Raw genomic sequence first — 57671 nt, forward strand, 5'->3', positions numbered from 1 at the left:
AAAGGCCTGGACACTCTGCGTGAAGCGTGCTTCTAAGCAGAAAATCGCAGCGCTTGATGAATTGGTTACGGTGCTAAAAGCGCCTTATGAAATAAGGGAAGCCAGTAAGAAACTTGGAATTCGCTTTTTGAAATTGACGGAAAAACTACATCCTGTAAAACGCTGTTCTAATTACCTGCAGTCGATCAGCAGCAATGAGCTGCATGGTCATTATGCGTTAGCATTCGCCATGTATGCGCATGCGTTAAAAATAAGCTATCAGGATGCGCTCAGTGCATTTTACTATAATGCACTTAACGGCATGATGACCAACTGTGCGAAACTTGTTCCGATCAGTCAGATGGATGCACAACAGATTCTTTTTAAACTTCAGCCTTTAATTAACCGTTTGGTTGCTGAGCAACCGAATATGGATGAGGGGCTTATCGGTAATTGCTGCGTGGCGCAAGATATACGCTGTATGCAGCACGAAAAATTATATACACGAATTTATATTTCATAATCATATGGAAACAAGAAACTACGTCAAGGTAGGCGTAGGCGGACCTGTAGGGTCTGGTAAAACTGCCTTGATTGAACGACTGGTAAGATCGATGTCTACTGATTACAGCATATGTGTTGTGACAAATGACATCTATACGCGTGAAGATGCGCAATTTCTTCAAAAAAATTCGGCTCTTCCGGCAGAACGTATTATCGGAGTGGAAACAGGCGGTTGTCCGCATACCGCGATCCGTGAAGATGCATCGATGAATATTGAAGCAGTGGAGGAACTGGCCACCCGTTTTCCGGATACAGAACTGATCTTTGTGGAGAGTGGAGGTGATAATCTGACTTCTACTTTTAGCCCAGATCTTGCTGATGTCAGTATTTTCGTCATCGATGTAGGTGAAGGAGAAAAGATGCCCCGTAAAGGCGGTCCGGGTATTACACGTTCCGACTTATTGATCATTAATAAAATCGATCTGGCTCCTTATGTACATGCCGATCTGGAAGTGATGCGTCAGGATACCTTACGCATGCGTGGCGAAAGACCTTTTATTTTTACAAACCTCATGACCTTGGAAGGATTGGAAGATGTAAAAGGCTGGTTGAAAAAATATGCATTGTTAGAGCAATAAGAATAAGATGGAAAGTGTAATTCAGCTAAACGTAGCTAAAGAGGGAACCTATAGTGTATTGAAAGAAAGCTGTCACAATGCTCCTTATAAGCTCACACATTATGGTGCCCCAAAGCTACAGGAGCATCTGGAAATGATTATCATGAGTGCTTCTCCCGGTATTATGGATGATGATACTTTGGATATTGAGATCAATATGAAAGCTGACACGCAATTGAAGCTTTTTACACAGTCTTTCAATAAACTTCATCCGATGAAACGCGGAGCCCGACAGACAACTGTTGCACGTATCGCACACGACGCGGTCTTTCATTATATTCCACATCCAGTTACTCCTTTTAAGGATTCGATATTTAAAAATGAAAACAGTGTCTATCTTGAAGGTAATGCAGTTTTGATCTGGGCGGATGTTGTCGGTGCTGGGCGTATACACATGAATGAGGCTTTTTTGTTCAACAGCCTACACAGTACGACGAAGATATACCGCAACAACAAGCTGATCCTGATGGACAACCAGTTCCTGTCACCTGCAAAACAACCGATAACAGGCCTGTTATTCTTTGAAGGATATACGCATCAGGCAACTTTTATTTTTTCGGCCCTATTTGCGAAAGAACTGAAGGAAGAGCTGGATGAAATTATGACTTTGGATTACAGTGATATTACGTACGGTTTCACAAAAGCTGCGGATGATATTGTCATGTTGCGGGCTTTAGGAAATGATGGCGAGCTGCTTTACGATTTTATGGGTATGCTCGGACAATTATGCTGGGATTTTACACAACATATCAAGGAAGAGTCTAGACTTGCAGGTATTGCTGAAGATCAACTTGAGGAAAGTACTAGGGAAGCTGCTCCAGTACAGGTTGTTAAAGAGGTGAAAAAACGGCCTGCTCTTAAAAAAACGAATGCGGTTAAGGCTCGTCCTAAGACGAAAAAAAAGGAGGTTGTGGATGCATGAGCTATCGATCGTAAAGGATATCTTTAGCACCTTGGAGGAAGCTTATCCGGGTCGGATGCAAGATATTATCAAAGTGGAGATAGAGGCTGGATTGTTATGTAATATTCAGCCTATCCTGATTCAGAATGCTTTTGAAGCCTACGTGTTTGATGAAGCGTTGTTTCAGGATCTGGAGCTCGAGGTGAAATTATTACCCATCATTGCTTACTGCAAAGTATGTGCAATGAATTTTGAAGTACATTATCACCGGTTTGTATGTACTTGTGGACAGCCCTCTGACCAGATTATACAGGGGGAGGAACTGCGCATCAGTAAGGTGCTGTTTAATAATAAAACTGGTCATTAAAAATCAATGATATAAAAAACAGATGGCTGTCTTGATTAAGGGAAAAATCTTAAAAATTGCGATCTGTTTATCCGATATGATATGCTTGTTATAGAAAGAAATTTAATCACTCCATCTGAAATTGATCCTTCGGTCATAGACCTACTGGCGATTGACTGGTATGAAGTCAACAAGACTGTTTTGAGTCGTGAGACAAGGGATGGCCGATTTGTGCGCCTCCATCGGACAGGCGGTACTGCTCTTGATGATGGAGAGTTTGTGTATTCTTCTCCAGAGGTCGCCATACAGATATATATCAAACCATGTGCTTGTATCGTTCTTAAATCTACAGATCTTAATGCTATCGGTCATTTTTGTTTTGATGTTGGCAATCGGCATTTACCTCTATTTTGGTTTGATGATGGGCTAGCACTTGCGTATGATGGACAGCTCTATCCAGCATTAAAAGGGCAATATGGCAACAATGTTGTTATAGAAACGCGCACACTTTCACCAGCCTCTGCTTTACAGGCGTTTGGCGCATCATGGTTATTAAGTTAGAAGGTCAAATGGCCTGACTGCTATCTACATGATGTTAAGCTGTCCCTCCGCTTACCAGCCCCAGCCGTTACTTTCGTATCAGGTCACTTTATGTGAGGTTGGAAAATAGAAAGTTAATAGTTAAGATTCTTTCCGATTAAAGTTTTCATTTGTTGCTCAGGCAAATGATTGATATTTGCTGAATATAAGTTAAGTAATTCTTTACTTCTGAAGAATTAGTTTGCGGAAATACTGATATGACAGCAGTATTTATACTTAATATTGAAAAAAATGAACTATTTTATCCTTATAAAAAGTTATCTTTAATCAATAGTATAGATGTTCAATAACAAGTTTAAGTTTTGAATATTTTTATAAACCGATCACCTAAATTTTAAGTACAACTGTATTATGATTAAAGTGGGAATTATTGATAACAACGCACATACTCGAGAGGCTATTAAGCGTATTCTTGTGACACACACGTTGGGTGGCACCGCTATTCCTATAACAATTCTTTTTGATTTGGAATACTGCAATTTAACCCGGGAGGAAAAATCTCCAGTTCCTGATGTGTTGCTGCTCGATATTGAACACCAAGATACCTTGATCATGGAAAAAGTAAAAAAGCTTTTTCCAATGTCTGAGGTGATCATATTGACTAATCTAACGGATGTAAAAATTGTTCGTAAATGTTTTCGAAACGGAGCCGTCAGTTATCTGCTGAAGGGTACGTGTATGCAGGATCTTGTGCATGCCATACTTATTACGCTTAATCAAGGTTCTTTTATCAGTCCTACTATCAATAGGGCACTGATCAACCAGGCTTTTAGTTCAAAAAAATACGAAGATCTGCTCACGGCGCGTGAGCTTCAAGTAGCCAATGGTATCGTTGAAGGATTGAGTTATAAGCTGATTGCGGAAGAATATAAAATATCATTAGATACGGTACGTATTTATATCAAACGTGTATATCGAAAATTAAATATCAACAGTAAAGGCGAACTGATTGCGCAATTGTCGATGTAGAGATTATTTCGTAACATGAAGATGTGACTTTATATATTTCTCACTGACCGAATTAAGACTGATTTTTGTTATAATTTGAATTTCCTGATATGCGCATAAAATGTCTGTGGAGTTTCTTGTTTCTGATGTGTTGCTCATGTGTTTTCTTATCCGAAGCGAAAAGTCAACAGGTTGCTGATGTGGCCATAAGCTTTGATCAGGATACAGTAAGCGTAACAGGAGGTCAGACATTTTCTAATAAAATCAGTATCCGTAATTTAACGGATAAAACCATCGAACTGATCCCTTCAGCTGTTGAGACGATGTCTTTATCGGGATTAATAAAGCTGCCGCAGCGAATTATATTACAAGCTCGGGAGCAAAAAAGCTACCCATTAAAGTATATGGGTGATCGGAATATCTTAAAAAGCAATCATCAATCTTTTTCAATCGGTTTTTCTAGTGATGATCAATCCATCCGTTTACCCAAACCGGTATCTTTTTTCATCAAATTGAATGATGAAAAAACACTTGTGTTACAAACGGAACAGCCAGCATATTATTTGGATCTTTCCACCAATCAGGTACAGTTGCTCGTGCAGGCATCAAATTTTGGACTTGTACCGATTACATTTAAGCTTCTTTTTTCAGGCTATCCTCAAGGCTTTACCATTACCGGAGACGTTATGCAGGTTACCTTACAGCCCGGGGGGCAGACACTACTTCCTTTAACGGCTACTATGCGGTATAAAAGTAGTTTTCAGGATTTTGACTTTGTCATGCAAGGGATTGATGAAGAGGGGCGAATCTTAGCGGCTAGTCGTGTCCGAATTATGCGGGTTGGAAGTGTTAAGCGGTTTGGAGCTATTAACAATCTTGAAAGTGATTTTAATAACAATACGGTCGCCTTGCAGTACCTCAGTTTGGGACAAGGAAATTCTATTTATCAGTTTCAGGCTTATGGAGATCTGGAGCTCGAAGAAAACAAAAATCTGAACTACAGACTGAATATCGATTATTATCAGGAACAAAAGGCGTTAAATGCTTATGACACCTATATCGATTATCAAGATAAAGACTGGGGCGTTAAAGTCGGGAATATTTATGAAAATCTGGATCAGACGATTAGTGGAAGAGGAGTTAAAGCGAGTTATAAATTTAGTAAAAATCGCTCGATCAGTCTCTACGGAGTCGAAAATAATTATATGCTATTCAGTCAGCTGCAGAATTTGATTCCTGGAGCGAAAATTATCGGAGCTAATTATGCTGTTCGATCGGAGGATAATCAGGAAAGTTACCTCACCTATTTACATCGTGAACACAGTTATCGTGAGATCAAGAGCGATCAGGTAAGCGGAAAGACTGCAGTCCGGTTCAATGCACAGCAACAATTGGGGCTGGAAGGAGGGTACAGTATGGAGCGTACAGATTATAATGGAAGCAAGCATGCTTTTGCCATGGGCATTAATTATAACTATAGCACAGAACAGTATCAGATAATGAGTATGAATTATTACAGCTCTCCCTATTATACTGGTTTGCGGAGGGGTTTAATACAGAGTGATACCCGGATCAGTAAGGTGTTAGAAAATAATCAAAGTATCGCTGCCCGGATCAGTTATCTGGATAATAATCCCAAATTTCAGGAAAGGTATAAAGATTATTACATTAATAATCCTAGTCGGATCCAGATTTATGAGCTTGGTTATCATACTGGTCTGGGCAAATTTCAACTGGATTTTAGGCCTTATTTTATTTTTCAGGAAGTGGATTATCAAGGCTTTGGAATTCCAGGTATCGGTCCTGCAAATTGGAAATCAAATGCCATTAGAGGAATCGGTGATGTCAATTTTTTTAGTACGGGACATCGGTTTTCCCTGCGCACAGATTATGGCTATACGTATAAGAATACTTCCAATAAGCCGCTTTCTCCCTTTCATTCGTTACGTGTGACGGGTACCTATGGATATCGCTTTATCGGTTTTAATACCTATATCCAAATAAATCCTTACTACTTAAACGATTTGCTTGCTACGGCATCGGATGCAAATTTTAGAATTTATTCTTTTGGACCCAATATGCAGATCAATAGTTTTAAGGGAACGCTGCAGGCACAGGTCGCGGGTATGTACAGCTATTATGGATTTTCCCGAAGTAATAATTTATCGGTTAATGGAAATGCCAAATGGCATTTAAAAGGGAACTGGAGTCTCACTGCTGACATCTTTTATAATTTTATGCGCAACCGCCTTCCTCTCAATTATCTATCTGAGGCAAATGCTGTAGAAACCATATCGTTTAATAACCGACAGTTTCGAGTAGGTATTGAAAAGAAATTTTCTAAATTTAATAGTGCGAAAGGACATATGTTGCAGTTGTCTTTTTTTGACGACAAGAATAAAAATGGCGTTAAAGATCCTGATGAAGCAACTCCCGAAGCAGTTGTGGTTAAAATTGCCGAAGATGTAGCGAGTACCGATGGAAAAGGACGGGTGAAATTTTTAAATATGGCTAAGGGTTCATATGCTGTCCTTGTTGAAAATAATCAAGGCTGGGTAGCTCAGGGACCCATCAGTATTGTTCTAACAAAAAATCAACGGCTAGCTATTCCTTTGGTGAAAACACGAATTTTAAAAGGTAGAATTAAGCCTATAGCAGGTAAATACCTGCAAACAAATCCGGAGCTATCCGGTATTCGGATTAATGCAGTCGATAAGGAAAGTAATACGTTCACGACATTGAGTGATGCTGATGGCAACTTTACCTTTTTCCTGCCATTGGGGAATTACAATGTCACAATACCGACGGCAGGTATGCCCTTTTCGATTGAAAATCCGAATCAGGAAATTGATCTAAGTGAAAAAGGAACTGTTTATCTCCAAGATTTTAATTATAAAGATGAGCGTAGAAAAGTGGGTATTAAACGTTTTTAAGGAGCCACAAAACTAAAGATAATATTCGTTGTATATGTTCCTGCCGGTTTGTTGAGCAATTTTGAAGTTTCTGATGCAGGAATGCTGTATCTGATATTTAAGGATCTGTCGATTACAGGGTCAGCTCCATTAATAAGTTGCTGTGGGGTGGCAGACAAGGTTACGGTCTGCATACCGGTTTGACCTGGCATCGGTCCTATCCGCATGACATTTAGTGGAACGCTATTAACTCCAGAGGCAAAGTTTGCCGAAGTGGCTCTTACATACACGTTATAAGGCGTGGTTTTACTCAATTTTAAGTGCGCTGGCATATCTTGGTTAACACCGTTCTGGTAATGACTAGCTGTTGAAAAGGTTAAGTTAACTGTTGATTGGTTTGCTATTATTTCACTTAAATCGCTGACCACAATCTCCAGACTGCCAACACCCTGCGCTTGTAAAGTTCCTGTAGGATAGGTAGCAGTTGGCTTGTTCCAGGTGTAAGTGATCGGTACTGAATAGGTTCCTGCCTGTAAAAATCCCGCTTTAAGTTTTGTTGCATCTATTGAGAATGCGTAATTCAGTGTCTGCGAATTATTCGTGGGTACAGCAAGTCCAGCAACGGGGGTTAATCCCTGAGCTGTGGTTGATAGTGTTATAGGCGTTGCTGTAGGGATTGCCGTTAGAGTAGTTGCCACTGAAGAAACAGGAGTGACTGGCAGGCTATTGTACGGTAATGTGGTGCTAAAACTGAAATTTGAATTACCTGTCTGTAAACTTGGTCTATAATTTACGGTGTTTGTAAGATTAATGGCTTTACTTGCACTAATACCTGCGGGTGTACGATAAAAACTCAAATTGTTAACTAAAATGCTGGTCGTTCCTGCGGTGGTTAATGGCGTTATAAAAGAAGGAACAATAATATTCATCGTATGGGTTGCTGGAGTGATCACATTCCCCCCTAAAAGACCGGGAGCTAAAAAAAATAGCTCAGCAGTATATGTTCCTGCCACCCAAGTGAAGCCAGCTGTAGCCAAGCGTAAGTTGTTGAGGACAGTGCCGGAAGCAACACTGGCAACTGCTGCAAATATATTTTGATTGGTCGTGGAAAGGGCAATTTCTGTAAAAGTACCCAGAACCGTGAGATTATTAATAGAGACCAGCTTGATATGTGCCAAATTGAGTGGAGCAGGACCATTACCTCCAAGCGTATTATTGAAATTAGCGGTATTGGACTTGACACCGATTGTAGGTAATAGGCCGAGTGCAGAGGCATAGTTTCCGGATGTGAAATTTTGTTGATAATCTGTTCTTGCGGTGATATTTGCTGCTGGTAGATTCACATTGATTTGAGCCTGTACATGTATGGTGTACAGGCTTGCTGCTAATAAAAGGGCGCTCTTAATATGTAATTTCTTTTTCTGCAATTTTCAAGTCATATTGAGTTCCGGCATCTAGGATAGCTACAGCGAGGTAGCGTCCTTTGAGTGTTGCTGGTAAATCCAGTTGAATCCATTGTTCTGCCTCGGGTAACATTGCTATTGCAATTGATTTGACCGGGACCTCTTCTCCAGTCTCGATATTGGTCAGTTCGAAACGAACGTAAGCATCTTTATTGATCTGACCCGTGTTTTTCACTTTAACAAGCATTTTCCGGACGCTATTGCCGCCTTCCGGCGTGATGAGACCTTTATCTTCAAAAGCTAAAAATTCCAGATCTCCAGTTGGCAGGCCAGTAGGGACATGATAAATCTGGATGCCCATTTCAAGGAGGACGTTCATGTTCACGCCCTTTTGAAGTTCACCTTTCTGTTCTTTCACCTGTGTGAAAAATAGCATGCTATTGGTTAATACAAGCGAGGTGGCTTCAGGCGGAATGGTCATGTTGAGATTGATATTTTTAGTCTCGCCCGGTGCTAACCTGACAGAGTTTTCCGATAGCAATAACCATGTGGCATTGGATTGCTTGCGCTGGCCTACAGGGTAATATTTTTTGACACCTAAGGAATCACGATCCCAGTCTTTCATATTTGCTACAAAATAGAATTCGGATGTTGAGGTGTTGCTAAAGGAAATGGTTTGACTGACTGTCTGCCCAGGTTCTCCCTTAAAAAAAATACGGGAAGGCGAAACAGAAATACCCTGAGCATAGGTCAGGGTATTTAGGTATAGAAAAACTAGCGTTAAATAAAATTTCACAGATTAAGATAAAGTGTGCTACTGATTTGTTTACAATTGTGTTGCGGTATACGTTACCGTTGTGGTGTAAACCTCTAAAGGTAAAGAAATTAATGAACTTGGATCTGCTATAGTATAGCTGATATTATAAACTGCATTTATTTCTGCATTGGCCGCCGATATAAATTCTTGATCAACCTGTGTTAGTGCCGTTACGGGGGTCAGAGTTCCTCCATGTAGGGTTGCGGCATCAACGGTTATGCCCACTATGCCCAGCGCAGGAAGATTTGTGGTATTAGTTGAGTTTGACGAGGTAAATAGACCGTCGGCACTTACTGCTAGATCATATGGTTTATTACTGATCACCGTGAGATGTCCCGGTTTTGTCACTGTTTTGGAAGCCGTATATTCTGCTGCTGTTCCATAAACAAAATTGACCGTTGGTGCTGCATCTAAAGCAATGGACAGGACGGCTGCTTGCAAATCAATGTTGACCGTTACGGGGGCTGTACTTACTTGAGCTTTGGCTTGTTGTCCCAGACATAGCGCGACCAGGGCAAATAAAGATAATATTAGGTTCTTTTTCATAATTCTCATAATTATTATATGCTTAACACTGATTAAAATTAGTGATTATGAGAGGTATATCCAATGTAATGAAGTCACATAATGATGTTATAAAGAACGTGATACTGTTAGGTCGTTGGAGCGTGAGTAGGTTGGAAAGTTCGGGTTGTGCTCCGTCACTTCGTGACTTGGCCACGTTAAACTATGCTATAGATATCTTCTAATATTTTTTTTATTGTTGTTTTAATTCTTCCCATTCCTTGGTCTGTTGTGAGGTCTATTTCGCAAAATGTGCTATTAGTTGTTTTAGTATGCAGGACAAGATAATAAATGCCGGCAACCAAGATACTGGAAATCGCTCTTAAATCTACTTGTTGATCTTTTAGTTCCTGATCGGCTTTGGGAAAAAGCAAGGGGTAAATTTCCTCTCTGTTTGCTGTTACGTGAGCCATGAGCTCTGTATTTTCACTAATCTGCCAGAGCACAACTTTTTGCATTTCTTCGTCGTTCGTGAAATGTTCAAGTTGAGTCAATAATAGATTTTCAAGAATGAGGCGTGTACTTGTTTCAGGAGCAGTAGTTAAAAGGTTTATCGCACTTTCGTTAATGGTATCCCAATAATTTTTTCCTTTAATATAGGTTTCAATGAGATTGTTTACGGAACCAAAATAAACAGAGACGAGTTTTCTATCTACACCAGCTTCGGCCGTAATGTTGCTCACGGTTAATCCAGTATATCCTTTTTGTTTCAGAACAATTCCAACAGCTTGAATCAGCTTATTCATCGTTCTACTTTTGTTGTTTTTTTCTCCTTGGTAAGTTTTTCTAGCCATTGAAATATCTTAGGTCATCAACATATAGCTATGCAATATAAGTATTTTATCTGTAGAAAAGTTAACCAATGGCTAATTTTTTTTGACTTAAAGCGTTTAAATTCTCGTAAAAGCGTCTATATGCTCAAATAAGGCAGTTTATATGTGGTAACATGAATCTTGATGTTTTTAAAAATTATTGTAATTCAATCAGAATTATCCTTTATTTGAGATAATTTCGATTGTCGACCCCGATCCATAAGCACAATAAATTCTTTTTACCGATCTGTTTTTTTAGTGATTGCTTATTTTATACCGATCATCATGCTTTAAAAAAAATGCATTCGATTTTATTTTTGGATTATACTAACCTTATATCGGGTATACGTTGCTATTAGTTGAAAATTTCTTTTTTAAATTTTATACATCTTAAAGCTGGGGAGAATACACTATTTAGTAATGTTAATTACTTTTTCCACATGCTGTTCACAAAATGGTTAATTGACCCCTAATTTTCATTTTTTTGAATACCGTTATTTTTATTTTATAAAGGATGTTTATAAAATGTGGATAACATGTTAATATAAGTGGAAAAATTGTACGACACAGGTGATAAATAATTTTGAGAGCCTTTAATTGTAAATGATAAATGCCAAGATATCCACATATTGTGAGTAATAGTTGTTTTTGTGTGAATGAAATTGGATGTTGAATAGGTGTGGATTACTTTTTCCACATAATATGCACAATGTTCGATTTTAGTGTTATTTGCGCATATTTTTGACGAATTCAAATTTTTCAGTAATTAGATATCGCTAATGTGTGGATAACATGTGGATAACTCAATAAATTGAAATTTGGTGTTCGGTGTAAATAGTTTGAATCTCATCTTTTATATGTGTTTTATGTTCATAAGTGCATATCTTGTTGATAGAAATTGAATTTTTGTTAATTAACATTATTGAACTAACAATGTTAATTACTTTCTCCACATATTGTCAGTAAAACTGTGGAAAGCGGTTTTCTGAGGTTGTTTTAGTGCAAATTTCCATTTTGTCTTTCTGTGTTGTTAACAAAATGTGGAAAACGTGTTGAAATGTGTGAATAAGTGTGTCGAAGGAGACTGTATACTTGTTTAAATGTTAGAAACTTATGTGGTGAGTAGGTTTTAACAATTTACTACGTCGCTGGATTATTGTGTCACTTGCTAAGAGGTTAGCAAGTTAAGATGTTAGTAGGTGAGAAAGTAAGTGAGTTGGAAAGAAACCGTAGATAAGAAAATATACGGTTTCTTTTAAAGAGCTTTATCCGTGGGCTTCTTCGATTTTTAGATGGCCACTGATTGCAATTCTGTTCCAGGCATTAATCACTACAACTGCCATGATGATTTGAGCGATCTGATTATCGGAAAAGAACTTTAAAGCTTTGTCGTAGGTTTCGTCAGTTAATCCGTTTTTATGGATTAGTGTTACTTCTTCTGTAATTTTAAGCACTACCTTTTCCTCTTTGGTAAAAATATCATGTGTTTCATGCCATGCACTTAGCAGAAAAATACGTTGGTTTGTTTCTCCGTTTTTCAACGCATCCTTGGTGTGCATATCGATGCAATAAGCACATCCATTAATTTGAGAAGCACGAATTTTAATAAGCTCTTTTAGCGATTTTGAAATCGGAGCTTGAGCGATATACGTTTCAAGGCCCATCATTGCCTTTAATGCATTGGGTTCTACGGAACCGATATTAATACGATTTTGCATAGTTTTATTTTTTAATAATTATTGTTAACAGTACAAAAATGGGTATTGTAAAATTTTAAAAAGTTAAACTGGTTTAAGAAACACTTTTCTTCCGGATTTCACTTAAATATTCTGGCGTAAAACCAAGAAAAGAGGCAATAAGATATTGAGGTACTCTTTGTACAAATTCAGGGTGTTTATGCGCCAAACTTAAATAAAACTCCTCTTTAGATAATGAAAAAAGATAGTGTACGCGCAACTGTGCGGCGGCATATGCTCTTTGATAGATAAATCGAAAATAGCGTTCCATAACCGGAAATGCAGCTAAAAGTTTTTCTTGACTTTCCTGATCTATATATAGCACTTGCGTTTTTTCTACTGCTTGAATGTAACAGGACGTCGTTTGTTTATGCTCATATGCAATATTATCGGTGAGCCACCAGGTTTCGATAGCAAATTCTGTTGTTTGTTCGGTACCTTTTTCATTGATAAAGAATTTACGGAGTAAACCATGAACAACAAAATAATGATGCTTGCAAACTTGGCCTTCCTGCAGTAAATTTTCTTTTTTGGCGACCTGTTTTGTGTTAAAATACGTCAATATTTCATGAAACGTCTCATCATCAATCGTGACGAATTTTTCTAAATGTTTTCTGAATAACTCCGACATGGTATGCTTATATATTTTATATTAAAGTTAGGAATTTAAATATGTACTCTTGCTTCTCGATTTGACCGAGCATTATTTTTTATTAAATATCTTTTTTTGATGATTTCATATAAATGTCCTCATCTACCCATGCTACACAAGAGGTTTTTGACGTAAAGAAATTGTGTTACAGCAATACCATTAATGATGAAGCAAATTGGCCAAATTTGTCTTATATTGTTATATTTCATTTATAATTTTATATTTTTGAGATAAGGCATAAACCAAATTGTGAAAGGAAAATCAAAACATTTTCTACTATTTCTATTATTCATACTGATCTATCAGATTGGATCGGCGCAGTATGGTTTGGAATTTTCCAGTCATAATATGGAGGCTGATAAGCGTACAGGTCTGCTTATTGGATCAAAAGAATATATTTCCTTTCAGCATAAAGTTTCTGTATCATTTGACCTATCTTTTTTGCCATTTCAGCAAGATTATTTTGGATATATCTTTCGGTTAATGACTGAAGATGGTCTGAATATAGATTTAATTTATGATAGGCGTCTTGATCAGGGTAATCATTTTAAGCTAGTGGTTGGAGAGGATTTTACACCCATCTCTTTTAATATTGCTCCCCTTGATTTATACTACAAATGGACATCTATGCGACTGGATCTAGATGTGGATAAAAAAGAATTAAATTTTGAAGTAGGGGGTAAGTCCTATCCTTATAAATTGAAAAGAAATATCAAGACACAGTTCAAACTGGCATTTGGCGCCAATAGTCTGAAAAGTTTCAAAACGATGGATGTACCCCCCATGCGTATAAAGGATATTCGGATAGCTGACAATTCAAAACCTAAGTTTTATTGGCCTTTGGATGAGTATTTCGGTATAAAAAATCTGGATATTTATGCGAAAAACCCTGCAGAAATCTTAAATCCAATCTGGATAAAACAGTTACGTAGCGAATGGAAGATGCAATCTTCTTTTAAATTAGAAGGACAGGCGAGTGTGGCTTTCGATGCTGATGAGGAAACACTATTTTTTGTTGGAACTAATCGTTTAATTGTCAATAAGGTCGGAAGTGACTATTTGCGTTCTCAGGAATATACCAATGGGGAACTTCAACTTGTTAATGGGAGCCAATCTCTTTTTGATCCTATTCGGAAAAAAGTACTTAACATCTCGGTGGATCAAAAAATTGTAGCAAGCTATGATTCAATAAGTCGAAGCTGGGACAGACAGTTTGACTATCCAGCGGTTGGAACAAATTACTGGTGGTTCAATAAATGTTATAATATAAGCGACAGCAGTATTTATATGATCGGAGGTTATGGTCACTTTAAGTATAAATCGAGTGTACTCCGATACCATGTCCCAAGTCAGCAGTGGGATAGTGTAGCTTTAAGTGGCGATGAGATTTTTCCGCATTATCTTGCTGGTATGGGGCAAGATAAAGATGGAGTTTATCTTGCTGGAGGATATGGGAGCTCAACGGGTAATCAGATGCTCAATCCACGGGTCTCCAATGAATTTTTAAAACTAGATTTACAGCACAAAAAGATCATAAAGCGCTATGAGTTCCCTAATAGCCTGGCAGACATGGTATGGGCAAACAGTTTGGTGGTTGATGAACATAATGGGCTGTTTTATGGATTAGTATTCTCCAATTCTAGATTTAAGTCTAAGTTGCAATTGGTCGCGAGTAATTTGAACAAAACACAAAGCCAATTTTTAGGAAACAGTATCGCTTTCCCTTTTCACGATATCCGATCATTTGCAGATCTCTATTTTGCGCCAAATTCAAAAACTTTTGTGGCTGTCACTTTACTGTATGATGATAAGACGGATCTGACCAATGCTACAGTATATACTCTTATGGCACCACCCTTGCCATTTGAACCACAAATCTCCTTAACATCTAAATCTGTCGTATTAAACTACATACTCGCTTTTGGGACAACAATAGCACTCTTGCTATTGTCTTGGTTCTTATATCGTAAAAAAATATCTAAAGGGGTTAAAAGTAATACGAATGTTAGCCCAGAAAAAGAAGAGAAAGTCGTTGTGACTGGTGAAATCATATCTATTCCCGCTACACTAAAGGAGCCGCATAAAACAATGGATACTGCTGGTATTTATCTATTTGGTGGAGATCTGCAGGTTTTGGATCAGAATGGGAAAGAAATTACAAAAAAGTTTTCACCACTGCTAAAAGAATTGCTTCTGATTTTTATTCTGTATACTGTCCGTTGGGAAAGAGGGATCAGTTCGGAAAAATTAACTGAATTATTTTGGTCAGATAAGACACAAGCGAGTGCCCGAAATAATAGATCAGTCAATATTGCCAAATTGAATAGTTTGCTGGAATTGCTAGGGGATTTTAAAGTTTCCAAAAAAAGTGGCTATTGGTGTTTTGAACCTTTGGATAGCATTTATATCGATTACTTAAGATTCAATCATCTCGTATCAAATAAAAAAGTTTTCAGTGAAACTGAGATCAGGGAGCTGCTTGACATTATCGATAAAGGAGGCTTTTTGTTTGAAGTAGATTACGAGTGGCTTGACCATTTTAAAAGTGAAATTTCTATTCAGGTATTAACCACTTTAGGAAATATTATAGAACATATCCAGATTTCGGACAACGCCTCGTTAATTATCGAGATCTGTAACAAGATTTTTTATTTTGATGAAGTCAATGAAGAGGCCATGATTTTTAAATGCCGTTCTTTACTTCAGTTAGGATATTATAGCGTTGCCCTGCAATGTTATGAAAACTTTTGCCAAGTATATGCCCGTATGTACGGGGAGCCTTACCCAAAGAGCTTTAAAGAAAGTATAAAATAAAAATATTTTATAGCGCTGATATACAGTTGTTAATGTTTGTTTTGGCCCGTTGTTAATGTTCTGTTAATCTTCTATTATACCCTCCAATTCTATATTCGTTCTCATATTTAATAACCAAAATTATGAGACCGAAAATACCACTTAGATTTTTCCTAAGGGAATAATTGCTATGGGTTACTTTTCCAAGTGACCACCCCTTTGAATACACCATTATGAGTCATTCTATAACCAATTAAAAACCAATTAATGAAAACAAACTTCATTTTTAGAGGAAATGTGGCGCCTTGGTGCAGGCTCCGTAAATACCCTTGGCAATGGGCACTTTCCTCGCTTATTTTACTATCGCCCATGGCATCAGTTGCGCAGCAAAAATCTATTGATGGTAAAGTACAGAGCTCAAACGAAAAACCTATCATTGGTGCTTCGATTACAGATGTACGGACTGGCCAGACCACCTCAACAGATGCTCAAGGAAAATTCAAGATTAATGCTTCACCTGGTGATAAATTGATCATCAGTTATGTGGGCTTTCGGAAGTCAGAAATTATTGTTGGCCAGCAGTCTCTTTTAGAAGTACTGCTCGATGAAGACAATACGAGGCTTGATGATGTTGTCGTTGTCGGTTACGGAACGCAAAAGAAAGCATCCCTGACAGGGGCGATCTCCTCAGTAAGTAACAAGGAAATTGCTGTTACTAAAAATGAGAATGTGGTCAATATGCTTGCAGGTAAATTGCCGGGAGTGCGCATTAGCCAACAGTCCAGCCAGCCGGGATCATTTGAATCTAATATTGATATCCGTGGTATGGGTGAACCGTTGATCGTCGTGGACGGAATCCCGCGCGATAAAGATTATCTGTCGCGTATGGATGCTAATGAAATCGAAAGTGTCTCTGTTTTAAAGGATGCTTCAGCTGCGGTATATGGCGTACGTTCAGCTAATGGTGTACTACTGGTGACCACGCGCAGAGGAAGTAATGCTGAGGGCAATTTTGAAATCAATTATTCTTATAATCATGGCTGGCAGAAGTTCCTTTATGTACCCAATACGGTAGATGCTCTTGCCTATATGCAACTTAAAAATGAACAGATAGGCCGTGACTTCAATAGTAACTACCCGGTAAAAATGCCTAATATTTTTGGCGAATCGGATTTTGAGGCATATCGGAATGGTACCAAAAAAACATCGAATTATGTCGATGCTGCATTTGATCATGTATCGCCTCAGTACCAACATAATTTATCTGTTAATGGAGGAGGAAAGAAGGTCAATTACTTTTTTAATCTTGGTCATATGGATCAGATGGGGGCTTATAAAAGTAAAAGTCTCAACTATAACCGTTGGAACTTCCGATCTAATATAGATGCCCAAATTACGGAAAGATTAAAGGTTTCTTTGGATCTTGGAGGCTATGCCGACGAGACAAACCAACCCAGAACGGATATCTGGGCTGTATACAAACAGGCATGGCGACAAAGACCTATTGTACCGATCTATGCCAACGATAATCCGTTGTATCCCAACTTTGAGATGATTGATAACGAAAATCCAGTTGTTGTAACCGATTCCAAGCAAACAGGATACCGCAAGTTTTTGAGAAAACAATTTAATGGTATTCTTTCCTTAGATTATAAGATCCCTTTTGTTGATGGTTTAAATGCAAAAGCTACTTATAATTATGATTTTAAATACAGCGATAATACTGATTTTAAAAAATCATATTTCTTATACAGCTATACACCGCCTGTATATGACGGAAATGGGCAGATTGTTACTCCTGAAAAATATAATACACATGAAAAGAATGCTCCTACGACGATAAGAAGAAGTTCTTATCCCGATACCCATTCACTGATGCAATTCTCGCTGAATTATAACCGAAAGTTTGCCGATAAACATCAGGTATCGGGCTTGTTGCTATTCGTGGAGGAATATAATAAATGGGATAGCTTTTATGCCCAGCGTGAGATCATGGTCAATTCGGAATACTTATTTGCCGGAGAAGACAAAAATCAATTGGCCAATATGGAGGGAATCGGAGAGCGGACTGCACGTGGTTTAGTTGGTAAGTTTAATTATGATTACTTGGGCAAGTATTTGGCAGAATTTAGTTTTCGATATGATGGTTCTTCCAAATTTCCAAAAGAATCCAGATGGGGATTTTTTCCGGCCGCATCAGTTGGCTGGCGGATGAGCGAGGAGTCTTTTATTAAAAACAATTATGCTTTTATCAATAATCTGAAAATAAGGGCTTCCTATGGTAAGTTGGGAGATGACCGTTCGGCAGGTAATTATCCTTCTACTATCGTCGGTTATGCGCTTGAACCTAATGAAACGGGATGGATTTTTGGAGGCAATCTTGTTAACGGAGCCTTACCTACAGCTATTCCAAATCCCAACTTGACCTGGTATACGTCTAAGACTGCAGATGTGGGGTTGGATCTGGACCTGTGGAATGGTAAACTGGGAGTAACGTTTGATTATTTTAACAGAAACCGTTCAGGATTATTGGCGACAAGTCTTGATCTTATTCCAGGAACGGTTGGAGCCAACTTACCTCAGGAAAACTTAGAAAGCGACCGTACTTTCGGGTACGAAATTGCATTGACACATCGCAATAAAATTAATGAATTCAATTATTTTATTAATGCTCAGGTGTCCTCGACCAAAAGTCAATTTGTAGATCGCGTAGAGTCGAAAGCAGGCAATTCTTACGACAATTGGCGAAACCGGAATTCAAATCGGTACAAAGATATCTGGTGGGGCAAAGATTATGCAGGGCAGTTCGGTTCCTATGATCAGATTTATAATCACCCGACTTTGGTTACTAGCGGTACACTTCCAGGAGATTATTATTATGAGGACTGGAACGGAGATGGTTTGATCAATGATGCTGATAATCATCCTATTGCAACTTATAATATGCCTTTAATTAATTACGGTTTTAATGTGGGTGGTTCGTGGCGCGGTTTTGATGTAGCTATGAATTTTCAGGGAGCTGCCAAAGTCTATGTACAGTACACAGAAGTCTTGGCTGGACCATTGCAATTTGATGGTGGTGCACTGACACAGTTTTTGGATCGTTGGAGACCTTTAGATGGTACTGCAGATCTTTTTAATCCGCGCACCCAATGGACTTCAGGTTATTACCCTTCTACAGGTTCACCCATGGCCGAAGGAACGCGTGCTGTTCAAAATGCTTCTTACCTCCGTCTGAAAACTTTGGAACTGGGGTATTCCTTTCCAAAAGAATGGTTACAGGCTATTAAAGTCAAAAATTTTAGAATTTATGCAAGTGCCTATAACCTCTTTACCTGGACAGGTCTGAAATATTCAGATCCAGAGCATCCAGGTGCGGCAGGAGGCTCTTCTTCCGGTGAGATTGATGTGTATAAGTATCCCATTAACAAAACTTACAATATCGGGGCATCCATTAAATTTTAATTTCAAAACGAACAAAACATGAAAAAATCAATTGCTATAATAATCATTGGCCTTTTCCTGTGCTCGAATATGCAATCTTGCAGGAAAATGGATCTAGATCCTCTAGGAGTATTGGGTGAGGATGCGCTTTTTGGAAACGAGGCTGGAGCACGAAAATATGTTGCTGGTATGTACAGCTTCCTACCAATAGAAGATTTTGTCTATCATCCAGAACGTGGATTCAGGTGGGACAATTACTGGCAGAATTCTGAAACTTTAGCTGCAATGAGCGGCGAGATGACGGGACAATTTTGGGGAGTGGCAGGTGCGCAGGGCTTCGGCTATTGGCCTTATGACCGTATTCGGAACATTAATACTTTGATCGCCGGATTGCCCAAATATCAAACGAATTTTAGCGAAGAAGGCTATAATCAAATATTAGGAGAAGCACATTTCCTGCGGGCTTTCTATTATTTTGCACTGGTAAAGCGTTATGGTGGTATACCCATTATTACAGAAGTGCAGGATCCTACAGGTGATAAAGCGCAGCTTTTAGTAAAACGGAATAAAGAAAGTGAAGTCTATCATTTTATAAATGAGGATCTTCAACAGGCAATTACGAAGATGGCCGCCACTAGTGAACGTGGTAGAGCCAATAAATATGTTGCGGCTTCGTTACTTTCCCGTGCTATGTTGTACGCAGGGAGTATCGCAAAATATAGCGGTTACGGTAATCTAGCCGGAGATGCTACAGATCAGGAGTTGGTAGGGATTAAAAAAGAGGAAGCCGAATGGTTTTTTAAACAGTCTTATGATGCCTCTACCATCGTACTGGGAGGTCCATACAGTCTGTATAATAAAAATCCGCAGGATAAGGAGCTTAATTATGTTAATCTATTTCTGGATCTGGATAGTCCCGAAGATATTTTTATCAAAGAATATAGCATTACTGCACCGCATAACAACCGCTTGAAGCATAGTTACGATGCAACCCATTTACCCAACCCGACTTTTTCGAGTGACAATGAGTCGGCCGCATATCCGGTGTTGAATGTTGTTGAACTGTTTGACGAACTCCCGATAACGGATGCCATAACAGGAAAACCGATCCGTTATACCGATCGTAAACAATTGTATGCGGAACTGGAACCCAGACAACGTGCTACTTTTTATTTCTCAGGTATGGAATTACGTGAAGGTGCTGAACGTCGTAGTTTTGATATTCAACGCGGACTTTATAAAACTTTTCCTGGAAAGGCTACTGATGCACAGATGGGATCTGGATCTGCAACAGTGAACAGCGAGTCAAACCGTATTTTGGGTGGACCTAAAAATAGTCAGTACGATTATAACGGTACGAAGATTAATATTACGGGTGAACATGGTATGTGGAAGGATGGTCATGCTAATAATACACGTACGGGCTTCTTTATTCGGAAATACATCAATTACAAGATGTCCACTAAGGATGTAAAATTGTACAACAGTACACAGCCTTGGAAGATTTTTAGGCTGGCAGAAATCTTGTTGAATAAAGCAGAAGCAGCCTATGAACTTGGAGTGATCAAAAATGATGGATCTCTGAAGCAGGAAGCTTTCCAATATATTGCTCAGGTTCGCTTAAGGGCAGGAGCAAAACCTTATGTATATAACGGCGCTCCGGCTAATCTTTCGGGAAAATATGGTTATCCTTTGGATGGCAATATGCAGTTTATCCGTGAAGAACGTGAACGTGAACTTTGCTTTGAAAACCACCATTGGTGGGATATACGCAGATGGCGTATTGCAGATGTTGAATTAAACAACTTTGTGCCTAATGCGTTGATGCCTTATTTGGTATTGGATGAGCTAAAGTATAGTCCTACTGGCCAGCGAATCAACTCTTTTATTTTCATCAAGGAAAAAGAACCTTGGAATAAAACCTTCAATTTTGAGAAAAAATGGTACTATGAACCTATTCCAGGAGGGGAGTTGAACAAGAATCCAAATTTATATCCACAAAATCCTATTTATTAATTCAACAGCAATGAAAACGATAAATTTATTGATGGCTTTAGCAGGTATGTTTTTTTTGAGTGCCTGTTCAAAAACTGATAATTACGAAGGGCCAAATGCCAGTATGAGCGGCCAGGTAACTGATCAAATTACCAAAGAACCTTTTCTGACAGGCCAGGGTGAATTTAGTATCCGGTTATTGGAAACAAGCTGGAGCGATAATCCAGCTCCGCAGGATCTGCAAGTCAAGCAGGATGGTTCGTACAGTCATACCAAACTGTTTCAAGCCACTTACACACTACAACCTTATGGTGGTGCTTTTTGGCCTGCAGATAAGATAGAAGGATTTAAGTTGGGGGCTAATGCTGAGCAGAATTTTGAAGTAACCCCATACCTGCATGTAAAAAATGTAAAATGGAATCTGAAGGCTGAAAACAAATTGGATATTTCATGTTCATTGGCAGCTCCGGTTACCAATGGACTGCCACAGGTAATTGAGGTTAGGCCATTCTTTAGTCTAACACCTTATTGTGGTGCAGGAAGCCGGATTGATGCGTACTATAAAGATGAATATCGGGTATTGATTAATCAAAATTGGGAGAATATCGGAAGTATGCAGACCGGTGAAGGAAAAGAGACGTACACCATTAAAGATATTCCTTTAAAATCTGGTTATACCTATTACGTTCGTATGGGCGCAAAAGTGCGCGATACTTACGAGAAATTTAATTATTCAAACGTTGAAGTGATAACAGTCCCATAGTGGTAAACGAAGGCTATCGTGAGTTTAGTTCTTTTAGAAAATAAAGGAAAACAAACTCACGATAGTTTCTACTTATGGGGAATACTTTTCATGTATCAAAATGAAGATTTTGTGCTTTTAATCTCAAGATGAATGGAAGAATATCTCTAATAAACAAACATAAATACATAATTATATTCTGATGAAAAAACTATTTAAAACGGGTTACAGAGCCCTATTCTTAGGTTTGACTTTGTTTTATAATGCGTCTTTGATGGCGCAGGACAATCCATTTATTAAACATATGTATACCGCCGATCCGTCAGCACGTGTCTGGGCAGATGGACGACTTTATGTATATGCATCTCATGATATCGCTCCGCCTCAAGGTTGTGATCTGATGGATCAATACCACGTGTTCTCTACGGCTGATATGAAAAACTGGACAGATCATGGAGAAATATTACGTGCTTCTCAGGTTCCATGGGGCAGAAAGGAAGGGGGATTTATGTGGGCTCCAGATTGTGTATATAAGAATGGTGTCTATTATTTCTATTTTCCACATCCAAGCGGAACAGAATGGAATAAAACTTGGAAAATCGGAGTGGCGACAAGTAAATCGCCGATCAAAGATTTTGTTGTACAGGGTTATGTAAAAGGTGCAGAAGCTCTGATTGATCCACATGTCTTTATCGATGACGATGGACAGGCCTATTTTTACCAAGGCGGAGGCGGTGTATGCATGGCCGGTAAACTCACGGACAATATGATGGAAGTAGAGGGGCAACTCCAGAAAATGGAAGGACTGGAGGATTTTCATGAAGCATCTTGGGTACACAAATATAAGGGTAAATATTATCTTTCTTATTCAGACAATCATGATGAAAATTGGAAAGACGGTGTAAAGGGCGACAATCGAATGCGTTATGCCATCAGTGAGAGTCCTCTGGGACCATGGAAATCAATGGGTATTTATATGGATCCGACCGATAGTTATACTAATCATGGTTCTATTGTTGAATTCAAAGGTAAATGGTATGCTTTCTACCACAACAGTGAGCTCTCTCGAAAAAATGGAGAATTTAATGACTGGTTACGGTCAATAGCGGTGGATAAGCTGGAATATAATAAGGATGGCAGTATTAAAAAAGTAAAACAAACGGGACTAATCACAGTTTCTAAATAATACTGCTATAAATAGACCCTATATTGTCAAAATAAATTATCTTTAAGATCTTAAATGTTATTTTTTCCTTAAACCGTTGATTCCTTAATTGTTTACCATGTTAAAAAAGATTATTAAACATAAATCGAATACATTATTACGCACAATATACTGCTGTTCTTTTCTTTCGATTTTTATGCTAAAAGGTTTTTCTCAGACCCAAAGCCCCAAAGAATATGTGGATTATGTCAATCCTTATATGGGAAACATCAGTCATTTATTAGTACCGACTTACCCGACCGTTCATCTACCAAATAGTATGTTGCGGGTATATCCTGAGCGAGCGGACTTCACTTCAGATCGCTTATTTGGTCTTCCGCTTATTGTTACGAGTCACCGTGGAAAATCGGCTTTTAACTTGAGTCCGATGATAAAATTACCATCCGATCTGAAACCTGTGCAACTGTACAGTTATGATCAGGAAGAAATAAATCCCTATTCTTATACGGTACAGCTGGATCAGGAGGATATCAAAGTAGATTATGCGGTATCACATCAGTCGGGTATGTACACCTTTACTTTTCCTACCAAATCAAATAAGTATCTGCAGTTCAATTCACATGAAGGAAAATTGCAGTGGGATGGTCAGGGGCTTTCCGGTTCCCAGGATATCGGGAATGGCACCCGTGTCTATATTTATGCTGTTCCCGAATCAAAACCGATAACAGTGAGTCTTTTGAAAGGTAAGCAATTGGAAAAAAGTACAGAAGCAACAGGTAAAAATGCCTGTCTAGTTTTGCAATTTGATCAATCTGGATCAGCCTTACGGATGAAGTATGGTATTTCTTTTATCGATGTTGCGCAGGCAAAGGCCAATCTGAAACGTGAGATTACGGATTTTAACCAAGAAAAATTAGCAGCCAATGGACGAAAGATCTGGAATGAGGCTTTAGGGAAAATTGCTGTAGAGGGTGAAAATGAATCGGATAAAAAAGTGTTTTATACCTCTTTATATAGAACTTATGAGCGTCCTGTTAATATTTCTGAGGATAATCGCTACTACAGTGCATTTGACGGAAAAGTACATGATGATCAAGGGAAAGCATTTTTTACAGATGATTGGATATGGGACTCGTACAGGGCGCATCATCCGCTTCGGGTATTGCTCGATTCGGATAATGAAGCCTTGATTTTGAACTCCTTTGTTCGGATGTCTGAACAGATGAAGGAACCATGGTTACCGACTTTCCCTGAAATAACCGGTGATAGCAGACGCATGAATTCCAACCATGGCGTGGCCACATTGCTAGATGCTTACCGAAAAGGAATACGTAATTTCGATATTAAGAAAGCTTATCTGGCGGCGAAAGGTGCTATAACTGAAAAGACTTTAGCACCATGGTCAGGTAAACCTGCCGGAAAATTGGATGCTTTTTTTAAGGAAAATGGCTATATACCGGCACTGTATCCTAATGAGAAAGAGACAATACCTGAGGTGAACAGTTTTGAAAAAAGACAACCTGTGGCAGTTACTTTGGGTACTTCCTATGATCTTTGGTGTTTGGCTCAATTAGCCAACGAGCTTGGTATGAAAGCGGATTATGAACTGTTTATGAAACAGTCATTCAACTATAGGAATCTATTCAATGAGCAAACTAAATTTTTCCATCCAAAGGACGATAAAGGTAAATTTATTATGCCTTTTGATTATGTGTTTTCAGGAGGACAGGGGGCGCGTGAATACTATGGCGAAAATAATGCCTGGATATACCGCTGGGATGTACAGCATAATATTCCGGATCTTATCAAATTGATGGGTGGTAATGAATTGTTTATTCAATATTTAGACGATATGTTCCAGCAACCTTTGGGCAGATCTAAATTTGATTTTTATGCACAGCTTCCTGACCATACCGGAAATGTAGGACAATTTTCTATGGCCAATGAACCTTCGCTCCATATTCCATATCTATACAACTATGCGGGACAGCCTTGGATGACACAAAAACGGATTCACAAATTGGTGGGAGAATGGTTTAGAAACGACTTGATGGGAGTACCTGGAGATGAAGACGGAGGCGGTATGTCAGCGTTTGTTGTTTTTTCACAGATGGGATTCTATCCGGTAACTCCTGGACTTACTTCTTATAGCATAGGTTCTCCATTCTTCTCAAAAGCGAGTATACAACTTCCTAATGGCAAGTCTTTTGTTATTATCGGAAAAAATGCTTCGGCAAAAAATAAATATATTCAGTCTGCCAAATTGAATGGCCAACCTTTAAATACACCACAATTAGATCATGCGGATATTCTTAAAGGGGGGATACTTGAATTTGTGATGGGTGATAAAGCCAATAAAAACTGGGGTAACTAAATCAGAATATTAGGTCTAATCAAGAAAGATTTGACTCACAATAAGAAAGCGCCGGTATTTATGCCAGCGCTTTTTTTGTTGTTAGTACTATATCTTTTAATTATTGTTTTGAAATATCTGTGGCGTAATGATCACAGCTTTTCCTTGGGTGCCCATGATTTCAATCTGTTTACCGGCATAGCTTATGCAGAGTGGTCCTGTTCTGTTTGGTAGTAGCTGTGCTTTTTGTAAGGATCCATTATTCCAGTGGACATTAACCGTAATTCCACCTCTTGCTTTAAGTCCTTCAATACTTCCACTAGGCATATTTTTACTTAATGCGGGAAGTAATTCGATCAAGTAGTTGTTATTTTTATCACGAACTTGACTTTGAAGGAGCATCTCAGCAATTGCAGCTGTAGCTCCAAAATTTCCATCAATCTGAAATGGAGGGTGATTATCAAATAAGTTAGGTAAAGTTTTATCGCTGATGAGGTTATAGAGTAACTGATAGGAGTGCTCGCCGTCATGCAGTCTATTCCACATATTGATTTTCCAGGCCAAGCTCCAGCCAGTTCCATGATCGCCTCGACTTAGTAACGTTTTTTTTGCAGCTTCGGCTAGATCTGGTGTATTAGCGATAGATATTTGGCTACCCGGGTGCAATCCAAAAAGATGTGAAGTATGGCGGTGGTTTACTTCAGTTTCTTCATAGTCCTCTATCCATTCCATAATGCGTCCCGTTTTGGCACTTATTTGTGTTGGTATAAGCTTTTGTAAAGTCTCTTGGCACTGCTGTCTAAAAGTTTCATCAACTTGGAGCACGGTAGAAGCCTCAATACAGTTTATAAGTAAGTCCCGAATAATTTGGCTATCCATAGTCGCTCCATAGGTAAAACTTGAAATCTCTCCATTAGGCAGTTTGAAACTATTTTCTGGAGAATGGGAAGGATTAGTGGTCAAGTAATTGGCAAAAGGTTTATTTTTTGGAATTTTTACCATGAAATCCATTATAAAATTGGCTGCTCCTTTCATGATGGGATAGGCTTTTTCTTTTAGAAACTGACGGTCACCTGTAAACGTATAATGTTCCCAGGGGTGCTGCGCTAACCATGCCGAGCCCATGGGCCAAATCCCCTGTACTCCGTCTGCAGGGGCGGTATAGCCCCAAGCATCGGTAAGATGATGCACGACCCAGCCTTTTGCACCGTATAGTGTGTGTGCAGTTCGCTCTCCAAAAGGAATGAGAGCTGTAGTCAGATCAAATAAAGGTTGATGTAGCTCAGATAGATTGGTCAATTCGGCAGGCCAATAATTCATCTGCAAGTTTATATTGGTATGAAAATCTGCATTCCATGGCGGATCCATCTGCCAGGCCCACATGCCCTGTAAATTGGCCGGCATATGACCCGGACGCGAACTGCTGATTAATAAATAACGACCAAACTGGAAAAATTTTGTAATCAGTTCACTCGGTATTTTTTGATGCTCTTTTGTAAGTGAAATGAGAGCATCTGTAGAAATGCCCGATCTGTTGTGTTGATCCGGATCATCCAAACTTAGATTTACCCTGTTGAAATAATGCTGATAGTCTTGAATATGTTGACGTTTTAATAGCGGATAATCAACATTTTTGAAAGGCTTTAGCGTATTCTTACAGCTGGATAAAGGGTCAATATTACTTTGTTGTGCAGGATAACTGATATGTTTTAAACCTGGATAATTTGTTGCCGCAGTGACCAGTATCGTAATCTCGTCGGCATCAGTAATCATTATTTTTCCATTTTTATTTGAAAATTGACCACCTTTTAGATATATTTTTGCAATTGCTGCAAAGCGCAGTCCTTTTTCCTGTTTAGTTTCAGCTTGTCCGATCTGTCCTTGTAAAATTAACTGAGATGGATCCTTTGGGTCGGATATGCAACTGAAATCCTGTGCTCTTTTCCATGTGAAATTAAGGTCTAATGATTTTTTTTTACTGGCAGTGTAATGGATAACCATGGTGTTTGCAGGAGCCGAAATAAAATATTGGCGTGAATAGTTGACACCTTTATGCTGATAGCTGGTCTGCTGAACAGCTGTCTTTAGGTCCAAAGAGCGTTTATAGTTCTCTACATGAAGATGGGGCATGTCCAGCCACAATTCACCCAGGGACTGGTAAGGTTTGATATGCATAGGTTTACCCATCAACGTACTGTCTGCAAGCTCAATGGCTTCTTTATTCTTTCCTTCGAAAATAAGGTTTTGGATAATTGGGAGTGCAGTTTTTCCTTTGGGATTGTTTGGATTTTGTGTATTTCCGGCCCAAAGTGTACTTTCGTTAAACTGAATTCGTTCATCGGCTACACCACCAAAGACCATGGCACCGATTTGACCATTACCTAAAGGTAATGCTTCTTCCCATACCGATGCTGGACGTATGTAGGTGAGATTTAAAGGTGCAAATGGGATCGTCTGGTGCGACTGAATTGCAGCACGGTCTGTCCAATATTGATCGATTTGCTGTTGCCGATCACTGGCAGGGATTGCGTTAGAGCTGGTCTTATTTTGGGCAGTGCTATGCGCTAGCCCTAAAAATATGACGAAATAGCTGATTATGAATTTATTTTGAATCATTTCGTTTTCTTTTAGGTTGATGAAGCGGTATTGCCGTCTTGTTTTTTAGGTATTTGCTTGCCTGTCCGGTTAACCAAAGATAGTGATCGTTCGGAAGATGATCCTCTATGCCGACAAAAGTACCCGTTCCATTTAAGGGTACATCTTTCTGGTGAAGTGTTTTGAAGATTGCTGTACCTTCATCTACTTCATCAAACATGGCAATATAGAGCATTTCTGCACCTGACGTAAGATTATACTGCAATTGTGTCCAGAAGAAATTGCCTGAATCCCGAGGTACAAACGCCTTTGAACTACCGGTCATATTCGTCCACGAAAATCCAGGAAAGCAAAGCGGAACATAATCTACCTGATGTTGTTTGCACCATTTCATATCCGCCTGGATCAGGGATTTGAACTGGTCAAATCCGACCTGATTATACCTTCCTACAAACCAAGGCATGATAATATCTGATTTTTTAATCAGTGCATGCAGCAAAGGATCTGACTCTGTATCCTGACGTTGTTCGCGCCAATAGGTGGGAACACCCAAAAGTACACTGTAACCATTTTGTTTCAGGTAGTTGACGATACGCTCGGCAGTTTTTAAATTATACTTGCGGCCATCATTAAATCCGATTCCCCAAACCGCAATCAGCGGTTTTCCATTGTGAAATAGATAAGTTTTTGCATGCTCTCTTTTTTTTAGATTCCATTTTTTTTCGAGTGCAGCAATATCATCCATCAGTATCTTATCGTCACCATCTTTTATACCGCTAAGATCGTACATAACGCATATTGCACGATCGAATTCATTAGCAGATTTGATGGCAGAATTTAATACGGTATTGAATTGGTTTAAGCCACTTGGATTAGCAATTTCTCCGACAAATCGTTGCATAAATACACCGTCTACTCCATAGTGTTGCATCCATTTGAAGTGGAGATTAACCGACGAGTAATCATAAGAACTATAGAGTTTAGCGGGCTTTCCTTCCTTTGTTAAAAAGGGACTATCGTAGGTAATGACATATTCTGTTACGTCTGGCCAGAAATCAACATTTGTAGAGCCGGGGTTAAATCCGTATTTACCTTTGTAGTGATACCATCCCCGATTAGCTCCGTCATCCGGACTATTAAACCAGCCTTGGTAGCCTGCCATAACCAAGCCTTTGTAGGAGTTGTACTGCTTTTGTGCAAATAATAGACTTGTTGAAAAGAATAAGAGCATGCTTAGGACATGAATTTTACATGTTTTAATCATCATACAGATTTATATTTAGTTTATAATTTCTAAATATCACGGCGAACCATTAATAGTATATTAACAAAAGTATTAATAGAGGTAATTTTATGTTTTTTTTAATTTCAAGATGCAGATCCTTCGTTATACTGTTTTCATGAAAGCAGTTGATGTTCCTGTATAATGATAATCTTTTTAAATCAGAAGAGGGGCATGTATTCAATTTCGTATAATAATCTAGCCTTTTGGTATAAAATTCAAATCTGGTAAGTCCATATCGAGTAGATTTGTTTAACAATGCTCTATTCCGGTTTGATAGAGTCAGAATAATTTGGTTAAAACTAATTCAAAGAACATGGTTAAGCAGGTATTAATTTTTAAGAGTTCAATAAAAACAGTAGAGAGCAAAATTTTTTTGATGCAATTATTGCAATTGAATATGCCGGAAGTGTTTTCTCCTACAGTAGATCTTGACGATGAAGATTCGATTTTTCGAGTAGAAACAGCTGGCTGTTCTATTGATCGGTTAACCAATTTGTTGGACAGCCATAATATTCGAGTTGATTTATTGGAACGCTTTGATGTTGCCTAATCGGATGAACTCTTATAAAAGACCGCTTGTATATTTTTGGAAAAAATCGTTGCGATAGATTTCTCCTATCGGTATCTCTGCGTCGTCTATGTAAATGGTATGACTATCAAAAGAATCGATAAATGACATATTGATCAGGTAAGATTTACTTACCCGGATAATGAGTTCGGAGTTCAGTTTTTGATGGATTGTTTTTAAGTTCATGGCTGTGATCAGTTTGTTGTTGCGAGTATAGATCACGACATAATCTTTTAGGGCTTCAATGAATTTGATTTCATCAAAGGTGATTTTATAATATTTTCGATCTGATTTTATCAGTATAGAATTATCATTGCTGGCTTCAAATGTGTTTTTCTGTTCATGAAATGTCAACAGTTTTTGGTAAGCGATTGCTTTCGTTATCGCTTTTGCTAGTCGCTCCTTTTTGATCGGTTTTAAGAGATAGTCAATTGCGTCAAGTTCATACCCCTGCAATGCATACTGACTATATGCTGTCGTTAAAATCACTAATTTATCTGTAGGCAATGACTGTGCAAAATCAAGACCATTGATGGTCGGCATTTCAATATCCAGAAATAGCAGATCAACAGCATTATTTTTTAAAAATTCCATTGCCCCAATAGCGCTGGAAAATTCCCCTACAATCTCAAGGGCTGAAATTTCTTGTACCAGATTGCTCATTTCTTCACGAGCGAGAGGTTCATCATCAACTATAATACACTTCATATTGGGATCGTTAGTTTTACGCTATATTCCGTTTCTTGAACAGTAATATTTAACTGATAATCGTCTTGATATAACAATGCTAACCTACGTTTAGTATTGGTGAGGCCCAGCCCACTATATTTTTTGTTAGGATTGAGGGCAAGTTTTGGATCTTTGGAATTGCGGCATTCAAAGTGAAGCTGCCCATCACTTGCCATGAAGGAAATATGAATAAAGGACGTTCCTTCTGTCGCACTTAAACTGTATTTTATAGCATTTTCGATAAAGGCCGTAAAAATATGCGGAGGTAAGAAAATATTTTTTTTAACGAGTTCAGGTTCACATTGTATGGTCGTTTTCAAGTGATCTCTTCTTATTTCTTCCAATTTTAGAAAATTGGTTATAAAGTTTATTTCTCCAGTTAAAAGTGTTTTATCGTTATCATTTTCGTAAAGCTGGTATCTTAAAAAATCCGATAGTTTGATAATGACTTCCGTTGCCATTTCAGGATCTTTACGTATCAGTGCTTTGACATTATTCAACATATTAAACAAAAAGTGTGGCTGTATCTGGTTTCTTAAGGAAGTTAACTCAGTTGTTAGGGCCAGATTTTTGAGTTCAGATATTTTCTTATTGTCTTTGATCCAACGATTAAAAAGTTTCAGTGTTGTGGTTGTCAAAATAATGGGAATACTGACTAAGATCCCGTTGAAAAAATTCATGTTTTGCCGCTTATCAACTTTTAAATTTGCAGCCGTTATAACATGCATATAATTGGAAACATACATGACGATCAGTAAACTTCCAATAACCAATAAGATTAATAATATTATATAGATCTCATACCTTCCCTTGAAAAAAAAACGTGGTATCAGCAGATACATATTGATGTAGAACATACATACAAAAACGATCCATACTGATAAATGTAGATAGGTTTTATATGGATCAGATAGCTCTGTCTTCATGTCTGAATTGAAAAAAAGCAAAAGGAGTCCCACTATAAATACGCTGTGGCGGAGGACCCTATATTTTTTTTCGGTCAAGTAACGTATGATTATTCCATTTTTAAAATCTTGCATCAGTTCTTAGTAATAATGTTACTGTATAGGAACAAAAGTAATTTTTTTTGAGCCTACTCTAATTTCTTTTATACCAAGAGTGCTTTTTTTTATACCAAAGTAATTGAAGTAGTATGGTGTGCGTTCTATATTATTCTAAGAAAGGATCTTTTGTATAAAATAAAGGGCGTTTCGTCTAAAATGTATTTTTCATATCCACATTTAGGATATTCTTGTACCGTTTTATCAACCATTTATCCATTGTTATATGTTAAAAAAGATTTTGCTCATATTTGGAATAGGCATTTACACTTTTATTACCAAAGCCCAGACAAAAGACAGTATCCCAGACAAAGTCCGTGCTATTATTGCGGATAAATTTCCGGCGATCCGCGTACTGAATCTGGAGTACGAAATTGTTGGTGGGTTTAAATATGCTTCAAAGTATTTAAAGAATCCACTTCCTAAGGGAGAGGTTCAAAATATGCATCAAGCGAATGCCATTATGAATGTCAACTTGATGAAGAGAAAAAATTGGACTTTAGGAACGCTTGTGGGGTATCGGCATTTTTCTGTAGAGCTGCTGCAACCTGATTTGAGTACGCGGCAAATATATCAGGAGAAGCAAGATTATCACTATCACCATGAATCATTAAATTTTACTTACTACTCAAGATTATTTGGAAAAATGGCTATTTATAGCGCGAGTTTGATGACTGATGGAAGTGAGAAAGGCTTTGAACGTGTTCGTGGTATGCTGATGGGAAACTTGGTTCTAAAAGCTACCCGTGAGGTGCAGATGACCTTAGGTGTGGTCGGTTTATTGGATCCAAGTGCCCTTGTACCTGTGATACCTACTTTTACATATAAGAGACAGTATCAACAGGGCTGGGTGGTCGATGTCGTGTTGCCGAAAGCCGTTTATCTTCGTAAAAGTATTTTGGGTAATGGACGTGCATCTTTTGGATCGGAGCTTGATAATAACACCTTCTATATCTATGATTTTGCTGGATTATCGAGCGTCCAGATCTTCAATCAGATGAACTTGAATTCAGGGTTGCTTTATGAACACAATCTGGGACGTTCTTTTATAGCTATGGTCAAAACCGGGATGAGAAATTCGTTAAGATCTCGAATATCAGAGAAAAACAAATCTCAGAACGATTTTATTTATGAAGCATCTACGGATCCATCTTTTTATTTTAATGCTGGTTTATCGTTTAATCCTTTTGCAAAAAAACGCGTTAATTAACACGAATAATCCGTGAATGATATAAATGGAGCATCATATGCTGCCTTTTTAAATCAAAGAGCGCTATCGTTTATAATCTGAGGTAAGCTGCGACCTGTATGATATTATTTACAGTCTTATTATTTCTTCCTAGGCTATATTGATTCATGTAACCTGCTTCTATATCAAATTTTGGATTTACCCGCCATCCTAATGCTAGGTAAGCTCTGTTTTGGTCAAATAACTTACCATTGGTGGAATTTTGAATATGTGCAAAAATTTCATTTTGCAGTGCAATGAAAGCACCATCAGTAAAACTAGTGTTTTCAGAAACAGGGACAATGGCACGGGTGAAATAGCGCAGTCTTTGGGCAAAATCGTAACGGTCCGTAACCAGCTCGTTTTGCTCAACAGTAGGTTGGCCCATAAAGCGCTGTTCTAATCTAAAACGGTGCTGTAGTGTGGAAGGACGATTTAGAACGGTAAATTTTTGGTTTATAATAAATTGCTCCCATATGCGGTGTTCTGGTACCCAGCCATGGGTAGCGCTAATATTTCTTTGGTTTCCGATGTAGGCATACCCTAAAGTGGCAATCATATTGTTCTTGATATGATAATTCAATCCCGGTCGGATAATAAAGGATTGTATGTCTTTGAGTTGATCTGTACTTCGAGCTTGTCCATCAAAATGTATGCTGAACCGGGGATCTATTTTGTAAGTGAAAAATGCGGCACTCCAACCTGTAAATGTCTGCTGTGTCTGTGCTTTTAAAGGACCACTAAATATGAACAGGAAGATCATGCAACTCTGAAGAAGAAATAATTTAGATAGCATTATTATAAAAGTTTGAATTGGTTTATTAAGTTTAATATTTAAATCTGTTAAGTATCCTTATCCTGAATGGAAAAATAAACAAATTTATTTTACATCCGATTGAAAACAATCACATTTAGATGAACTTTAACCGAGAATTTAGACACATCTTTTTATAAGGCTTCTAGAAAAGGTTCCATTTAACGCCTATTTGATATTGCGAAATACTCGTATTCCAGTTGTGGTATACACCGGTTTTTCTTTCTACATTTCGATATCGGAAATACAATTTTCCCAATTCTAATCCAAAAGTGTAACCCATTCGGGAGCCTCTATTAAATGCCTCTTCTCCATTATTCAGTAGATATTTATCTTCATTCAACAGTTTATTGAATTCGAGGCCACCTAATAATGCAAAATTTGATGTTAGGTCTAACTTAAATAATACAGGGAAATCAAAGAACTGGAGGGCCTTGTTTCCTTTTGAAATACCGTTAACCTGATCCACAGTTTCAGCATTTGTTCTGACACGTGTTACATTATAGGTGGGCTCTACTTGGATAGCCATGTTAGGTCTAAAATGATAACTTAGTATACCTCCGACTTGAAAACCTATCCGATTTGCTGAACGAAATGATAGTCCATCTGCATGAGATAAATTTCCACCTAATTTTATTCCTGCTCCAATTTGGGAAAAAACCTTCGCAGTAGGTACTAAAAGTATTAATAGGAGCACTAGTAAAGTTAATCGTATATTTTTACACATATACAAAAGTACCTTTTCTAGATAGCTCAGCTTACTGACTTTTGTAAAGATTTGGTCAATAAGTTGGGTTTTTAATAGGTTATTTTCATTTTTTACAGTTAATAAAACTACAGTAAGACCAGTTTAGTCACATGGAAAAACAACTGGATGACTTTGGATAACTGTTGGCGCTTTAGGTATTAATTTACTTCCCTTATAATCAATATAGTCTTACTGATAGGTATCACTTTTGTCGATAGGAGACCAGATCATGTTTAAACTTTCCAATTATGTGCTCATCTTCATTTAATTTCAACAATTTGTATTGTTTATTTCTTTCGTATTAAATACATGCTCTGACTATTGGAAGAATAGAATGCGAACCCATGGGGTGAAATATAAAATGTTGGTCTAAAATGGAGTGCTGAATAATTTGCTTCTAACACCGTATAGAATCGATTTTTGTAATCGTCAAATCTTTCTTTCTCTACAGCGATATGGGGCTCAAAAAAATTAAAATCACGATCTCCGATCTTTGTTTTAAAGAAAGCTTTCCCGCGCCAGTTTTTAACACTATATCCCGGACTTCCACCACCAATATTGTGGCTGTATTTTAATTTTTCCTCAGGGTGAAAATGTAAAAAAGTAACGTTTTCGGGTAAATAAGGATCTTGTTCGCCAGTCCAAAAAACATCGTCACGGTAACGACCGGCATCTTCACTGCTATCAATGCTTCTATATGCTGGTATTTCTTGCCATAGCATCTGCCATTGTTCATCCTGGTAAAAGAAAAACTGCATGTAGTAATGATCATTTCTAGTTACATTTTTTAAAAACCAATATTTGCCATCTTTTTTCGCGCTTGCAATTTTTTGATTTATTTTTTCTCCAGTCCAACTCAAATCTTCATTTAAAACTTTAAAAGCACGTGTGGTGGTATCGCCATCCTGTGGCCAAGTGGTGTAATAGGCTTTTTCGTCATTGGTGAAAATGATGAAATCATCAATAAATTCTGGCCAATATTTATTTTGGGACAGGTGTAATGTATCTTCTGTAATTCCTTTACTATTTATTTTATAATAAAGCATATCACCTTGGGTCTCATCATTTTTTTCTGCATCGCAGGATACGATCAGTTGGTCATTCACAGATGGAAAGATGCGAATGGGATTAGGTGAACTGGAACGAGTGACTTCAGTTTCACAGAACAGTTTCACTTCGAAAATATCGGAATGATACTTTTCGTTAATTTCTTCAAAATTAGCATATGCCGCATCTAAGGGTTCGTTGTTCCGCTCTATAATTCCATCGCAGGAAGTTAAACTGGATATGAAAAGGATCGTCGTGCTTAAAATTGAAGTGAAAAGGGTTGTTTTATTCATGTGATTTAATTTAATCATTATACCTGTCATTTAAAATGAAGCCAATGGTAGAAAAGAATTTTTTGGTTTTGTAAATTCGTTGTTCCCGCTGTCGCAATTCACCCCTTATAATGTCGTTTTTGTAATCTGTTAATTTAAGCAAACCCTTGCATCTTTGTCATATCAATATAAACAATTTTGCAATATAAATAATTCATAAATCTTCAAAAACATGAAAAAGAATAAATTAATCTTTTGGATAGCTACAGCGATCCTTATTATCTGGGAGGGTGTCATGCCTCTTGGTACGCTTTTATTTGCGCCACAGTATGTTAATGCTGGAACTAAACCGTTAGGATATCCAGACTACTTCGCTTATGCACTTATTATCTGCAAAATGCTCGGAGTAATAGCCATTTCTTATCCTAAAACTCCAAGTAAATTGAAAGAGTGGGCCTATGCCGGATTAACATTTAACCTAATTTTTGCTTTTATTAGCCATGCAATGGTCGATAAAAATATTGGATTTATGCTGTTGCCACTTGTTATACTTGCTATACTTATTATTTCTTATGTATATGGCAACAAGACGTATGGTCTTGTAGTAAGGTGATAAATCTTATTACACGATGTCAATAATAAGTGAGAACTGTATTTTCTTCAATAGTAGATAAGCCGATTCAAGTAATCGGCTTATTTATTATTGTCGGTTAATGCTTTTCGGTGAATTGAATATATTCGTTGCGGTCTCTAAATCAGTTGGTTTTGTTCCTTTTTTAAAATAAAACAAACGTTAGGCCAAGCATACCGTTATACTTATAGTACATAATAATGGTAGCATAAAAAAAGAAAAATAATGATGAACGAAGAATTAATTCAACTTTCACAAAAATTTCCGGCTTGGATATGGAATACTGCATTTATACTGTTTTCCTTTGCACTCGGGATCCTCATTAAAATTTTATTTATCCCGATTTTGCGTTATCAGGCGATTGCACAGTCATCTTATTCCCTCTTTCGGTCTTTTATACGGCGATTTAATAAGATTTTGAGTCTTTTTATTCCCTTGGTTGTTTTTAACAGTTTGTTACCTTTTACGCGTTTCAATACCGCCACATTGCATATTGTCGGTAAAATAAATGAAATCTTACTGATCAGCTTTTTTGCTGTTGTTCTGATTCAGGCCATAAAAGTTTTTGAAGATTATTTATATCATCGTTTTGATATCAATAAAGAGAATAACCTGCGTGAAAGAAAAATTAGGACACAGATTGTTTTTATTCGAAAGGTCTTCATTACTATTATCATCGTTGTGTCTTTTGCCATTATTTTGCTAAGCTTCGAAAGTATGCAGAAGATAGGTGCTGGACTGCTTACGGGTGTCGGAGTTGGTGGTATAATCATTGGTTTTGCCGCTCAGAAATCTCTTGGAAATTTATTAGCAGGTTTTCAGATTGCTTTTACACAGCCCATTCGGATGGATGATGTGCTGGTCGTTGAGGGCGAGTGGGGTAAGGTCGAAGAAATCAATCTGACTTATGTCGTGGTTAATATCTGGGATAAACGCCGTCTGGTGCTGCCGATTACCTATTTCATCGAAAAACCTTTTCAGAATTGGACGAGAACTACGGCAGAGATTTTAGGAACTGTTTTTATTTATGTTGATTTCGCGATTCCTGTCCAACAATTAAGAGAAAAATTAGGCTCATTGCTTATGCATCATCCTTTGTGGGATGGTAAGGTCAATGTCCTGCAGGTCACTGATCTGAAAGAGCGAACGATGGAGATTCGTTGCTTAATGAGTTGCCGAAACTCGGGACAGGCTTTTGATCTTCGCTGTTATGTAAGAGAAGAGATGATGAGTTATATAAGGACAAATTTCCCAGATTGTCTTTCTAAATCGAGAATTGATTATGGCGCTGAAGTTAATAGAAGTGAACTAAGAGGAATGTAGCAGTTTCATTTTCTAATCTATTCTCTTTCGTGTAAGTAGACTATGGATTACGTATAAATATTTGCGAACTGTATTAAGAAGGGTTATTTAATTGATGAGCGGTATACCTAGATCGTATACCGCTATCCATTGACATGTAATTAAGGTAGGTAATTTTTTATTGAATAAGCTCAGCTAAAGCTTGGTCTAAACTAGCACCACGCATAGCATGTTTTACGATACGTCCTTCATTATCAATTAATAATGCATAAGGAATTCCTTGGATATCATAACTTCGGGCGATTTTGCTATCAAAACCTGCAGGGGCATTGTATTGATTCCAATTCATATTTTCTTCAGACATCGCTTTTTTCCAGTCTTTGTCCTTTTCGTCAAGTGAGATACTGACAATGTCAAAACCTTTGTCTTTCCATTCTGAATAAGTATGTCTTAAATGAGGGATTTCGCCACGGCACGGACCACACCAAGAAGCCCAAAATTCTAACAAAATGTATTTCTTATCTTTTGGAAATACAGATAACAGCTGTACTTGTTTACCTTCCTGATCCATAAGCGGTCCATCGATAATTTTAGAACCTATTGCAGTTGCTCTAGCCTTTGTGATCATTTCTTTTAAATCAGTATACGCCCTTTTACCATTCCAATAGGGGGCGAAAATAGTAATCAGCTCATCCATCTGATTCCGGGATAAATTATCTTCCCCATAGCCCATGATCATATAGCTGGCCTCATCTAATGAAACCCGGGCCTCAGGGTTGTTTTTGATAAAATTCCATTTTCTTTCAAAAATATTCTTTTTAAGAGGGGCGATCTCCTTTAAGATCGCTATACCGCGTTGGGTGTTAAACTTTTCTTCCAAGGATGGTGTATAATACTCACTCATATAGGCTTGATCAAGACGACTGATTTCTTTTCTTTCGTTTTGGTTCAGGTTGCTAAGTTGATCTGCAAGGCTCTGTGCTTTTGAACCTTCGATTACTGGTTTAACCTGTGGAAGATTTGGTCGGTAGTAAAAAGATGGTAAACTATCAATATCTCCCGTTAAATTAATACGGCCTTGATCTAGATAAAACATACTCGCCTTCCAAGTCGATTCTTCAGCTTTTGCGGTAGGGGCAATAGTCATTCGGATCAATTCGGCTTCTGGAATTTCACCTTTGATCTGGAATGTATTATTTTTAATGACCGCAGACCCGATGATGCGCTGGTCACTGCCTCCTAATAATTTAACGAGTTGACCATTGGCTTTTTGGCCTTTAATTTTTCCTGTTAGCGTAAATTGTTTTTGAGCAATTGAGAGCAAAGTCAAACTGCTCAAAGCAAGGGTTAATAATGTTTTTTTCATTGTTATAGTTTATTTTTAGAGATCATCATTTTATTGAAATCGCACAACGCCACTTGTTATAAAGGGTTTTGTTTTAATAAATTATTTCCAGCCAATGCGGATTGAGGTATCGGTAAAACCAATTGTGAATCGGTTTTAATACTGGATTTTATGGTATTTAATGCGAGGTTTTTTGCTTTGTAAAAACGAACAAAATCAAACCAGTCTTCGCCATTTTCAGCAAAAAGTTCGAGAATCTTATGTTTGAAAATGTGATCTAACAGGACTTCATTTTTTAATTTTGAAACATAATCTGGAGGGTAGCCTGCACGTGTTGCCACTGTCTGGAAGCTTTCCCGGCATAAAATGTCATTGCCATTGCGAATTGATGCTTCGGCAAGTATAAAATAAATCTCACCTAATCGTAAGATCATCTGGGTATTATGTTTTCCAGCTCCATTTGATGAGTAAGGGTATTTTCCATTTCCCTGGGCTCCGGCTAGAGTGGGATTAAACATGAGGTAAAAACGTCTGTCATAGCCATTTCCTGTTGTTAGATTACCGTCAGATTCTGATCCTTGAAGAGCGTCAGCCATACGTTTTGTGTAGTCGCTATATGTTGTTCTGGATACCTGATCAGAGACTGTTTCTGTTGAACCGGATGTGTAGGTTGCAAAAAGTGCTTCCGAAGATTCAAACCCATTCGTAAATATGTGGCTAAAGTTTTCTTCCAATAAGTATCCTTTATTTTGTGCCTCATCGATCACTTCTTTGGCAAAATATGCCGCTTCAGCATATTTTCCCATATGCAATAATACTTTTGCTTTAATGGCCTTGGCCGTTGTTCTGGTTACATAATAATGTAGTTCTTGATGTTCTGGTGCCTGGTTTATAGCGTCGTCAAGATCCTGCATAATAAAATTGTAGCTCTCCTGAACATTTGCTCGTGGAGCAGTTTCTGTTCCTTCGAAAGGTTTATTTCTCAGTACAATACCATAGGGTGAATTCAGATCAAAGAAGTAGCCGAAATGACGTAAGAGCTGAAAATGGGCAAGCGCACGCTGCACCTTACATTCAGCGATAATTTCATTGGTACGTTGTGCCGGCATCCCCTTGGCATCGCCACGTTCCATTAACATAATTAAGTTATTGGCCGTATTGATAGTCAGATAGGTGCCCTGGTAAATATTGGATAATGCTATATTGTTGGCCTGGATACTGTTGTTGATAAATTCTTGTCCACCTGTCACGCCCCCACCTTTACTGGCTGTGGTTCCAGATAAAATAGACATATAGGGACGAAATGACGCTATATTAAACGTTCTCCAGCTTTTGTAAACACCTCGGAGTACAGCTTCGGCCGATTCAGAATTGTAAATCACATTGTCCGTTTCCATCTTGTAATAGGGTTTGATATCGTCAATGTTGCCAACCATTGAGCAGGCATTTAGACTGCTAACAGCAGTAATAAAAAAGGCTAAATATTTGATGTTCATATCGATGTTGCTTTAAAAGGATGCTTTAAGACCTAGTGAGAATGTTTTAGACATGGGATAGCTATCATTGCTGGAAGTATTGGAGACAATGGAACTTCCTACAAATTCAGGATCTAGACCGGGCCATTTTGTACCGGTCCATAGATTTGATGCTGATGCGGATACCGTGATCTGGTTCATCTTCCATTTTTGTAAACAGTCATTTGGAAGTGTATAGCTTAAACTGATATTTTTTAGACGTAGAAAAGAAGTTTCATAAACCAATCGATCTGAAGTACGGGAATTTGCGGCCGGATCATAATAGGTTATTTTAGCAAAATGAGCATCCGTATTTTCGGGAGACCACATGTCGTTATAGATTTCTTGATTAAGATTTTGGCCTAGTATGCCGAATAGACTGTTCTGGAAATCATCCATAATCGCTTTTGCTCCTTTTGAATATTGAAATACAAACGATAAGTTGAAATTTTTATAGTTGAGGCGGTTGTAGATACCTCCAAAATATCTGGGTTGCGCAGTAGCAATGACTGTGCGGTCATCTGTATTGATAACGCCATCATCATTTAGATCCTGGTATTTGTAGTCTCCAATGCCCGTCGCGATATTTTGATAATAACCTGTAGGAGATTGACTGTTAAGAAGATCAATCTCTTCTTGGTTATTGAATATTTTCTCGACCAAGTATCCCTTTCTTGTACCCGCGGGATAGCCCTCTAAATAAGAATCGACAGCATATTGATTAATATTGGCACCGTGTAATTTTTCAATTTTGTTTTTATTACGTGCAATATTAAAAGAAAGTTTCCAGTTGAAATCTTGTTTTTTAATGATATCATAACCCAATTCCAGCTCAAGACCGGTATTGCTCATGTCGATGATGTTGGCATAATAAGTATTTGAACCTGCCTCAAGTGGTACAGGTGCGGGAGCTAATGCCCCGGTTGTATAGCGGTCATAGATATCAAAGCTACCAGTGAGACGATTTTTGAATAAAGAAAAATCTAACCCGGTATTGTATTCACGTGTTTTTTCCCATTTTACGTTCCGATTAGGCACATTTGGGTCGAGTACTATGGCGGGTTTTCCACCCCAGAGGTCATTTGAACCACGTACAAAAAACTGACGGTATAAAAAGTTAGCAATATTGGTTGATCCGGTATTTCCCCAGCTGAGACGTAATTTTAAATCATTCACCCAGTCTATATCGTACATAAACTGCTCTTTATTGATTCGCCATCCTAATGAGAGCGAAGGGAAATATGCGCGTTTATTTCCGGGGCCAAATTTAGAGGATTCGTCTGTTCTGAAATTGGCCTCAGCTAAATATCGATCCTGGAATTTATAGCTTAATCTGCTATAAATGGAGTTTAGGCCCTGGTCTGTACGGAAATAATTAAAATAAATATCTCTTGCCGCTGAACCGGGATCCGTCAAGATTTCATTGTCAGGGAATTCCTCATAACTGTGCGACTCGCCGCTGTTTTTGTAACGGTCGAAGCCCATACCGACCATTATATATAGCTGGTGTTGCTCCTTTTTCCAATCGTAATCGAGGCGAAAATTGAGACTTGTATTGCTGTTATTTGATGTATTGGTGTTGAGTGTCGCATATAGGTTGGATCCGTATGCCGAAAAATCATCTTGAGCATATGTCGGAGAGAATATCTGTGCTCCACCATTGTAGGATGCTACACTGATATCGGTATGGAGTTTTAAATTTTTAACGAACTCATATGTCGCGTAAGCAGCTCCTAAGAATTGATTGATATGATTTGCACCTCTATTATTGAGCTGTGCCAGTGGATTGGCCAATAGGACAGGAGCACCATACATCAATGTCCCGTCTATGGATGAAAAGTTTCCAGCATTGTCGTAAGCCGAAATGTCAGGCCTTACAAGCCATGGTTTTGTTTGTCCTTCCGAGAACAACTGCTGACCATATTTTAATCTGCTGTAAGCGTAACTTAATGAGGCGCCTACTTTCAGTCGTTTATTGATGTCACTATCAAAAGCGATACGGCTACTATACCGCTTTAGACCATTATTAATGTATAATCCTTCTTGGTCAAAAGCGTTAAAGTTGAAGGCTAGGTTACTGCTTTCAGACCCGCCATTGAGCGAAACGTTAAATTGAGAGGTACGTGCATTTTTGTTACGAATTAATTTGGTCCAGTCGGTATGGCCATCATAAAATGCACCTTCGTTTAATCCATCAAAACGATAAGTAAGGGGTGTACCAAAACCATCATCCTCCAGAGGGGTTAATTTGCCCATGATCTCCATTGCGGGTATCTGGTTGTAATAGGCCTCATATGGATCTATTTTTCCATTATTAATCCCATCTATGGTATTTTGAATGATTATTTTCTGTGCTTCTTTAAAATGTTCAACGGATAATGGGCTGTACATCTTCGTTGGATTGCTAATGGATTGTGTATAATCGGCAGCAATAATAAACGGTTTGTTTTTCTTGCCTCGATTTGTTTTGACAATAACAACACCGTTAGCGCCACGGGAACCATAGATAGCAGTGGCTGCGGCATCTTTCAAGATATCAATACTTTCTATTTCTGATACCGGGATATTGACCAGAGGATTGATGGTTGGAAAATCGGCAGATGGCTCAATAAAAAATGGAACTCCATCAATGACGTACAGCGGCTCATTGGTACTCCCTGATAATGGTGATGTAATACCTCTGATATTCAATTTAGCTGTCGCTCCTGGTGCTCCTGAATTTTGCGTTACCATCACGCCCTTTACGGCTCCGCCTAAGACTGATTCAAAAGTTGCCGCATTATTACTGAAATCGGCTAACTTTTGCTGATCAATCGACGATACTGCACTGGTGATGTCTTTTTGCTGTTTGCTACCATAACCGATAATGACTACCTGATCCAATTTAGCATCTGCAACAGTCATCTTCATCATCTGGTTGACATTTGCTCTATCGAGAACAATCAATGATGCGGTTGTGAAATAGCCGATATAGCTATAAGACAGTTGGTAGGTACCATAAGGCAATTCTGCAAAGATAAAACTTCCTGTATCGTCAGACATCGTGATGAGATCCAGACCTTTTCCAACAATTTTCACGGTTACTCCACGCATCGGCGCATTGTTTTCGGACTGTCTTATATTTCCTGAAACAGCTCCCAATTGCTGTTCTTTAGATTTAATGATGATGGTTTTATCTTGAATCTGGATCTGTAGCGGCTGTGTCTCAAAGATTTCGTTTAATACGTCTTTAAAATTAATCCTTTGACGAGAAATGGTTACCGGAATTGTGTTTTTTAAAACCTCATCTGCATATAAAAAGCGATATGAACTTTGTCGTTCTAATTGCTGAATAACCGATTTTAAGGAGCTGTTATGAACCTCAATCGTGACTTTCTGAGCATAGCCTGCAAGAGAAAACTGGATAAAAAAGGCTGTCAACAGCAATAACGTAAGATACCATCTTACATGATTGAAGTAATTTTTATTCATAAGGTTAGTATTAATTATTTTGTTTTTACATAGATCGTTTGATGCTCAATGGCAAATTTCACTTTATCGGTCATTTCCAATAACTGCAGTACTTGTTCGATATCTTGGTATTTTGAAATACTTCCTGTAAACTGGATCTGAGCGAGTTCTTTATTTTCAAAGGTTACTTCGATATTATACCATCGCGCTATTTTTTGCATGATGTTACCTAGCGGTACACTCTGGAAAATGAAGAGGTTGTCTTTCCATGCGGTACTTGAGGCGATCTTGGCTTTGGAGATTAGGATTTTTTCGCCATCAAATATGGATTGCTCTCCAGGTTTGAGTAAAACCTGCTCTTTTTCGGATGCTACGCTGACTTTTCCTTCAACTAGGGTTGTCGTGATATATTTATCATTGCGGTAGGCCTCGATGTTAAATTTCGTTCCTAGAACAGTAACTTCCTGTTCTTTTGACTGAACAATAAAGGGTTTGCTTTTATGCTTGGCAACTTCAAAATAACCTTCACCAACCATCTTGATGCGTCGTTCTGTTTCATTAAATCGGGAAGGAAACTCGATTTCTGACTCTGAATTTACTAAGATAACCGAGCTATCGGATAGGATGATTCGATATTGTCCGCCACGGGGTACGATGAGTTTATTATGTAAACCTGTTGTCGATGCAGTTTGCTTTTCTTCGTATGAAATCGTACCATCTGCAAGCTTTTTGATTTTGATACCGTTTGACTCCACAACACTACCGATTTTTAATTGGGTTAGATCCAATGAATCTTTTTGTCCAAGGATTAAAGTGGCCCGGTTGGTTCCCGGTTTGATTCGGGAGAGTTCCACTAAATTCGGTTTATTCGTTTGGGATACATAATAGATCAACACGGAAAAAGATAGAAATGCTATCAGTATAGCAGCATAGCGGTACAGGTTATTTTTTTTCTTTTGGATCGGATTCACACGATTCCAGCTCTGTTCCTTTATCGATTCATATTCGCCACTTGTTATGGCGTGTTTAAAATCTAAAGTGTTGTACCATGATTCTACGGTACGTTTTTCAGATTCCGTACACGTACGGTTTTTATAGCGTGTTAGTAAATCTATTATTTCCTGATCTTTCATCTTTGTTTATTAGGTCTTCTATAAACAAGACAAGACTAAAGTGCAAAGGGAGTAGATGAAAATCAAATTAAAGTAAGAAGTACATAATTAATTTTTTTCTTTAGGATCTTGAGTGCATTTGCGACTTGTTTTTTTACTGTCAGTTCGGAGATGGCCATTAGCTCTGCAATTTCCTTATGTGATAGTTCCTGATTTCTACTCAACAGATAGATCTGCTTCATCTTAAGCGGAAGTGCATCAACCTCATTTTGTATGATCTGCTCAAGTTCATTTTTATGGATGGTGCGGTCAGTTGTTTCTTCACAATAGCCTTTAAAATATTGAAACAGTTCTTCTCGCTCATCCTGTTTTTTGGTTTTGATATAGAAATTGATCACACTATTGCGTAGTGAGGTAAATAGGAAGTTGATGACTTTACCTTCGATATGAATCGTATCCCGCTTGTTCCATAAGTTCATGAAAAGATCTTGTGTCAGATCTTGAGCATCCTCCTTTAATTTTACTTTACGTAGTGCTTGTCCTAATAGTGGATAGAATAACCGGTCGTACAGGAATTGAAATGCATTGGCATTTCCGAGCTTGATAAGCTCGAAGAGTTGTTCATCGCTGCAGTTCTTGTATTCCATGAGGTTCATCAACAAATATAATATTTATTTGTATTACATAATGTAATGTTTCCTAAAACTGTAAATGGCATATTTTTAGAGCCTTATGATAGCTGTTGATAATAATATTGGATAAATACGTGAAAAAATCATCGGTAGTAAGTATTATAGATTTTTATTACGATCAATCCATTTGCAATGATTGCATATAATGGATCCATGATGACAGCCAGAGTAAGTACACTCAAAATTTTCCTGGCTTTATGTCTAACAGTTATGGGTATTACGAGTCGAGGCAGGTAAAGTAAAGTTTTTGCTACCGTTTTAGTAGTGGAACAACGAAAGTGCAAGGTACGCGAAAATCAGTACTTGAGCACGAAAGTGGAAGAATATAATAGTATTTACTTTGAAGAGATCGCTATTTAGATTGAACAATTTTTATGCCATCAAAGTAATTTCCATTTTGTAATCCAATCTGTAAAATCCTTTCACTATTTGAATTATTTCTTGTGAGACTAATAGTGATTTTATTACCCTCTTTTCTTTCTATTTGGAAATCTAGATTATTTACAACAAAATTTTTTGCTCCTACTTCGATATTCGTGATGTCCATACTCTTACCGTTGATGGAGATGTCATTTAGCCACCAATTTGTGGATTTAGTGGTAATGATGATGGAGCTTGCTTCAGAATCAAAATTTACTATTTTTTGAGAGAGTTTAATATTATCGTCCCAATCACCATCTATCCTATTTTTTTTACATGATATGGTACAAAATCCTACTAATAGGATCACTAAATAGAAGATAAAGTTTTTCATGTTAATTTTAAAATTCTTTTAATGTATCTAGTTTGCTGATTAATATTTTTTTATTGCTGGTGTTCTTATTAGAAATCTTCTTTCTAATCACTCGGTAAAACTGGATCAGGTTTATCACGATCACAATCCCATAAATTAAATGCAATATTATCATGTAGCTAAATTTAATGAAAATTTTCCTCATTTCTATTTGAAAATATTTTTATAGAGAAATATATAGATAATTTACTTGAAATTATTCTCTTCTAATGTATATTATTTGTTATCCTGGTAATTTATAAGAGTATACTGCCTATAAACCAGTTCTTCTATGGGGATGTGGTGTTGTTATTATTTAAAGGCATATATGTTCTGTTTAGAGATAGTTCCCTGGTGTCTTATAATATGCCTTTAACACATTTTACACGATGTGATGATCGATCTTTTTTGTTCTATGATGTTAAGTGGCCGTGCATGTAATGTGATTTAATATTCTGTTAACATGCTTCGTGTACATTTGCACATCAACATCAATTAGTTACTTGAATATGAGGATTTCTGATAAAATTATATTTTTAATACTATTTATAGCACAGGCATTTATCGTTGACACCGCACATGCACAGGTAGAATCGTTTAAAGATATTCGGGTGTTAAGTCAAAACTATCCTGATTCTGCGATTACGCTAGTCAAAAAGCGGTATGCTGAGGCGGTTGGTGATAAAGACTTGTTATTACAAGCCAATTGTTTACAGGCAATAGGGTGGTTATGTGTTAATCAAGGGCATTATGGACAGGCGCAAGATTATTATTTCCAAGCGGACCGTATCTACACCCAATTAAATGCGAAACAATTACTCGCATCTAATTGGAGTGATATAGGTGAACTCAATATTTTTAATAAACAGCATGATCTAGCTAAAAATTACTTTAATAAAGCGCTCCATTCTTTCAGAGCCGAGAAAGATAAAAATGGTGAAGCTGGTGTATTGGGCAATATTGGTCATCTATTCGAAAAGGTCGCTGATTATGATTCGGCATTCGTATACCAAATGCGGGCCTTAGCGATTTATAACGAAGAAGGAAATAAAAATGGCGAAGCTAAGATTCATGAGAATCTAGGTAGTATTTATGAAGATTTGGAACAGTATGATCGGGCATTTGATCATTTTGAAAAAGCACGTGACTTATATGATGAAACGCAAGACAACTACGGAAAGATTGTAGTGGTGAATAATATGGGTGATATTTTCAGGAAGACCGGCAAGTTTTCGGAAAGTATACAATTAACAAAGTGGGCTTTTGATATGGCAGAGAAATTGGGAGATGTGTATCAGATGTCGGCAACGACTAAAGATCTAAGCAAAACATATGCATTAAGCGGACAAATGGATAGTGCTTATGTTTATGCAGAGCGAAGTCGGAAGCTTGTGCTGGAGTTATATAGTGTAGATGGGGCTAGGCATACTGCTTTTTTTCAGGCACTTTATGATATGAATCAAAAAACAGAAGAAATTGAACAATTGCAGGTCACTAAAAAGATCAACTCCATTTTGTTGCTGGGAACTATTGTTTTTTTGATCTTGTTAATTATTTTATCGTATGTGCTGTATAGTCGTCAAAAAATAAAAATCAATAATCAGATGACCGAGTCGCGAAAGCAAGAAGCGGAAAGGGAATTAGCAGAAATTGCACTTAAAAATCAGTTGCTCGAAGATAAACAGCTTAAGCAGGAGCTGACGCTCAAAGAGAAGGAGTTGACGTCGCATACTTTGAATTTAATCCGTAATAACCAATTTTTGGAACAGCTCCGAGATGAGTTAAAAGTAATGGTTAAGGATGAACGACGGGATCAAAAAAAGCAAATGCACGATCTGGTTTTGCAGATCAATGAAAATATTACACAGGGTATTCATTGGAAAGAATTTATGGTGACTTTTGAAAGAGTACATCATAGTTTTTTTGAAAAACTAATACAACGGTTTTCAGATTTAACTGCTGCCGATATGCGCTTGATCGCATTGCTTAAAATAAATTTGAACAACACGGATATTGCTGTGCTTTTGGGGATATCACAAGATAGCCTTCGTGTGGCTAGACATCGCCTGAGAAAAAAGTTAAAATTGGAACAAGGTGAAGATCTTACAGGTTACCTACTCAGTATTTCATAATTTCTTAACATAACGATAACGGAATGGTAATGGCGTTTATTTTCCTATTAAACGTTTGATTAATAGTTGGTTGGTTGGTTTTGTTTCCTTGTTGTATAGTCCGTAAATCTCCTTGTTTCCTTGTTGTAACGCTTGCTATTTTGTGAAACTGAAATTGGATGTCATATTTGCTCAACGATCAAAGATTCATATATAATCTAAGCAAAATGAAAAATTTTTTAACGGTATTACTTGCCTCCAGCATTTCGGTCAGTGCAGCATATGCAACCAAGATCAAAGGTAAAGTATTGGATGGTCAAACCGGTGAAGCCATAGCTGGAGCCACTGTTTTTTTGGAACAAAGCGGACTATCTACCAAAACACAATTGGATGGTTCATTTGAATTAAAGGGATTGTCCGCAGGAAAGGTCAAAGTACATATTAGACATATGGCCTATGCCGAATTTACCCAGGAAATCGAAATTAAAAAAGAAGATACTCCCCATTTTATTTTTCAACTTACTTCTACAGATCAAAAATTGATGGAGGTAACGATCAAAGGACAGCGAAACGGCGGTGATGATGATCCCAGTGCGAGACGGCTGGAAAAGAACGCATCGCAGATCATGAATGTTGTTTCGGCTAGAGCTATTGAGATTTCTCCAGATATCACGGTCGCAAACGTTGTGCAACGCGTATCGGGGGTTTCTATAGAACGGAATTCTAATGGAGAAGGGCAGTATGCCATTTTAAGAGGTATGGATAAGCGTTATAACACGACCTTGGTTAATGGTGTAAAAGTACCAAGTCCAGATAATAAGTATCGCTACGTACCATTGGATTTGTTTCCTTCAGATATGTTAGAACGTCTGGAAGTATACAAATCACTTACACCAAATATGGAGGCAGATGCTGTTGGCGGTGTTGTGAATATGGTTATGAAAGCTGCGCCAAGCAAATTATTACTACAGGCTAATTTGGCGACGGGATATAGTCAACGTTATTTTAATCAGGACTTCGGAAGTTTCGCGGCCGGTGGAACTTCATCCAAATCACCTTATGAACTTCATGGTAAAAATTACAATGCGACAGCAGCAGATTTTAATAAAGGGGTATTAGACTATACCTATAAAAAACCTTCGCCAGATGTCGTTGGTAATTTAACTTTCGGGAACCGCTATCTGGATGATAAGCTGGGTATAATCTTGGGGGCAAGTTATCAAAATCTGCACCGCGGAAGCCGCTCTATTTTTTATAAATCTGCTGTGGTCGGCGTAAATCCGAATGCAGTTATTACTGAGCAACAAGATCGTCAGTATGATGAACAGCAGCAACGCTTAGGTCTACATAATAAAATCGACTATCGTTTTAATCCAAACCATCGTTTGAGCTTCTATCAAATGTATGTGAATCTGAATAATACGCAACTTCGTGATGCGGTCAATACCATCTATAATGGTCAATATGATCCTAATATTGGAAAGGCAGAATTGACCTATGTAACGCGAAGTCGAAAGACACAGCAACAGATCTATAACGGAACTTTGCAGGGTGATCATCGTTTTATGGACAATAGACTGAATGTAAGGTGGTCGGGTGCGCTGTCCTCTGCTAGTAATCAATTGCCTCAAAATACCACGATAAGTTTAGACGGTATTCAAGAGAATTTTGAGCGTAAGCGCACTTCTCTTGTTAATAAATCGCCTGTTACCTACCGTTGGGAAAGGAATACCGACAATGATTATGCGGGTTACTGGGATGTGGCTTATAAAGTGCCTATGGCAGATCGCAAATTGGAGTTATCTACAGGTGGGCTATATCGTGATAAACAACGAAGTAGTTTCTATAACAATTATAACCTTTCTCCTGCATCTGCGGAAGAGGCAAAGTATAGATATGGTGTAGATTTTCAAAATTATACGGACCTGAATTTGACCGTGACCAATCCGACAGGTGCCGTTGCTAATCCGTTGACTTATGATGCCAATGAGAAAACTACAGCAGTGTACGGGATGTTCAATTATGAAAGTGACAAACTCCAAATGATTGGAGGGATCCGTATGGAACATACCAATCAAGATTATAAATTACTGTTTCCTGCAGGGGAAAAGAGACCAGAAGGATCTCAAGTCTATACGGAATGGTTGCCAAGTTTGACCGTCAAGTATCATTTGAATGAGAAACAGCAACTTCATGCCGCTTATTATCGCGCATTGAATCGTCCCGGTTTTTATGAAATCGTTCCTTCCTCTGTCGTGAATGAAGAGTTCTTAGAAAGAGGAAATCCAGATCTAAAACATGCGCTTGCGGATAATTTTGATTTACGTTATGAATTGTTTCCTGAGGCTTCGTCACAATTTTTTGTTGGCATGTTCTACAAAAAGATTAAAAACCCGATCGAGTATACGTTTCAACCAGATGAAGTCCGCAAGCAGGATGTGTATTACACACCGGGTAACTTTGGTAATGCAAATAATTTTGGAATCGAAGTGGATTACATCAAGTACATCCAAAAGTTCGGGATAAAAGCGAATTATACCTATACACACTCGCGTATTACTACCGCGAAAATGTCACGTAGAATAAACGAAACGACACAAGATCCAGAACCTATTATTGTTGACCAAACACGTCCATTATATGGGCAGGCGGCACACATAGCCAATCTATCTTTACTGTATAAGGATGCGAATAAAGGCTGGGAGGGACAATTAGCGGGTTCTTACACTGGTGATCGCATCAATACTGTATCGCAGTTTTTGAATGATGATCTATGGCAAAAAGGATTTGTGCAGCTGGATGCTTCTATTGAAAAGAAATTTAAGGCGGGTTGGGCTATTTTTGCCAAAGCCAACAATATTTTGAATACTCCGATGGAACTGTATGTAAAGGGAGTGAATCCTGAAAATGAAAAGATTGCGGAGAAGCTAACGGAAGGTGGTAATACGCTTATCAGAAAAGATCTTTACGGTCAAAATTATATCCTTGGTTTGCGTTACTCATTTAATAAATAATCGGATAGCATCAATATTTTATTTAACAATCTTGACCTAATCGTGGTTAGAAAACAAATCAATTATGACAATTAAACAATTTGTTACAATGAAAAATAACATGATTTTATCGTGTCTAGCGTGTTTTTTTCTAATGCTAACGGCATGTGAAAAAGCGAATATTGACGTCGATACGAGCGAGGCTGATGGCAGTGCGATCGGCGAAGTATCCGGAGTATGGAGTAAAGGCAGTGTGCAACATATAAAAGGAGATATTATTATCCCAGAAGGCAAAACATTGACCATCGAAGAGGGGGTTACAGTTTTGATGGATACAGAGAATAAACCCGAAATTGTGGTCTTGGGCAATTTGTATGCACTCGGAACAGATGATAATCCAATCAGGTTTACCGTAGAAGATCAGTATAAAACTAAAACAAATGAATTTGGAAAACTTTGGGGTGGAATTTTAGCGGCTCCGAGTTGTCAAGAGCTGGTTTTAGATCATACCGTTCTGGAATATGGCGGTGCGATTACATCAGATGCTTCAACTTCTGTGAAGATGGGTATGTATAAGAAAGTATCGGGAGAGGCACTACCTGCGCTTTGGTTTTCCAATGCTGACGGGAAATTAGTGGTCCAGAATAGTACGATCAGTCATTTTCATGAAGACTGTACATATATTGAAGGAGGGAAAATTATCTTTGCTAATAATCGCTTTTTCTCAAATGGTGTGACAGGTGGTGAAGCGATGAACTTTAAATCTGGTTCTATTGCCGATGTCGCCTACAATCTGGTTTACAGTGTGAATACGAATGCTTTAAAGCTGTCCAATTCGGGTGACAAGACTCCCCAAGCATACATTATGGTGTATAATAATACAATGCTTAATACGGGATGGCGCAGACCTACTGCCAAAGGTGGTTCAATATGGATAGAGGCATCTGTAAGAGTGGAGATCTACAATAACCTTTTTGCCAATACCCGATTTGGCGTTAAGCGGGATCCTAAGAAACCGGAAGATAATCGTTCAATATTTAGCAATAACTGGTACTTTGGTCAAGATCAATTAACTGTAGATCAGTTTCAGGTTGGAAAGAATGATATTGTAGCAGGATCAAATGATGTTAGAGGTAAACTAGCAGGAGAGAACAATCCGAAATTTGTAACTTATCCTTTGGAAACTTCGGTTAATAACGATGTGTTTGATTCGGCTTGGGACTTTCACCTTCAAGGGAATTCTCCAGCCCTAAAATCGGGAACTTTATCTTTTAAACCACATTTCATTACCGGACTGGTCATGTCAAATGGATTAACCTACAACTCGCCTGCACCCGCAGTTTATGCAGGTGCTTTTGGAACAAAATTTTAATTACTCAACATGATAACTTTAAAAACAACACGATCTATTTCTTTGATCGTATCAGCGATAATTCAGGTGGCTTGCAATAATCCACAAACTAATGCTGTTGCTACAGATACCATTAAGCCCATTTTCGTGACCGATGCGGTGCGTTATGATTCCGATGATCCTGCGATCTGGATCAATAAAGCTGATCCAAGTAAGAGTTTAGTGATCGCAACGGATAAAGATGCTGATGGAGCGCTTTTTGTCTACGACCTAGCAGGTAAAATTGTAAAGGATAAGGTCGTGCCCAATTTGAAGCGCCCGAATAATGTGGATGTAGCTTATGGGTTGATCTTGAACGGTAAGCCTGTTGATATTGCTGTAACAACAGAACGTATGACGCATAAATTGCGGATATTTTCGCTTCCTGATATGAAGCCTATTGATCAGGGTGGATTGGATATGTTTGCAGGTGAAACAGCGCCTGATTTTAGGGATCTCATGGGCATTGCGCTTTATACTTCATCCAAAGGACAGATTTATGCTATTGTGGGACGGAAAAATGGTCCTAAAGATGGCTATCTGTGGCAATATTTATTAGTGGATAATGGTTCGGGTGCTATAAAGGCAACTTTTGTGCGCAAATTTGGTTCTTTTAGCGGGAAAAAGGAGATCGAAGCAATAGCGGTAGACAATGAACTTGGATATATCTACTATTCGGATGAACAGGTGGGAGTAAAGCAATATTATGCAGATCCTGCAAAAGGAAATGAGCAACTGGCTTTATTTGCAACTGAAGGTTTTAAAGAAGATCATGAAGGTATTTCTATTTATAAATTGACCGATAGTACGGGATATATATTGGTTTCGGATCAGGGGGCAAATCGTTTTCAGATTTTTAGCCGTGAAGGAACTAAGACAAATCCATTTGAACATAAGTACTTGAAAACGGTACCGGTCATGGCTACACAAAGTGATGGCTCGGAAGTTGTATCGGTTAAATTAAATGATACATTTAAGCATGGTCTTTTTGTTGCGATGAGTGATGATAAAACTTTCCATTATTATCGCTGGGAAGATATTGCAGGTACAGATTTGAAAATGAGGTAATGGTCGTGGTCGGCATAATAGAAAAAACTGATCTATAACGATTGGACTGAAAAGGTGAGTTGATATGATCTTAAAACATCTTTTTTTATCTTGTTTTTATATGGAAACCCTTATTTATTAATTTAGAATTCGGGGTATTTTACAAAGTGATAAGCAAAAATAAATATTAAATAAAATTGTGGTCTTAGTTGCAATAATGTTCTCTAAATTACTGTAGACTCATTAGAAAAAATGTTAATATTGCATAAATTTAATGTTTGTATAATTATATAAATATATTTTGAAATGATTAAAAAAACAAAGGGCTTGATATGGACTGACCCCAAAAAGCTGGACTAATTTACGCAGTGTTTTTGATATAATGAGCTCGGTATTCCACCGGGCTCATTCCATTTAAATTAATCCGTATCCGTTGGTTATTATAATACCTAATATAGCCTTTAATCTCTTTTGCTAGTTGTAAAATTGAAGTATACTTCTTTACATAAAACAATTCTGATTTTAATACCCCAAAGAAGTTTTCAATAATAGCATTGTCCAGACAATTTCCTTTTCTGGACATGCTCTGGGTAATGTTGTTTTCCTTTAATTTTTTCTGATACCTCTGTAACCTATATTGCCATCCTTGATCAGAATGCAATATAGTTTCTGTATGTTCTTTATTATCATTTTTCCTTCTTTTAAACGCTTTCTCAAGCATATCCAGAATTTGTTTATAATTAGCTGAGCTTGATAAATTATAGCTTATAATCTCTCCATTAAATAGATCCATTACAGGCGATAAATATAGCTTATTGCCTGCAACATTAAATTCAGTTACATCAGTGACCCATTTCTGATGTGGTTGTCCTGCTTTAAAATCTCGCTTCAGAATATTCTCTGCAGCTTTACCCACATCGCCTTTATAAGACTTATATTTCTTGACTCTTATTACACTTCTTAGCCCTAAATGCCGCATGATCTTAGGGACAGTCTTAAAGTTGACTGCAGCTTTGAATTTCTTTCTGAGTGTTAAAGTGATTCGTCTGTAACCATATAAGCCCTTGTTTTTATTATAGATCAGTTTAACATTTTCAACCAGGTCCGTATACTTGTCTAAAAAAGAGATACTCTGGGTATGATAATAATAACTACTGCGGGCTAGCCCGGCCAAGTGTAGTAGGTGTTCCAGTTTATGTTGACGCCTCAGCTCCGTTATGATTACGGCTTTTTCTTTTTGGCTTGTTTGCTTTGAGCCAAGGCTTCCAACTTTTTTAGGTAATCGTTCTCTGCACGTAAGTATTCCACTTCTATTCTAAGCTTTTCTACTTCGTTCATAGCGGGATTTATTCCAGGGATAGTAGTTTTCTTGGTCATCTTATTATTAATTGTATCTGACTTCCGCGGCCTACCTCGATTATCCGCTAACCCCGCAAATCCATTACGCTGAAATTTTTTATTCCATTGTAACAGTACAGAAGGATTTGAGATTCGATGTTTAACACTCGTGTCCGCCAAAGATAATCCACTCGCCTGATATTCTTGAATTATTTGGACTTTTTCTTCTTTCGTGAATGACTTTTTTGCCACTCCATACAAGCCTTGTTCACCATAGTATTCATAAAGCTTAAGCCAATATTGTAAATTGGATTTACTTAACCCTTAGTTCTTTGCAAGGTTGCAAATGCTCTCTTTACCTTGTAGAATAATAGTTACTAAGCGTAACTTAAACTCGAAATCATATTTCTGTTTTTTGCTCATAAAAATGCCCCAAATAAGTGTCTAACTTTTTGGGGCATGTCTAATATAATCAAGCCTTTTGTTTTTTTATATGAAAACTACTATTTCTTTATAAAGCACGAATACAACGTACATTTTTGAATGTAGTACTTAATACGTCAATACCCAATGCACTGACTCCGTTTAAAAGCTCGCCTGTATTGTTAGCCATATGGAATCTAGCGCCTAAGGTTATAGATGGTGGTATGACAGTTGCACTTATCCCTCTACCTGCATTACCAGCGTAAGCCCAGGTGCCTAAACCAGCTAGACCACTTAGTATATTTGTTCCTTGTTGATTTGTCCACAAGGCGGTCGATTTTCCATAAGAGTCAAGAAGGGGAATATTTAGGTTAATAAGATTTACACCAACAAGATCTGCTGAGATATCGTTCAGTCCTACATTAAGTAAACCATCGCCTTCGCCAACTGCTTGAAGTACGTTGATATTAGAAATCTGACCATTATAATAGAAACGAAGTCTGTTTGAAGAATTGTTTACATCTCCGAACGCATTTGTACCAGATGTTGGAGCTCCGGATGAAATACCATACTGTCCATAAGTATAAGGGGCATTAGGGTCAAGTGTAGAGTTGGGCGCAGGTGTATTTACGAGTACCGCAATTGTATTTCCTAATAAATTTGTAACTAAATTTAGTAGTCCAGTAGTACCTGTTGCATCCACCACTGTTCCTAAACCTCCTAAGACATTAGTCAATTGGTTTAACTCAATATCACCACGAACCATTCCAGTAAAACTGGCTTTAGTTGGTTGCTTCCATAGCCCAGCTGGATACACCAAGGAACAAGGATCTCCTTTTGTGGCAGTTGTTGCAAATTTTCCTGGAATAACACTACCAAAAGCGAAGTAACTATATCCTTCTGATCTGAGTTTGTTTTCAGCAAAGAAGCGATAAGGATTGTGCCCGGCTGCGTAATAGAGATTGGAGCGTGCCCATTTTACAGTTGAACCTGTGGCCGTTAATGGTGATTCTACAATATTGGCTAATAAACGATGACTTTTGCCCAGTTCAGGTGATAAATTAAAAGGTATAGAGATTGCTGTTGTAGCTCCAAATGTGCGATTTATTCCGTCACTATGTGTAATAGTTAAGTTTGATGCAGAAACATTTATACCATTTAATGCGCTAGTTCCTGCTGTGTAAGCATACGCGATTTTAGCATCTGAAAATGCAGGATCAATATTTGTAAAGCTATTCCAATTGATTGTAGGTGTGAAAGTATTTGTTAAAGGGGTTAATAATCCAGTTTTCACATCAATACTAGCTGTTTTTAAATTCAATCCTGTTACAGATATATCCCCTGAGTTCATATTTCCAAAAACCCCCATCGAGTTTAATTCGATTGCAATACGTGCAAATTTATGTCCAAAAGTTATTGGTAATGGTACATTTGCGTTTGGTGTACTTGGAATAGTAATAATGTTTGTAGCATAAAGAATATCTTTATTCTCAGGTAATGTTAAAGTAGTATTTGCCGATGTAATGTCAGTAATATTTGTATTATCATTATATGATAATGCAACCCATTTATAGGTTTGTCCTGGTGTTACACTGATTTTCGGCACTGTTGACTGTCCTACGGAGAACTGTTGTGAAGAAATTAATTGGGAGCCATCGGCAGTGAAAAGATATAAGCGATACGTAATTCCATCGCCAAGTGCAGCCGCACGTAAATTATTATTTGCAGAAGCCTTTTGACCAGAAACGCTATTTTTTTGTGTGATTGCATCTGAGCCCCCCAGATTTGGCACATTGTTGTCTATTAGAGATACGACATCCACATCTGAATAGGATTTTACTGTCATTTTTGTTGCATTTGA

Annotated in this window: 43 protein-coding genes (2 of these 43 cut by a window edge); 21 read left to right on the forward strand and 22 right to left on the reverse strand. The window is 37.9% G+C overall.

Translation table 11 applies throughout. The annotated features are described in order from the left end of the window. From JAZ75_RS08250 to JAZ75_RS08280, 7 genes are all read left to right on the forward strand, one after another. A protein-coding gene (locus JAZ75_RS08250; RefSeq protein ID WP_132769593.1) for an urease accessory protein UreF crosses the window boundary here: on the forward strand, positions 1-502 show its 3' portion. 185 nt of this gene lie to the left of the window's left edge; the window shows 502 of its 687 coding nt (coding positions 186-687); its start codon lies off the left edge, out of view; the stop codon is at positions 500-502. A 4-nt stretch (positions 503-506) separates the two neighbouring features. After that, positions 507-1121, forward strand: a complete 615-nt coding sequence (gene ureG, locus JAZ75_RS08255; RefSeq protein ID WP_132840731.1) for an urease accessory protein UreG — start codon at positions 507-509, stop codon at positions 1119-1121. Between the two features lie 7 nt (positions 1122-1128). After that, a complete protein-coding gene (locus JAZ75_RS08260; RefSeq protein ID WP_208701135.1) occupies positions 1129-2082 on the forward strand; it encodes an urease accessory protein UreD in 954 nt (317 codons plus the stop codon). After that, positions 2075-2428, forward strand: coding sequence for a hydrogenase maturation nickel metallochaperone HypA (locus JAZ75_RS08265; RefSeq protein WP_208701138.1), 354 nt, complete (start codon positions 2075-2077; stop codon positions 2426-2428). Before JAZ75_RS08260 ends, JAZ75_RS08265 begins: the two co-directional genes overlap by 8 nt. Positions 2429-2509: 81 nt before the next feature. Beyond that, complete coding sequence (locus JAZ75_RS08270) at positions 2510-2968, forward strand: urease accessory protein UreE (RefSeq protein ID WP_183917703.1); 459 nt, start codon at positions 2510-2512, stop codon at positions 2966-2968. 390 nt (positions 2969-3358) lie between these two features. Then, a complete protein-coding gene (locus JAZ75_RS08275) occupies positions 3359-3976 on the forward strand; it encodes a LuxR C-terminal-related transcriptional regulator (RefSeq protein ID WP_132769583.1) in 618 nt (205 codons plus the stop codon). Positions 3977-4065: 89 nt separating this feature from the next. Beyond that, the gene (locus tag JAZ75_RS08280) at positions 4066-6888 is read left to right on the forward strand and encodes a collagen binding domain-containing protein (protein ID WP_208701140.1); all 2823 of its coding nucleotides are present in this window, start codon (positions 4066-4068) and stop codon (positions 6886-6888) included. On the opposite strand, the gene JAZ75_RS08285 is transcribed toward JAZ75_RS08280, so the two are convergent. The 6 genes from JAZ75_RS08285 to JAZ75_RS08310 all read right to left on the reverse strand — a co-directional run bounded on the left by JAZ75_RS08285 (position 6885) and on the right by JAZ75_RS08310 (position 12830). After that, a complete protein-coding gene (locus JAZ75_RS08285; protein ID WP_208701142.1) occupies positions 6885-8294 on the reverse strand; it encodes a hypothetical protein in 1410 nt (469 codons plus the stop codon). The two genes, JAZ75_RS08280 and JAZ75_RS08285, sit on opposite strands and share 4 nt — an antisense overlap. Further along, positions 8269-9066 (reverse strand): hypothetical protein, encoded by a 798-nt coding sequence (locus tag JAZ75_RS08290; protein ID WP_208701144.1) that lies wholly within the window; start codon positions 9064-9066, stop codon positions 8269-8271. The genes JAZ75_RS08285 and JAZ75_RS08290 overlap by 26 nt, the downstream gene beginning before the upstream one ends. Positions 9067-9096: 30 nt before the next feature. After that, positions 9097-9633, reverse strand: coding sequence for a hypothetical protein (locus tag JAZ75_RS08295; protein ID WP_208701146.1), 537 nt, complete (start codon positions 9631-9633; stop codon positions 9097-9099). A 176-nt stretch (positions 9634-9809) separates the two neighbouring features. Then, positions 9810-10445, reverse strand: coding sequence for a TetR/AcrR family transcriptional regulator (locus JAZ75_RS08300; RefSeq protein WP_208701148.1), 636 nt, complete (start codon positions 10443-10445; stop codon positions 9810-9812). Between the two features lie 1283 nt (positions 10446-11728). Continuing rightward, entirely contained in the window at positions 11729-12181 is a 453-nt protein-coding gene (locus tag JAZ75_RS08305; protein ID WP_183917693.1) for a carboxymuconolactone decarboxylase family protein, read from the reverse strand. A 73-nt stretch (positions 12182-12254) separates the two neighbouring features. Next, a complete protein-coding gene (locus JAZ75_RS08310) occupies positions 12255-12830 on the reverse strand; it encodes a Crp/Fnr family transcriptional regulator (protein WP_208701150.1) in 576 nt (191 codons plus the stop codon). A gap of 270 nt (positions 12831-13100) precedes the next feature. Here JAZ75_RS08310 and JAZ75_RS08315 point away from each other — a divergent pair, with 270 nt between their 5' ends. From JAZ75_RS08315 to JAZ75_RS08340, 6 genes are all read left to right on the forward strand, one after another. After that, a complete protein-coding gene (locus tag JAZ75_RS08315) occupies positions 13101-15665 on the forward strand; it encodes a galactose oxidase (RefSeq protein ID WP_208701153.1) in 2565 nt (854 codons plus the stop codon). Positions 15666-15911: 246 nt separating this feature from the next. Beyond that, positions 15912-19109: a SusC/RagA family TonB-linked outer membrane protein gene (locus JAZ75_RS08320; RefSeq protein WP_208701155.1), complete on the forward strand. Its 3198-nt coding sequence runs from the start codon at positions 15912-15914 to the stop codon at positions 19107-19109. Positions 19110-19127: 18 nt separating this feature from the next. Then, positions 19128-21104: a RagB/SusD family nutrient uptake outer membrane protein gene (locus JAZ75_RS08325; RefSeq protein ID WP_132840747.1), complete on the forward strand. Its 1977-nt coding sequence runs from the start codon at positions 19128-19130 to the stop codon at positions 21102-21104. Positions 21105-21114: 10 nt separating this feature from the next. Then, entirely contained in the window at positions 21115-21846 is a 732-nt protein-coding gene (locus tag JAZ75_RS08330) for a DUF3823 domain-containing protein (protein WP_208701157.1), read from the forward strand. 181 nt (positions 21847-22027) lie between these two features. Further along, positions 22028-23011: a family 43 glycosylhydrolase gene (locus tag JAZ75_RS08335; protein WP_208701159.1), complete on the forward strand. Its 984-nt coding sequence runs from the start codon at positions 22028-22030 to the stop codon at positions 23009-23011. A gap of 97 nt (positions 23012-23108) precedes the next feature. Beyond that, a complete protein-coding gene (locus JAZ75_RS08340) occupies positions 23109-25364 on the forward strand; it encodes a GH92 family glycosyl hydrolase (protein ID WP_208701161.1) in 2256 nt (751 codons plus the stop codon). Between the two features lie 96 nt (positions 25365-25460). On the opposite strand, the gene JAZ75_RS08345 is transcribed toward JAZ75_RS08340, so the two are convergent. Together JAZ75_RS08345 and JAZ75_RS08350 are read right to left on the reverse strand one after the other, a co-directional pair. After that, positions 25461-27959, reverse strand: coding sequence for a glycosyl hydrolase family 95 catalytic domain-containing protein (locus JAZ75_RS08345; protein WP_208701163.1), 2499 nt, complete (start codon positions 27957-27959; stop codon positions 25461-25463). Then, positions 27946-29205: a glycoside hydrolase family 71/99-like protein gene (locus JAZ75_RS08350; RefSeq protein WP_208701164.1), complete on the reverse strand. Its 1260-nt coding sequence runs from the start codon at positions 29203-29205 to the stop codon at positions 27946-27948. The genes JAZ75_RS08345 and JAZ75_RS08350 overlap by 14 nt, the downstream gene beginning before the upstream one ends. Before the next feature lie 394 nt (positions 29206-29599). Here JAZ75_RS08350 and JAZ75_RS08355 point away from each other — a divergent pair, with 394 nt between their 5' ends. Further along, positions 29600-29773: a hypothetical protein gene (locus JAZ75_RS08355; protein WP_165902355.1), complete on the forward strand. Its 174-nt coding sequence runs from the start codon at positions 29600-29602 to the stop codon at positions 29771-29773. A gap of 12 nt (positions 29774-29785) precedes the next feature. Here JAZ75_RS08355 and JAZ75_RS08360 read toward each other — a convergent pair whose 3' ends face one another. Together JAZ75_RS08360 and JAZ75_RS08365 are read right to left on the reverse strand one after the other, a co-directional pair. Next, positions 29786-30499, reverse strand: coding sequence for a LytR/AlgR family response regulator transcription factor (locus JAZ75_RS08360; protein ID WP_132769566.1), 714 nt, complete (start codon positions 30497-30499; stop codon positions 29786-29788). Continuing rightward, complete coding sequence (locus JAZ75_RS08365) at positions 30496-31446, reverse strand: sensor histidine kinase (RefSeq protein WP_208701167.1); 951 nt, start codon at positions 31444-31446, stop codon at positions 30496-30498. The genes JAZ75_RS08360 and JAZ75_RS08365 overlap by 4 nt, the downstream gene beginning before the upstream one ends. Positions 31447-31807: 361 nt before the next feature. Between JAZ75_RS08365 and JAZ75_RS08370 the strand changes: the two genes are divergently transcribed. After that, positions 31808-32791 carry a hypothetical protein gene (locus tag JAZ75_RS08370; protein WP_208701169.1) on the forward strand — a complete coding sequence of 328 codons (984 nt, stop codon included), beginning with the start codon at positions 31808-31810 and terminating at the stop codon, positions 32789-32791. Positions 32792-32861: 70 nt separating this feature from the next. On the opposite strand, the gene JAZ75_RS08375 is transcribed toward JAZ75_RS08370, so the two are convergent. From JAZ75_RS08375 to JAZ75_RS08385, 3 genes are all read right to left on the reverse strand, one after another. After that, positions 32862-33605 (reverse strand): DUF2490 domain-containing protein, encoded by a 744-nt coding sequence (locus JAZ75_RS08375; RefSeq protein WP_208701171.1) that lies wholly within the window; start codon positions 33603-33605, stop codon positions 32862-32864. 163 nt (positions 33606-33768) lie between these two features. Next, entirely contained in the window at positions 33769-34320 is a 552-nt protein-coding gene (locus tag JAZ75_RS08380; RefSeq protein ID WP_183917681.1) for an outer membrane beta-barrel protein, read from the reverse strand. 338 nt (positions 34321-34658) lie between these two features. Next, positions 34659-35711: a hypothetical protein gene (locus JAZ75_RS08385; protein ID WP_208701173.1), complete on the reverse strand. Its 1053-nt coding sequence runs from the start codon at positions 35709-35711 to the stop codon at positions 34659-34661. 211 nt (positions 35712-35922) lie between these two features. Here JAZ75_RS08385 and JAZ75_RS08390 point away from each other — a divergent pair, with 211 nt between their 5' ends. Together JAZ75_RS08390 and JAZ75_RS08395 are read left to right on the forward strand one after the other, a co-directional pair. Continuing rightward, positions 35923-36303: a DoxX family protein gene (locus JAZ75_RS08390; RefSeq protein WP_208701175.1), complete on the forward strand. Its 381-nt coding sequence runs from the start codon at positions 35923-35925 to the stop codon at positions 36301-36303. Between the two features lie 243 nt (positions 36304-36546). Continuing rightward, a complete protein-coding gene (locus tag JAZ75_RS08395; RefSeq protein ID WP_232789385.1) occupies positions 36547-37644 on the forward strand; it encodes a mechanosensitive ion channel family protein in 1098 nt (365 codons plus the stop codon). A 157-nt stretch (positions 37645-37801) separates the two neighbouring features. Here JAZ75_RS08395 and JAZ75_RS08400 read toward each other — a convergent pair whose 3' ends face one another. From JAZ75_RS08400 to JAZ75_RS08425, 6 genes are all read right to left on the reverse strand, one after another. Continuing rightward, positions 37802-38989, reverse strand: coding sequence for a TlpA disulfide reductase family protein (locus JAZ75_RS08400; protein ID WP_132840765.1), 1188 nt, complete (start codon positions 38987-38989; stop codon positions 37802-37804). 56 nt (positions 38990-39045) lie between these two features. Continuing rightward, positions 39046-40464 (reverse strand): RagB/SusD family nutrient uptake outer membrane protein, encoded by a 1419-nt coding sequence (locus JAZ75_RS08405; RefSeq protein WP_208701177.1) that lies wholly within the window; start codon positions 40462-40464, stop codon positions 39046-39048. Positions 40465-40476: 12 nt separating this feature from the next. Next, positions 40477-43953 carry a SusC/RagA family TonB-linked outer membrane protein gene (locus tag JAZ75_RS08410; protein ID WP_208701179.1) on the reverse strand — a complete coding sequence of 1159 codons (3477 nt, stop codon included), beginning with the start codon at positions 43951-43953 and terminating at the stop codon, positions 40477-40479. A gap of 14 nt (positions 43954-43967) precedes the next feature. Next, on the reverse strand, positions 43968-45065 hold the full coding sequence (locus JAZ75_RS08415) for a FecR family protein (RefSeq protein ID WP_208701181.1): 1098 nt from the start codon (positions 45063-45065) through the stop codon (positions 43968-43970). Positions 45066-45127: 62 nt separating this feature from the next. Beyond that, on the reverse strand, positions 45128-45691 hold the full coding sequence (locus JAZ75_RS08420) for an RNA polymerase sigma factor (RefSeq protein ID WP_165902356.1): 564 nt from the start codon (positions 45689-45691) through the stop codon (positions 45128-45130). A 397-nt stretch (positions 45692-46088) separates the two neighbouring features. Beyond that, entirely contained in the window at positions 46089-46490 is a 402-nt protein-coding gene (locus JAZ75_RS08425) for a hypothetical protein (protein WP_132840774.1), read from the reverse strand. A 527-nt stretch (positions 46491-47017) separates the two neighbouring features. On the opposite strand from JAZ75_RS08425, the gene JAZ75_RS08430 reads away from it, so the two are divergent. From JAZ75_RS08430 to JAZ75_RS08445, 4 genes are all read left to right on the forward strand, one after another. Then, entirely contained in the window at positions 47018-48640 is a 1623-nt protein-coding gene (locus tag JAZ75_RS08430) for a tetratricopeptide repeat protein (protein WP_132840776.1), read from the forward strand. Positions 48641-48846: 206 nt separating this feature from the next. Next, the gene (locus JAZ75_RS08435) at positions 48847-51633 is read left to right on the forward strand and encodes a TonB-dependent receptor (RefSeq protein WP_132769529.1); all 2787 of its coding nucleotides are present in this window, start codon (positions 48847-48849) and stop codon (positions 51631-51633) included. An 88-nt stretch (positions 51634-51721) separates the two neighbouring features. Further along, complete coding sequence (locus tag JAZ75_RS08440) at positions 51722-52984, forward strand: right-handed parallel beta-helix repeat-containing protein (protein ID WP_208701184.1); 1263 nt, start codon at positions 51722-51724, stop codon at positions 52982-52984. Between the two features lie 9 nt (positions 52985-52993). Next, a complete protein-coding gene (locus JAZ75_RS08445) occupies positions 52994-54070 on the forward strand; it encodes a phytase (protein WP_208701185.1) in 1077 nt (358 codons plus the stop codon). A 340-nt stretch (positions 54071-54410) separates the two neighbouring features. Here JAZ75_RS08445 and JAZ75_RS08450 read toward each other — a convergent pair whose 3' ends face one another. The 3 genes from JAZ75_RS08450 to JAZ75_RS08460 all read right to left on the reverse strand — a co-directional run. Further along, positions 54411-55352 carry an IS3 family transposase gene (locus JAZ75_RS08450; protein ID WP_208702397.1) on the reverse strand — a complete coding sequence of 314 codons (942 nt, stop codon included), beginning with the start codon at positions 55350-55352 and terminating at the stop codon, positions 54411-54413. Further along, positions 55271-55639: a helix-turn-helix domain-containing protein gene (locus JAZ75_RS08455; RefSeq protein ID WP_208701187.1), complete on the reverse strand. Its 369-nt coding sequence runs from the start codon at positions 55637-55639 to the stop codon at positions 55271-55273. The genes JAZ75_RS08450 and JAZ75_RS08455 overlap by 82 nt, the downstream gene beginning before the upstream one ends. 259 nt (positions 55640-55898) lie before the next feature. Continuing rightward, on the reverse strand, positions 55899-57671 hold the 3' portion of the coding sequence (locus tag JAZ75_RS08460) for a hypothetical protein (protein WP_208701190.1). 210 nt of this gene lie beyond the right edge of the window; the window shows 1773 of its 1983 coding nt (coding positions 211-1983); its start codon lies off the right edge, out of view — the gene reads right to left on this strand; its stop codon occupies positions 55899-55901.

Origin of the sequence: Sphingobacterium sp. UDSM-2020, from assembly GCF_016132525.1 — a bacterium.
In the GTDB taxonomy this organism is placed as follows: Bacteria; Bacteroidota; Bacteroidia; order Sphingobacteriales; family Sphingobacteriaceae; genus Sphingobacterium; species Sphingobacterium anhuiense.

What these genes read in the sequence shown, in the direction of transcription:
- JAZ75_RS08375 (WP_208701171.1), bottom strand. Translation starts at nt 33,605, where the DNA reads ATGCTATCTAAATTATTTCTTCTTCAGAGTTGCATGATCTTCCTGTTC.
- JAZ75_RS08320 (WP_208701155.1), top strand. Translation starts at nt 15,912, where the DNA reads ATGAAAACAAACTTCATTTTTAGAGGAAATGTGGCGCCTTGGTGCAGG.
- JAZ75_RS08295 (WP_208701146.1), bottom strand. Translation starts at nt 9,633, where the DNA reads ATGAAAAAGAACCTAATATTATCTTTATTTGCCCTGGTCGCGCTATGT.
- JAZ75_RS08260 (WP_208701135.1), top strand. Translation starts at nt 1,129, where the DNA reads ATGGAAAGTGTAATTCAGCTAAACGTAGCTAAAGAGGGAACCTATAGT.
- JAZ75_RS08345 (WP_208701163.1), bottom strand. Translation starts at nt 27,959, where the DNA reads ATGATTCAAAATAAATTCATAATCAGCTATTTCGTCATATTTTTAGGG.
- JAZ75_RS08410 (WP_208701179.1), bottom strand. Translation starts at nt 43,953, where the DNA reads ATGAATAAAAATTACTTCAATCATGTAAGATGGTATCTTACGTTATTG.
- ureG (WP_132840731.1), top strand. Translation starts at nt 507, where the DNA reads ATGGAAACAAGAAACTACGTCAAGGTAGGCGTAGGCGGACCTGTAGGG.
- JAZ75_RS08370 (WP_208701169.1), top strand. Translation starts at nt 31,808, where the DNA reads ATGTTAAAAAAGATTTTGCTCATATTTGGAATAGGCATTTACACTTTT.
- JAZ75_RS08440 (WP_208701184.1), top strand. Translation starts at nt 51,722, where the DNA reads ATGAAAAATAACATGATTTTATCGTGTCTAGCGTGTTTTTTTCTAATG.
- JAZ75_RS08385 (WP_208701173.1), bottom strand. Translation starts at nt 35,711, where the DNA reads ATGAATAAAACAACCCTTTTCACTTCAATTTTAAGCACGACGATCCTT.
- JAZ75_RS08330 (WP_208701157.1), top strand. Translation starts at nt 21,115, where the DNA reads ATGAAAACGATAAATTTATTGATGGCTTTAGCAGGTATGTTTTTTTTG.
- JAZ75_RS08305 (WP_183917693.1), bottom strand. Translation starts at nt 12,181, where the DNA reads ATGCAAAATCGTATTAATATCGGTTCCGTAGAACCCAATGCATTAAAG.
- JAZ75_RS08335 (WP_208701159.1), top strand. Translation starts at nt 22,028, where the DNA reads ATGAAAAAACTATTTAAAACGGGTTACAGAGCCCTATTCTTAGGTTTG.
- JAZ75_RS08280 (WP_208701140.1), top strand. Translation starts at nt 4,066, where the DNA reads ATGCGCATAAAATGTCTGTGGAGTTTCTTGTTTCTGATGTGTTGCTCA.
- JAZ75_RS08405 (WP_208701177.1), bottom strand. Translation starts at nt 40,464, where the DNA reads ATGAACATCAAATATTTAGCCTTTTTTATTACTGCTGTTAGCAGTCTA.
- JAZ75_RS08445 (WP_208701185.1), top strand. Translation starts at nt 52,994, where the DNA reads ATGATAACTTTAAAAACAACACGATCTATTTCTTTGATCGTATCAGCG.
- JAZ75_RS08350 (WP_208701164.1), bottom strand. Translation starts at nt 29,205, where the DNA reads ATGATGATTAAAACATGTAAAATTCATGTCCTAAGCATGCTCTTATTC.
- JAZ75_RS08395 (WP_232789385.1), top strand. Translation starts at nt 36,547, where the DNA reads ATGATGAACGAAGAATTAATTCAACTTTCACAAAAATTTCCGGCTTGG.
- JAZ75_RS08340 (WP_208701161.1), top strand. Translation starts at nt 23,109, where the DNA reads ATGTTAAAAAAGATTATTAAACATAAATCGAATACATTATTACGCACA.
- JAZ75_RS08415 (WP_208701181.1), bottom strand. Translation starts at nt 45,065, where the DNA reads ATGAAAGATCAGGAAATAATAGATTTACTAACACGCTATAAAAACCGT.
- JAZ75_RS08365 (WP_208701167.1), bottom strand. Translation starts at nt 31,446, where the DNA reads ATGAAGACAGAGCTATCTGATCCATATAAAACCTATCTACATTTATCA.
- JAZ75_RS08270 (WP_183917703.1), top strand. Translation starts at nt 2,510, where the DNA reads ATGCTTGTTATAGAAAGAAATTTAATCACTCCATCTGAAATTGATCCT.
- JAZ75_RS08310 (WP_208701150.1), bottom strand. Translation starts at nt 12,830, where the DNA reads ATGTCGGAGTTATTCAGAAAACATTTAGAAAAATTCGTCACGATTGAT.
- JAZ75_RS08360 (WP_132769566.1), bottom strand. Translation starts at nt 30,499, where the DNA reads ATGAAGTGTATTATAGTTGATGATGAACCTCTCGCTCGTGAAGAAATG.
- JAZ75_RS08420 (WP_165902356.1), bottom strand. Translation starts at nt 45,691, where the DNA reads ATGGAATACAAGAACTGCAGCGATGAACAACTCTTCGAGCTTATCAAG.
- JAZ75_RS08435 (WP_132769529.1), top strand. Translation starts at nt 48,847, where the DNA reads ATGAAAAATTTTTTAACGGTATTACTTGCCTCCAGCATTTCGGTCAGT.
- JAZ75_RS08265 (WP_208701138.1), top strand. Translation starts at nt 2,075, where the DNA reads ATGCATGAGCTATCGATCGTAAAGGATATCTTTAGCACCTTGGAGGAA.
- JAZ75_RS08325 (WP_132840747.1), top strand. Translation starts at nt 19,128, where the DNA reads ATGAAAAAATCAATTGCTATAATAATCATTGGCCTTTTCCTGTGCTCG.
- JAZ75_RS08390 (WP_208701175.1), top strand. Translation starts at nt 35,923, where the DNA reads ATGAAAAAGAATAAATTAATCTTTTGGATAGCTACAGCGATCCTTATT.
- JAZ75_RS08425 (WP_132840774.1), bottom strand. Translation starts at nt 46,490, where the DNA reads ATGAAAAACTTTATCTTCTATTTAGTGATCCTATTAGTAGGATTTTGT.
- JAZ75_RS08400 (WP_132840765.1), bottom strand. Translation starts at nt 38,989, where the DNA reads ATGAAAAAAACATTATTAACCCTTGCTTTGAGCAGTTTGACTTTGCTC.
- JAZ75_RS08300 (WP_208701148.1), bottom strand. Translation starts at nt 10,445, where the DNA reads ATGGCTAGAAAAACTTACCAAGGAGAAAAAAACAACAAAAGTAGAACG.
- JAZ75_RS08355 (WP_165902355.1), top strand. Translation starts at nt 29,600, where the DNA reads ATGCAATTATTGCAATTGAATATGCCGGAAGTGTTTTCTCCTACAGTA.
- JAZ75_RS08275 (WP_132769583.1), top strand. Translation starts at nt 3,359, where the DNA reads ATGATTAAAGTGGGAATTATTGATAACAACGCACATACTCGAGAGGCT.
- JAZ75_RS08430 (WP_132840776.1), top strand. Translation starts at nt 47,018, where the DNA reads ATGAGGATTTCTGATAAAATTATATTTTTAATACTATTTATAGCACAG.